Origin of the sequence: Stenotrophomonas sp. S41 (assembly GCF_016624625.1) — a bacterium.
Lineage (GTDB): Bacteria > Pseudomonadota > Gammaproteobacteria > Xanthomonadales > Xanthomonadaceae > Stenotrophomonas.
This window is the reverse complement of the sequence record NZ_JACVTV010000004.1, coordinates 1-55,571: the sequence shown is the minus strand read 5'-3', so window position 1 is coordinate 55,571 and position 55,571 is coordinate 1. Positions and strand designations below refer to the sequence as shown.

54 protein-coding genes and 1 tRNA gene (1 of these 55 running past the window's edge) are annotated in these 55,571 nt (G+C 65.2%); 24 read left to right on the top strand and 31 right to left on the bottom strand.

The features are described 5' to 3' along the window. The 8 genes from IAE56_RS01830 to IAE56_RS01795 all read left to right on the top strand — a co-directional run. On the top strand, positions 1 to 153 hold the 3' end of the coding sequence (locus tag IAE56_RS01830) for a hypothetical protein (protein ID WP_200751238.1). The gene continues 555 nt to the left of window position 1, outside the view; 153 of the gene's 708 nt are visible here — the last part of the coding sequence; its start codon lies beyond the left edge, outside the window; it ends in the stop codon at positions 151 to 153. After that, positions 150 to 872, top strand: coding sequence for a hypothetical protein (locus IAE56_RS01825; protein WP_200751237.1), 723 nt, complete (start codon positions 150 to 152; stop codon positions 870 to 872). Before IAE56_RS01830 ends, IAE56_RS01825 begins: the two co-directional genes overlap by 4 nt. Next, positions 865 to 1,227 (top strand): hypothetical protein, encoded by a 363-nt coding sequence (locus IAE56_RS01820; protein ID WP_234455823.1) that lies wholly within the window; start codon positions 865 to 867, stop codon positions 1,225 to 1,227. Before IAE56_RS01825 ends, IAE56_RS01820 begins: the two co-directional genes overlap by 8 nt. A gap of 141 nt (positions 1,228 to 1,368) precedes the next feature. Next, positions 1,369 to 2,022, top strand: a complete 654-nt coding sequence (locus IAE56_RS01815) for a hypothetical protein (RefSeq protein WP_200751236.1) — start codon at positions 1,369 to 1,371, stop codon at positions 2,020 to 2,022. After that, positions 2,019 to 2,309 carry a hypothetical protein gene (locus IAE56_RS01810; protein WP_197585589.1) on the top strand — a complete coding sequence of 97 codons (291 nt, stop codon included), beginning with the start codon at positions 2,019 to 2,021 and terminating at the stop codon, positions 2,307 to 2,309. Before IAE56_RS01815 ends, IAE56_RS01810 begins: the two co-directional genes overlap by 4 nt. Beyond that, the gene (locus IAE56_RS01805; protein ID WP_099819101.1) at positions 2,306 to 2,521 is read left to right on the top strand and encodes a hypothetical protein; all 216 of its coding nucleotides are present in this window, start codon (positions 2,306 to 2,308) and stop codon (positions 2,519 to 2,521) included. The genes IAE56_RS01810 and IAE56_RS01805 overlap by 4 nt, the downstream gene beginning before the upstream one ends. After that, positions 2,521 to 3,669, top strand: a complete 1,149-nt coding sequence (locus IAE56_RS01800; protein WP_200751235.1) for an integrase — start codon at positions 2,521 to 2,523, stop codon at positions 3,667 to 3,669. Before IAE56_RS01805 ends, IAE56_RS01800 begins: the two co-directional genes overlap by 1 nt. Positions 3,670 to 3,911: 242 nt before the next feature. After that, positions 3,912 to 5,441 (top strand): hypothetical protein, encoded by a 1,530-nt coding sequence (locus IAE56_RS01795; protein ID WP_200751234.1) that lies wholly within the window; start codon positions 3,912 to 3,914, stop codon positions 5,439 to 5,441. Positions 5,442 to 5,746: 305 nt separating this feature from the next. Here the strand turns inward: IAE56_RS01795 and IAE56_RS01790 are convergent, their stop codons facing one another. The 21 genes from IAE56_RS01790 to aspS form a co-directional block, all read right to left on the bottom strand. Further along, the gene (locus IAE56_RS01790) at positions 5,747 to 6,178 is read right to left on the bottom strand and encodes a type II toxin-antitoxin system VapC family toxin (RefSeq protein WP_200751233.1); all 432 of its coding nucleotides are present in this window, start codon (positions 6,176 to 6,178) and stop codon (positions 5,747 to 5,749) included. A 325-nt stretch (positions 6,179 to 6,503) separates the two neighbouring features. Next, positions 6,504 to 7,208: a TIGR04255 family protein gene (locus IAE56_RS01785; protein WP_200751232.1), complete on the bottom strand. Its 705-nt coding sequence runs from the start codon at positions 7,206 to 7,208 to the stop codon at positions 6,504 to 6,506. Positions 7,209 to 7,357: 149 nt separating this feature from the next. Beyond that, positions 7,358 to 7,433 (bottom strand) — tRNA-Lys (locus IAE56_RS01780). Positions 7,434 to 7,647: 214 nt separating this feature from the next. Continuing rightward, entirely contained in the window at positions 7,648 to 8,313 is a 666-nt protein-coding gene (gene queC, locus IAE56_RS01775; RefSeq protein WP_108769721.1) for a 7-cyano-7-deazaguanine synthase QueC, read from the bottom strand. Between the two features lie 78 nt (positions 8,314 to 8,391). After that, a complete protein-coding gene (queE, locus tag IAE56_RS01770) occupies positions 8,392 to 9,093 on the bottom strand; it encodes a 7-carboxy-7-deazaguanine synthase QueE (RefSeq protein ID WP_108760530.1) in 702 nt (233 codons plus the stop codon). 111 nt (positions 9,094 to 9,204) lie between these two features. Continuing rightward, positions 9,205 to 10,023, bottom strand: a complete 819-nt coding sequence (ybgF, locus tag IAE56_RS01765; protein ID WP_108769722.1) for a tol-pal system protein YbgF — start codon at positions 10,021 to 10,023, stop codon at positions 9,205 to 9,207. Between the two features lie 3 nt (positions 10,024 to 10,026). Continuing rightward, a complete protein-coding gene (gene pal, locus IAE56_RS01760; RefSeq protein WP_108769723.1) occupies positions 10,027 to 10,542 on the bottom strand; it encodes a peptidoglycan-associated lipoprotein Pal in 516 nt (171 codons plus the stop codon). A gap of 63 nt (positions 10,543 to 10,605) precedes the next feature. Then, the gene (tolB, locus tag IAE56_RS01755) at positions 10,606 to 11,925 is read right to left on the bottom strand and encodes a Tol-Pal system beta propeller repeat protein TolB (RefSeq protein WP_200751231.1); all 1,320 of its coding nucleotides are present in this window, start codon (positions 11,923 to 11,925) and stop codon (positions 10,606 to 10,608) included. Positions 11,926 to 12,100: 175 nt separating this feature from the next. Beyond that, on the bottom strand, positions 12,101 to 13,153 hold the full coding sequence (tolA, locus tag IAE56_RS01750; protein ID WP_200751230.1) for a cell envelope integrity protein TolA: 1,053 nt from the start codon (positions 13,151 to 13,153) through the stop codon (positions 12,101 to 12,103). Beyond that, entirely contained in the window at positions 13,143 to 13,571 is a 429-nt protein-coding gene (tolR, locus tag IAE56_RS01745; protein WP_108769726.1) for a protein TolR, read from the bottom strand. Before tolR ends, tolA begins: the two co-directional genes overlap by 11 nt. Before the next feature lie 24 nt (positions 13,572 to 13,595). Beyond that, positions 13,596 to 14,375, bottom strand: a complete 780-nt coding sequence (gene tolQ / locus IAE56_RS01740) for a protein TolQ (RefSeq protein ID WP_200751229.1) — start codon at positions 14,373 to 14,375, stop codon at positions 13,596 to 13,598. 10 nt (positions 14,376 to 14,385) lie between these two features. Then, positions 14,386 to 14,817 (bottom strand): tol-pal system-associated acyl-CoA thioesterase, encoded by a 432-nt coding sequence (gene ybgC, locus IAE56_RS01735; RefSeq protein ID WP_200751228.1) that lies wholly within the window; start codon positions 14,815 to 14,817, stop codon positions 14,386 to 14,388. Beyond that, positions 14,807 to 15,847, bottom strand: a complete 1,041-nt coding sequence (gene ruvB, locus IAE56_RS01730) for a Holliday junction branch migration DNA helicase RuvB (RefSeq protein WP_075676470.1) — start codon at positions 15,845 to 15,847, stop codon at positions 14,807 to 14,809. The genes ybgC and ruvB overlap by 11 nt, the downstream gene beginning before the upstream one ends. Before the next feature lie 393 nt (positions 15,848 to 16,240). Beyond that, positions 16,241 to 18,160, bottom strand: coding sequence for a potassium transporter Kup (locus tag IAE56_RS01725; protein ID WP_234455822.1), 1,920 nt, complete (start codon positions 18,158 to 18,160; stop codon positions 16,241 to 16,243). Positions 18,161 to 18,215: 55 nt separating this feature from the next. After that, entirely contained in the window at positions 18,216 to 18,809 is a 594-nt protein-coding gene (ruvA, locus tag IAE56_RS01720; protein ID WP_025874676.1) for a Holliday junction branch migration protein RuvA, read from the bottom strand. Between the two features lie 13 nt (positions 18,810 to 18,822). Continuing rightward, positions 18,823 to 19,344 (bottom strand): crossover junction endodeoxyribonuclease RuvC, encoded by a 522-nt coding sequence (gene ruvC / locus IAE56_RS01715; RefSeq protein WP_108769729.1) that lies wholly within the window; start codon positions 19,342 to 19,344, stop codon positions 18,823 to 18,825. A gap of 105 nt (positions 19,345 to 19,449) precedes the next feature. Continuing rightward, positions 19,450 to 20,181 carry a YebC/PmpR family DNA-binding transcriptional regulator gene (locus IAE56_RS01710; RefSeq protein ID WP_108769730.1) on the bottom strand — a complete coding sequence of 244 codons (732 nt, stop codon included), beginning with the start codon at positions 20,179 to 20,181 and terminating at the stop codon, positions 19,450 to 19,452. Between the two features lie 187 nt (positions 20,182 to 20,368). After that, positions 20,369 to 21,001 (bottom strand): alpha/beta fold hydrolase, encoded by a 633-nt coding sequence (locus IAE56_RS01705; RefSeq protein ID WP_108769731.1) that lies wholly within the window; start codon positions 20,999 to 21,001, stop codon positions 20,369 to 20,371. Positions 21,002 to 21,078: 77 nt separating this feature from the next. Then, entirely contained in the window at positions 21,079 to 21,600 is a 522-nt protein-coding gene (locus IAE56_RS01700) for a GNAT family N-acetyltransferase (RefSeq protein WP_200751227.1), read from the bottom strand. Positions 21,601 to 21,632: 32 nt separating this feature from the next. Further along, entirely contained in the window at positions 21,633 to 21,956 is a 324-nt protein-coding gene (locus IAE56_RS01695) for a DNA primase (protein WP_164074485.1), read from the bottom strand. A gap of 16 nt (positions 21,957 to 21,972) precedes the next feature. Then, positions 21,973 to 23,724 carry an aspartate--tRNA ligase gene (gene aspS, locus IAE56_RS01690; RefSeq protein ID WP_079222905.1) on the bottom strand — a complete coding sequence of 584 codons (1,752 nt, stop codon included), beginning with the start codon at positions 23,722 to 23,724 and terminating at the stop codon, positions 21,973 to 21,975. Positions 23,725 to 23,883: 159 nt separating this feature from the next. On the opposite strand from aspS, the gene IAE56_RS01685 reads away from it, so the two are divergent. Next, positions 23,884 to 24,624 carry a DUF3011 domain-containing protein gene (locus IAE56_RS01685; RefSeq protein ID WP_200751226.1) on the top strand — a complete coding sequence of 247 codons (741 nt, stop codon included), beginning with the start codon at positions 23,884 to 23,886 and terminating at the stop codon, positions 24,622 to 24,624. 92 nt (positions 24,625 to 24,716) lie between these two features. On the opposite strand, the gene IAE56_RS01680 is transcribed toward IAE56_RS01685, so the two are convergent. Beyond that, entirely contained in the window at positions 24,717 to 25,358 is a 642-nt protein-coding gene (locus tag IAE56_RS01680) for a hypothetical protein (RefSeq protein WP_200751225.1), read from the bottom strand. 60 nt (positions 25,359 to 25,418) lie between these two features. After that, positions 25,419 to 26,333, bottom strand: coding sequence for a L2 family extended-spectrum class A beta-lactamase (gene blaL2 / locus IAE56_RS01675; protein ID WP_200751224.1), 915 nt, complete (start codon positions 26,331 to 26,333; stop codon positions 25,419 to 25,421). Between the two features lie 176 nt (positions 26,334 to 26,509). On the opposite strand from blaL2, the gene ampR reads away from it, so the two are divergent. After that, positions 26,510 to 27,376, top strand: a complete 867-nt coding sequence (gene ampR / locus IAE56_RS01670) for a LysR family transcriptional regulator AmpR (RefSeq protein ID WP_200751223.1) — start codon at positions 26,510 to 26,512, stop codon at positions 27,374 to 27,376. Positions 27,377 to 27,451: 75 nt separating this feature from the next. Here the strand turns inward: ampR and IAE56_RS01665 are convergent, their stop codons facing one another. Further along, complete coding sequence (locus IAE56_RS01665) at positions 27,452 to 29,317, bottom strand: ABC-F family ATP-binding cassette domain-containing protein (RefSeq protein ID WP_108769740.1); 1,866 nt, start codon at positions 29,315 to 29,317, stop codon at positions 27,452 to 27,454. Positions 29,318 to 29,653: 336 nt separating this feature from the next. Here IAE56_RS01665 and IAE56_RS01660 point away from each other — a divergent pair, with 336 nt between their 5' ends. After that, entirely contained in the window at positions 29,654 to 32,041 is a 2,388-nt protein-coding gene (locus IAE56_RS01660; RefSeq protein ID WP_200751222.1) for a TonB-dependent receptor, read from the top strand. 160 nt (positions 32,042 to 32,201) lie between these two features. Next, positions 32,202 to 33,899: a YbaL family putative K(+) efflux transporter gene (gene ybaL, locus IAE56_RS01655; protein WP_164074492.1), complete on the top strand. Its 1,698-nt coding sequence runs from the start codon at positions 32,202 to 32,204 to the stop codon at positions 33,897 to 33,899. 373 nt (positions 33,900 to 34,272) lie between these two features. On the opposite strand, the gene IAE56_RS01650 is transcribed toward ybaL, so the two are convergent. The 3 genes from IAE56_RS01650 to IAE56_RS01640 all read right to left on the bottom strand — a co-directional run bounded on the left by IAE56_RS01650 (position 34,273) and on the right by IAE56_RS01640 (position 36,652). Next, the gene (locus IAE56_RS01650) at positions 34,273 to 34,419 is read right to left on the bottom strand and encodes a hypothetical protein (protein WP_164074493.1); all 147 of its coding nucleotides are present in this window, start codon (positions 34,417 to 34,419) and stop codon (positions 34,273 to 34,275) included. Positions 34,420 to 34,710: 291 nt separating this feature from the next. Further along, complete coding sequence (locus IAE56_RS01645; RefSeq protein WP_200751221.1) at positions 34,711 to 35,997, bottom strand: aminotransferase class V-fold PLP-dependent enzyme; 1,287 nt, start codon at positions 35,995 to 35,997, stop codon at positions 34,711 to 34,713. Positions 35,998 to 36,088: 91 nt separating this feature from the next. Then, complete coding sequence (locus IAE56_RS01640; protein WP_234455821.1) at positions 36,089 to 36,652, bottom strand: hypothetical protein; 564 nt, start codon at positions 36,650 to 36,652, stop codon at positions 36,089 to 36,091. Here IAE56_RS01640 and IAE56_RS01635 point away from each other — a divergent pair. The 6 genes from IAE56_RS01635 (at position 36,651) to IAE56_RS01610 (ending at position 41,672) form a co-directional block, all read left to right on the top strand. Then, positions 36,651 to 37,583 carry a hypothetical protein gene (locus tag IAE56_RS01635; RefSeq protein WP_200751220.1) on the top strand — a complete coding sequence of 311 codons (933 nt, stop codon included), beginning with the start codon at positions 36,651 to 36,653 and terminating at the stop codon, positions 37,581 to 37,583. The two genes, IAE56_RS01640 and IAE56_RS01635, sit on opposite strands and share 2 nt — an antisense overlap. Further along, the gene (locus tag IAE56_RS01630) at positions 37,580 to 38,731 is read left to right on the top strand and encodes a hemolysin (protein WP_200751219.1); all 1,152 of its coding nucleotides are present in this window, start codon (positions 37,580 to 37,582) and stop codon (positions 38,729 to 38,731) included. The genes IAE56_RS01635 and IAE56_RS01630 overlap by 4 nt, the downstream gene beginning before the upstream one ends. Positions 38,732 to 38,845: 114 nt before the next feature. Next, positions 38,846 to 39,067 (top strand): hypothetical protein, encoded by a 222-nt coding sequence (locus IAE56_RS01625; protein ID WP_200751218.1) that lies wholly within the window; start codon positions 38,846 to 38,848, stop codon positions 39,065 to 39,067. Positions 39,068 to 39,169: 102 nt separating this feature from the next. Then, positions 39,170 to 39,820: a hypothetical protein gene (locus tag IAE56_RS01620; RefSeq protein ID WP_200751217.1), complete on the top strand. Its 651-nt coding sequence runs from the start codon at positions 39,170 to 39,172 to the stop codon at positions 39,818 to 39,820. A 1-nt stretch (position 39,821) separates the two neighbouring features. After that, positions 39,822 to 41,078, top strand: coding sequence for a hemolysin (locus tag IAE56_RS01615; protein ID WP_200751216.1), 1,257 nt, complete (start codon positions 39,822 to 39,824; stop codon positions 41,076 to 41,078). 18 nt (positions 41,079 to 41,096) lie between these two features. Beyond that, positions 41,097 to 41,672 carry a relaxation protein gene (locus IAE56_RS01610; protein ID WP_200751215.1) on the top strand — a complete coding sequence of 192 codons (576 nt, stop codon included), beginning with the start codon at positions 41,097 to 41,099 and terminating at the stop codon, positions 41,670 to 41,672. Between the two features lie 21 nt (positions 41,673 to 41,693). Here the strand turns inward: IAE56_RS01610 and clpB are convergent, their stop codons facing one another. Continuing rightward, entirely contained in the window at positions 41,694 to 44,279 is a 2,586-nt protein-coding gene (gene clpB / locus IAE56_RS01605; RefSeq protein WP_200751214.1) for an ATP-dependent chaperone ClpB, read from the bottom strand. Between the two features lie 229 nt (positions 44,280 to 44,508). On the opposite strand from clpB, the gene IAE56_RS01600 reads away from it, so the two are divergent. The 4 genes from IAE56_RS01600 to IAE56_RS01585 all read left to right on the top strand — a co-directional run bounded on the left by IAE56_RS01600 (position 44,509) and on the right by IAE56_RS01585 (position 50,017). Continuing rightward, the gene (locus IAE56_RS01600; RefSeq protein ID WP_234455820.1) at positions 44,509 to 45,024 is read left to right on the top strand and encodes a sigma-70 family RNA polymerase sigma factor; all 516 of its coding nucleotides are present in this window, start codon (positions 44,509 to 44,511) and stop codon (positions 45,022 to 45,024) included. 2 nt (positions 45,025 to 45,026) lie between these two features. Further along, the gene (locus IAE56_RS01595; RefSeq protein ID WP_200751213.1) at positions 45,027 to 45,995 is read left to right on the top strand and encodes a FecR domain-containing protein; all 969 of its coding nucleotides are present in this window, start codon (positions 45,027 to 45,029) and stop codon (positions 45,993 to 45,995) included. 64 nt (positions 45,996 to 46,059) lie between these two features. After that, positions 46,060 to 48,852, top strand: a complete 2,793-nt coding sequence (locus IAE56_RS01590; RefSeq protein WP_200751212.1) for a TonB-dependent receptor — start codon at positions 46,060 to 46,062, stop codon at positions 48,850 to 48,852. Between the two features lie 37 nt (positions 48,853 to 48,889). After that, positions 48,890 to 50,017 carry a cytochrome c peroxidase gene (locus IAE56_RS01585; protein ID WP_200751211.1) on the top strand — a complete coding sequence of 376 codons (1,128 nt, stop codon included), beginning with the start codon at positions 48,890 to 48,892 and terminating at the stop codon, positions 50,015 to 50,017. A gap of 7 nt (positions 50,018 to 50,024) precedes the next feature. Here the strand turns inward: IAE56_RS01585 and IAE56_RS01580 are convergent, their stop codons facing one another. Together IAE56_RS01580 and IAE56_RS01575 are read right to left on the bottom strand one after the other, a co-directional pair. Beyond that, positions 50,025 to 51,401, bottom strand: a complete 1,377-nt coding sequence (locus IAE56_RS01580; RefSeq protein WP_200751210.1) for a retropepsin-like aspartic protease — start codon at positions 51,399 to 51,401, stop codon at positions 50,025 to 50,027. A 69-nt stretch (positions 51,402 to 51,470) separates the two neighbouring features. Next, positions 51,471 to 52,295: a DUF3014 domain-containing protein gene (locus tag IAE56_RS01575; RefSeq protein ID WP_200751209.1), complete on the bottom strand. Its 825-nt coding sequence runs from the start codon at positions 52,293 to 52,295 to the stop codon at positions 51,471 to 51,473. A gap of 120 nt (positions 52,296 to 52,415) precedes the next feature. Here IAE56_RS01575 and IAE56_RS01570 point away from each other — a divergent pair, with 120 nt between their 5' ends. Both IAE56_RS01570 and IAE56_RS01565 read left to right on the top strand, forming a co-directional pair. Continuing rightward, a complete protein-coding gene (locus tag IAE56_RS01570; protein ID WP_200751208.1) occupies positions 52,416 to 53,012 on the top strand; it encodes a hypothetical protein in 597 nt (198 codons plus the stop codon). A 94-nt stretch (positions 53,013 to 53,106) separates the two neighbouring features. Beyond that, positions 53,107 to 53,817: a glutathione S-transferase gene (locus IAE56_RS01565; RefSeq protein ID WP_200751207.1), complete on the top strand. Its 711-nt coding sequence runs from the start codon at positions 53,107 to 53,109 to the stop codon at positions 53,815 to 53,817. Positions 53,818 to 53,843: 26 nt separating this feature from the next. On the opposite strand, the gene IAE56_RS01560 is transcribed toward IAE56_RS01565, so the two are convergent. Next, a complete protein-coding gene (locus IAE56_RS01560; RefSeq protein ID WP_200751206.1) occupies positions 53,844 to 55,451 on the bottom strand; it encodes a hypothetical protein in 1,608 nt (535 codons plus the stop codon). Between the last annotated feature and the right edge of the window lie 120 nt (positions 55,452 to 55,571).

The following is a 55,571-nucleotide window of genomic DNA, read 5'->3' as shown; positions in this document are numbered from 1 at the left end:
GCCAACATCCAGCAGATGATCGACTGGAACCCGGAAGCGCCGGGCGCTGATTGGCGCCTGGTGTGGCTGGGCGAAACGGAGGACGGCCTCGCCGCTTGGTTCGTGCGTCCCTTGGCTATTGCCGCGCTCGAAACAATGGGGGCCCGCGCATGAACACCTCTATGGCAGACGGCGCCAGCGAGCGCCTGGACGCACAGATCGCCAATGCCCTGTTCGGGCAGCCGGGCATGAGCAAGCTGGATGTGGCAAACCGCTTGCGAGAGCTGCGCGGAACTGGCGCGCCTTTGCTGGCCGATGTCGGAAATCCGGTATCGGTCTCCCTGGCCGGTCAGGGGAATGCGTTGGCCGAAGCCGCACGCCGCGTAATCAGCGACATTGATAGCGGCGACTACCACGGCGAGATTTCGGAAGCGACCTATGCCGCACTGCAAGCCGCCCTCGCCGCCCACCAGCCGGTGGACGCAGCTGTCAAGGATTCCCTGACCGTTGCCGGTGGGCAGGCTGTGGGGCAGGAGCCGGTGGCCCCGAAGAAGATGGCGCGGGCCGTGGCCCTGGATCTGATGCACGCAGTCTACGAGCACCATGGCTGGAAGCGCGCCGAAGGCGAGAGCATGACGGCGCGTGTGCATGGGCTGTACGACTTGGTTTTGGACGCCGGCCGAAACCGCTTCGTGGCCACGCCGAAGCCGGACGCCCCGCCTGCGCAGGACGTGGACCTGCGACCGCTGAGCGATCTGGTAGCGGAGTGGAGTCATCTGGCCGACCAGATGCAGGGCGTACTTCCCCAGGGATCGCACACCCTTCGCGGATACGCCGACCAGTTGAAAGGCCGGATTGCCCTGATCGACAGCAAGGCAGCAGGCAATGGCTGACCACCTCGCAAGCGTGGCCATGACCAAGGACGAGTTGAATATCCTTCAACATTCGCTCGGCCTAGACCAGCATGGGCGTGGTGACAGTCGCAGAAATCACTTCGTTACCAGTGAGGGGAGCGTAGATCACCGGCACTGCATGGCGCTGTTCAATAGGGGCCTTATGACCAGGACGGTAGGGTTCGCGCTCGCCGGTGGCAGCGACGTGTTCACGGTAACTGGTGCTGGCCGCGAAGCGGTTAAGGCGTATAGCCCTGCGCCGCCGAAACTGACCAGGTCGCAGCAGCGCTATCAGCAGTTCCTGCGCTACGACGGTGGCGTGACGTTCGGTGAGTACCTGAGGGGCTGGCGATGACAGCAATCAATCTTGACCACATCCCAACCATGGCAGTGCGGTTCGCCATCGCGCTGGGCGCTTTCATGCTCGGTATCACCGCCCTGTGGCTGGGGCGGCAGGCTGGAAGGGCCGTAGCGTGGTGCTGGCGGAGGTGCGCTCATGGCTGAGGCACAGCGAGAGCGTGTGATGCACCGGGAGATCGGAATGGATCTCGCAGAGCGTGTCATCCTCGACCTGCTGGAAGGCGGATGGTCGCGCCAGTCCTTGCGGAAGCACGAGGTGGCCGGGGCGACCCCGTGCGGAACTGCCTTCTTTCTGCTGCGGGATGGCGGGATTGCCCTCGCCTACTTTCCCGTCACGGACTTTTCTGACGTGAACGGCCGTGGCCTATGCTTCTCGATCCGCGAGTTCTACCCGCCGATCCACAAGTCTGCGCACGGCAACGTTGAGAGCTTGGCGCCTTTCGCGGTGGGGGATCAGGTTCTCTCGATGGACCGCCGTCTGTATGGCTCATGGCACTACGAAGATGAGGTGCGGGCCAGCGAGTGGAACCTTCTGGTTCCCGTTTTTACGGTCGTCGCCGTGCGGCCGCGTTCCGGGCACCACACACAGTTCGGCGGCAGGGACTATTACCAGCTCAGGATCAAAGACCGCGTGGGCGGTGGTGGTGGCTTTCGCGACCTTGTTCCCATCGCGGGCAGGCCGTGGCAGATGCGTGGCGAGGGAGACTGTCTGATCCGCGTAAGACCCGCCCGCTTGGCCGTCGCCGCCCCTCCTCCGGCGCTACCCGGCCAACTGGACCTGTTCGCATGAACCTCTCATCTTCCCTGGGCATTGGTGCGGCCGCCTTCTCCGCAGATGCCGCCATGCCGCCAGTGCTCAAAGTTCGCAAGATGAAGCACGACCTCGCCAGTTACGGCCACCTGCGCACGGTGCTGGAGTTCTCCAAATGGGCACATGAGCAGTCACGCTTCCCGACCATCGACGCCGTATGCACCAGGTTCAACGTGCACCGATCAACCGCGTATCGATGGACCAATGCCCTCGCGGCTGCCTACGGGATAGACCCGCCGCCACGCTCAGGCCGGGAGGCTCGATGATCGGAGAAGTTCTCCAGTTTCAGGATCTACAGGAACTCTGTCGTCCTGGCGAACGACCGCGCCTGTCCACTGTGGAAGCATGGGCTCGCAAAGAAGGGATTCGATACAGGTATGACGGCAAAGGCGGCATCTGGACCACCGCCGCCGCGATGAACGCAGCACTCGGCCTGCAGCAGGCCTCAAACGACACTTACGGAAACGACGTCATCTGATGGCACCTCGACCGAGAAAGCACAATCCATCGATCCCGCCACACATTGATCAGGCGAAGATTCCCAAGGGAATGTACTGGGATGCGACCGGCCGTGGGCGATGGTACGTACTGGAGACATCGACGGGCATCGACGGACCCAGGAAGACTCGCCGTACAGTCGCCGGTCCCGATGCAAAGCTATCTGAGCTGCACAGCATCATGGAGACTGGCGAGAGCACTGGGACCGTGGAATGGGTATGCGTCCAGTACCACGACAGCGCCAAGTTCAAGGGTCTGGCCGCAGGCACCCGTGACGACTACGAGTCAGCGCGGAACGTGCTGATCAACTATCCCACCAATCTGGGCGTGCCATTCGGCAAGCTTCAGGTGGCAAAGCTGCGCAACCACAATTTCCAGCGCCTAGTCGACAAGATCGAATCGGCAGGAACGCCCACCAAAGCGAACAAGGTCCTGCGCTATTCGCGCCTGGTGTTCCGCTGGGCGCTAAATCGGGGCATCGTTGACCACAATCCCGCACAGGGGCTGGAGCAGGCGAAGGAGCGTAAGCGCCAGCGGCTCCCTACCGATGCAGCCTATGCGAAGTTGCTGGCATTCGCCCATGAGCGCTCCATGCGAACGTCCAGGACCGAGGGTTCGGTGCCGGCCTATCTGTGGATGATCATGGAGTTGGGTTACCTCTGCAGACTGCGCGGCATTGAAACGCTCACGCTGACCGAGGCGCAAGGGACGGCCGAGGGGTTGCACACGAATCGCCGGAAGCGCAGCCGCGACAACTTGGTGGAGTGGAGCCCGCGACTGCGCAACGCGTGGGATGCCGCGATCAGCCGCCGTGAGGCCATCATCGAGCGCCACAACCTTCCGGTGCAAATGCGGGCCGACCAGCGACACCTATTCCTTGCAGAGCATGGCGAACCGCTGCAGAAGACCAGCCTGGACAGCACCTGGCAGCGCTTCATCCATCTTGCAATTGCAGTCGGCGTCATCACGTCAGAGGAGCGCTTCAGCCTGCACGACCTCAAGCGCAAGGGCGGCACCGATACAGCTGGCAATCGCGCGGATCGTCAAGACGCGCTTGGCGTTACTGACGCGATGATGAAGGTCTACGACAAAAGTGTACCCAGAGTAAGACCATCACGAACGGACTAGCCGCAGCGTCTAGAAGCTAACCCTGCTCCCATCGTTTCGAGCAAGCTTGAACTTTCATCGAATTCAGCGTCAGACGCGAGCCACTGCCGGTGCGCCAATCTGCGCGAGGCGGGACGAGGATTCCGAAAACTGAATGCTTAACAGGTCACTTTAACTCATCTGGTCGCCAAGGACAGTCAGAAAATTCTGATAGCGATCAGTTCGAGTGGCAAGTAGCATCCCCAATTCAAACAGGGGGGCACATGGAAAGCCAAAATCAGCTCGAACGCCTTAGGGAAGTGATATCGGAAAATCTGCGCGCGCAATCAGGCACGAAGACCGAATATATATCCGTCGGAACCGCGATGCAGGATGCGAGACTCAAGCAAAATCACGCAATTTTTGCCAGGCGCGGCTGTGGAAAGACACTTCTACTCCATAATTCATCTCGCACACTTCAGGACGGCATGGCTTCCGTCTATCTTAACTGCGAGGATTTTAAGAAGCACTCTTTTCCAAATGTCTTAATTGAGATCCTCACTTCAATTTTTCGAGAACTTAAGAAAAATGTCTTCCCTTGGTTTGGAAAATCAGGCAAGGCCAGGAAAGAGATCAATTCAATTCTGACTAGACTCGATGAGCTACGTGTTGCAGCAGACGTGCATGACGCTGAAATTAAAAAGCGGCGCGTCCACGAAAATGAGTTTGGCGCTGGGGGTGGAGTAACCACCCCTGCGGGTAAAGTGAACGCATCTGGCAAATCAAGCGTATTGGAGGAGGAAGAGAGCTCCTTCAAGATCCACGAGGAAAAGCTTCAGGAGCTTGATCGGTGGCTACCTGATCTTAAGAGATCCGTCCGAGATGTTTTTGACGCCTCCAAGAAAATTTCAACCCTGCTTATCCAGATTGATGATCTATATCATCTGCGACGTACAGACCAGGCATTCGTGGTGGATTACATTCATCGCCTGTGCAAGGACCTACCGCTTTTCTTTAAAATTGCGACATTGAGGCATGCATCTACTCTGTACGTTGATCGTGGTTCTCAGCCCATAGGCGCTCAAGAGCGACACGACTACCAACCTATAAACATCGACTACACATTTGATGATTTCTCCAAAACCGTGGTGCAAAATCGGGCAATCCTAGATCAATTTGGCAAAAGAGCTGGAATGACTGTTGCCGAGATTGGAGATCTGTTCAAGGGCCAAGGCTTTGCGCGACTAGTCATGGCGGGAGGTGGCGTGCCGCGAGACGTGCTTTCATTATTCCTAGAGCTGCTTAACGATGTCGTTGTAGAGAACAAGGGCAAGATCGGAAAAGATGAAGTACGCCTCGTATCACGCGGAAACTTCGAGCACAAAATCCAGGAATTGAAACAGGATAGCCAGGAGGATCAACAGGACGAGTTGATCAGGGGCATCTATGTCATTAGGAAGTTCTGCCTTACCCGCAAGAGCAATATCTTCTTAGTAGAAGAGCGCGAGCTACAGCAGCATGATAATTGGCGCCGCCTTCTTTATCGCCTGCTTGATTACCGGATTATCCACAGCTGCGCCACGGCTTTGACTCACAAATCCGCTGACGGCAATTACCGTGCTTTCGCCGTCGACCTTGGATGCTACGCTCACATGCGAGTCCTGCAGAATCGGCTAACCGAAATTGACGTGGCGGAAAAAACAGCGAAAGACTTAATGCGCTCCGCCCCAATTCTTCACCTTACGTCTTTTGAGGATGAGATCAACTCCGCACCAAGCAACGCAGAGCATATGCTTGTTGAGCCAGAGGAATAGACTAATTGCCGAGGGCGGGGCTTCTTACTTGGCCCCGCCTAGTTTCAGCGCCACTTTTCTTGTAGACCATGGCGAGCCCTATCAGAACACGCGCCCGGATACCACCTAGCGACGCTCAACACAGCTCGCAATTGCGTCCGGGGTGATTGTGGCGGCGGAACGCTCCAGCCTGCTCGACCTCCAGCGAAAGGGCGGAACCCACACGGTGGGCAACCGTGCCCAGCGCCAAGACGCGCTGGGCGTTACCGACGCTATGATGAAGGTCTATTGCAAGAGCGTACCAAAGGTGCGCCAGGAAGAGCCGATCAAACTCGGATGGTTCTAACCGTCATGCCGTTGGCGAAGGATGGCGGGCTCGCCACCATTGGCTTAGTCAGTTTCTCAGCAGTTACGAACTCGACTGCACCTGCATCATGAGCTGCGCTAAGGTGCAATGCATCGACAAGTTCCAAACCAGGGCAATTGATGCGCATTTCCAGTGCAGCTACCTGCTGGGCTTCATCGCACGCGACCTTCATGGCATGGCCGATATAAGCCTGAAAGAAAGCTACTTGCTCGTGTCGCTTGTTCCTAATGGGATTAGGAAGAATTTCGTGCTCTATTAGGGTCGAAAAGACGTATTCGACATCAGGACGATCTAGCTCTTGCAAGGCCCGCTGAGCGACATCCTCCTCGGAGGCGCTTGCCGCTAAGATAAGTACACAGGCGTCCACGTAGACGCGCTCGCGTGCGCTCATACTTCGCCTCGCTGCTCCCTAATCTCAGCAAGAAGAACAGCCGCAGGCCTTGCGCCACCAGACTTCAGAATCTGGGCTCGGAGCCCGGCCAAAGATCTGCCCAAGTCAGTTTTTGGAACAAAGGGACGCTTGGCAACGGCGGAGTACCTCAGGGTGGCGCTAGTCTCCAAACTCGCATGTCCGCGCCATGCCTGGTGCATAGGCACGGCTGATGCGTCAGCCGCATATCCAGTCAGGCCAGAGGACAGCGCGAGAAAGAGCGCGGGAGCCCTCAGGCCAGACGTTGTCCTGCTACTCGCATCAGCAGTGTAGCTTCCGTTCATACTCAATACTCCGGATGCAGAGAGGCTAAGGTCTCAGCGGTGATCAGATCGAAGAACACTTCTTTGCTAATTCGGTGAAGTTGATCCAAATGCTCACCAGCACTCGACCAAAAATTTGGAGGCATCTCCATCAGGGTATCGGTGTCGACGACCAATCCCGAACGACCATCAACGGTAGATGCAGGCGACGCGATGCTGTTGACGACACGAATGCCTTCGATGCTTCGCACGGTCCTGATTTCGACCGCCTCAAATTTTTCGGTCCCGCCAAGTGCGAGGGACGCGTTGAGCTGATGAAACGCGCCGGCGTGGATCAGATCCGTGTACCTGACCGAAACCCTTGAAACATCGCCGATCAAAGCCTTGCTCTTAGCCAGTTCAAAGACACTCAGTGCGGCAGCACGAAACGTGGTCCAGCCTGGATATGGATCAGGCATCGCAACGGCCAACACTCTAGGGCCAATTGAGACGTACATTTCGCCAGCTTTGAGCCTGATGTGAGCCTGATCAGCAAGCTCGCCAATTTCGATCATCGGGGGCAGCTGACCAGGGAACAGACGGTTGACCTCATCGATGGTTCCTAGCTTCTCCATGAGAAGACCAGGCAGCAAACCAACAATGTCAAGCAAGGACTTCTCGAAGCGGATCTCACAGATCGCATCAACGATCGGCTCTGCCCCCAACCGTCTTGGCAGTACCTTGTCCACGCCACCCTCCCATTCTTAATGGAGGGCAGCATACTCAATAGGGCGTCAAAAGTGCGGAATTTTAGTCCCTTCCGCCGTAGATATTACGGAAGGAATTACGGAGCTGACGAAAAAAGCGCCACAAGGGCGCTTTAAGTTATTGATTGCACTGGTGGGCCGTGATGGATTCGAACCATCGACCAAAAGATTAAAAGTCTTCTGCTCTACCGACTGAGCTAACGGCCCGTGCATGCCCTGCCTTTCGGCGGGGTCGGCATTTTAACCTAATTTGATGGCGGGGTGGGAGGGCAAAAGCGTGCGAACCAACGGTTCGCACCCACCAGGGGAGCAGTTCGCACCCACCAAGAGCCGGTTCGCACCCACCACAGCACACCGGTAGCGCCGGGCCATGCCCGGCGGAGGGCGTGCGAACCAACGGTTCGCACCCACCGAGGGGCGGTTACGCGTACAGCGTCGGGTCGGCTACGCCGGCATCGGCGAAGCCCTGCGCGCGCAGGCGGCAGGCGTCGCAGTGGCCGCAGGCGGCGCCGTTGGCGTCGGCGTTGTAGCAGGAGACGGTCAGGCCGAAATCCACGCCCAGGCGCACGCCTTCGCTGACGATCTGTGCCTTGCTGAGGAACTGCAGCGGTGCGTGCACGGTGATGCCCGCCCCTTCCACGCCCGACTTGGTGGCCAGGTTGGCCAGGGCCTGGAAGGCGGCGATGAACTCGGGGCGGCAATCCGGGTAGCCCGAATAGTCCACCGCGTTGACGCCGCAGAAGATGTCGTTGGCGCCGAGTACTTCAGCCCAGCCCAGGGCCAGCGACAGCATGATGGTGTTGCGCGCCGGCACGTAGGTGACCGGGATGCCCTCGCCGCCCGCTTCGGGCACATCGATGTCATCGGTCAGGGCCGAGCCGCCGATGCTGCGCAGGTCGACGTCCACGGTCTTGTGGGCGATCACGCCCTGGGCCTTGGCCACGCGCACGGCGGCGTCCAGCTCGGAGGTGTGGCGCTGGCCATAGCGCACGCTCAGGGCATGCACGGCGAAGCCCTGTTCCTGGGCCATGGCGATGACGGCGGCTGAATCCATGCCGCCGGAGAGAAGCACGACTGCCTTCTTCATGGGTAAAACATCCGGTTGGGAGGGGAAAGCCAGCACGCTGTCCCGCGCCGGAACTACATCAGGGCACCACGCCCGGGCTCATCGGCCCGGCTCGTCGTTCCACAGAATCTTGTGCAGCTGCATCTGGAAGCGCACCGGCAGCCGGTCCTCGACGATCCAGTCGGCCAGCTGGCGCGCGGTGATCTCGCCCTTGCTGGGCGAGAAGAACACGGTGCAGCGCTTCACCAGGTCGTGCTCGGCGAGCATGCCCTTGGCCCAGTCGTAATCTTCGCGGCTGCAGATGACGAACTTGATCTGGTCGCGGGCGGTCAGCAGCGGCAGGTTCTCCAGGCGGTTGCGCGCGGCTTCGGCCGAGCCCGGGGTCTTGATGTCGACCACGCGCGACACGCGCGGGTCGACCGCGCTGACGTCCAGCGCGCCGGAGGTTTCCAGCGAGACGTCCATGCCGGCATCGCAGAGCTTCTGCAGCAGCACCAGGCAGCGCTTCTGCGCCAGCGGCTCGCCGCCGGTCACGCAGACATGGCGCACGCCCTGGGCCAGCACCTCGGCCACGATGTCGTCGATATCCCACCAGGTGCCGCCGTGGAAGGCGTAGGCCGTGTCGCAGTAGTTGCAGCGCAGCGGGCAGCCGGTCAGGCGCACGAACACGGTCGGCCAGCCGGCGGTATCGGCCTCACCCTGCAGCGAGGTGAAGATCTCGGTGATCTTCAGCCGGGGCAGCGGCGACTGCACGATTTCGCTGGGGGTAGCGACGGCGGCGGACGGGGAAACGGCGGTCATGGCGGGCAATTCTTCATGGGGCGGGCGGCCGGATCAGCAGGCGCCGGAAACGAAAGCAGCCGAGCATGGGCTCGGCTCTACAGGTTACGTATTGTACGCCGGGTCAGCGGATCAGCGGATCTGCTTGCCCAGGCGGATCGACTGCAGGCGGTCCTGCGCGGTGCGCGCGGCGTCCGAGCCCGGGTACTGCGCCACGACGGTTTCCAGGGTCTGCTGGGCCTGGTCGACCTTGCCTTCGCCATACAGCGAGAGGCCAACCTTGAGCAGGCCGCCGGAGGCCTTGTCGTGGGTGGGATAACGCGAGATCAGTTCGCGGAACTGGGTCTCGGCCATCGGGAAATTGCGGGTGGCGTAATAGCTCTCACCCAGCCAATACAGCGCATTGGGGGTGTAGACGCCGTTCGGGTACAGCTCCAGGAAGCTCAGGAACAGCTGTGCCGAATCGTCGTACTTGCCAGCCTTGAGGGCATCGAAGGCGACGTTGTACGAGGTGCGCTCGTCACCGGTCGCCGCGAGGCTGCCCGGGTCGCCATGCACCGAAGGCGGCCGCTCGGAAGTGGCCGCTGCAGTGGGCTGCGCCGGGGCCGCGGGGGCCGTCGACGAGGTGGCCGGAACAGGCGGCAGGGCCGGCGCTGCATTGCCCCCTTCCAACCGGTTCAGGCGGCTGTCCAGATCCAGGTACTGGTCCTGGGCGGACTGCTTGAGCTGGGCGTTTTCGTGCTGGATCTGCTCGAGGGTCGACTGCAGGCTGGTGACCTGCTGCCGCAGCTGATTGATCTGGTTCAACAGGTCCTGGTTGGCACTGTTGTTGTACATCTGCTGCTCGAGGGAACCGACACGATCGGCCAGGCTCTGCCGTTGTGCATGCGCCGGTGCGGCAGCCACGAGGGCTGCCGCAACGACCAGCATCAGTTTGATGCCAATGCGCATGGATTACTGCGCGGTGTAGACGATTTCGACGCGACGGTTCTGCGACCAGCAGGACTCGTTCGACTCGGTGCAGACCGGACGCTCTTCACCGTAGGACACGACGGTCAGCTGCGAAGCCGAGCCACCGTTGGCCTGCAGGGCCGAGTTGACGCCGTTGCCACGACGCTCGCCCAGGGCCTGGTTGTAAGCGCGCGAACCGCGCTCGTCGGTGTGGCCCTGCAGGGTGATGCGCGAGGACGGACGGTCACGCAGGTACTTGGCGTGGCAAGCCATGATGGCCTGGAATTCCGGCTTCACTTCTTCCTTGTCCAGGTCGAAGTAGACAACGCGCTGGCGCAGGCAAGCGTCGGTGTCCAGGTCACCCGGGCCGTACAGGCCGGAGGTGGCCGGAGCGGTCGGAGCGGTGGTCGAACCGGTGTCGACCGGAGCCGCCGGCTCTTCCTTCACCTTCTTCGAGCAACCGGCCAGGACGGCCACAGACAGCAGGGAAACAAGCAGAACGCGGGTGGACTTGTTCATGGCAATACCTTTGTGGCTCCTAGGCCGATGAGGGGTCAATACAGCGAAAATATTAACACTCTTTTAGCGCTGGGTACGGTATGGCGACCAAGACGGTTCGCGCACGTCACCATCGGCCAGAACCAGGCGCTGGCGGACGCGCCCATCGGCCGACACGGCATACAGCACACCACGGCCCCCTTCGCGTGCGGCGTACAGCACCATGCTCGCGTTCGGGGCGAAGCTCGGCGACTCGTCCAGCGAGCCGACCGACAGGGTGTTCCAGCGCGGGGAGCCCAGCGAGCTGTCCATCACCGCGATCTTGTAGCTGTTGCCCGAGCCCTGTGCCACGGCGATCTTCTTGCCGTCATAGGACACCGAAGGCTTGGCGTTGTAGTTGCCCTGGAAGGTCACGCGCTCGGCACTGCCGCCGCCTGCGCCCACCTTGTAGACCTGCGGACGGCCGCCGCGGTCGGAGGTGAAGTACACCGCGCTGCCGTCCGGGGCCCAGGTCGGCTCGGTGTCGATGGCGAAGTGGTTGGTCAGCTGGGTCAGCTGCTTGCTGCCCAGGTCCATCACGTAGATCTCCGGGTTGCCCGAACGCGACAGGGTCAGGGCCAGCTTGCGGCCGTCCGGCGAGAAGGCCGGGGCGCTGTTGATGCCGCGGAAGCTGGTGACCAGCTCACGGGCGCCGGTGGAGATGTTCTGGATGTAGATGGCCGAGTTGCCACGCTCGAAGCTGACGTAGGCGAGCTTGCCGCCATCCGGGCTCCACGACGGCGACAGCAGCGGCTCGGCCGAGCGGACGATGGTCTGCGGGTTGTAGCCATCCGAGTCGGCGACCATCAGCGCGTAGCGCATGGCATCGCCCTTGCCGCTGGCGGTGACATAGGCGATGCGGGTCCAGAAGGCACCGCGCACACCGGTGATCTTCTCGTAGATGGCATCGGCCATCTGGTGGGCCACGTCGCGCATGGCGTTGCCGCGTGCGGTCATGGCCAGGCCCAGCAGGCGCTCGCCCTTGGGCACGTCGAACAGTTCGTACTCGACGCGGTAGGCGCCGGCACCGGCGTCGATGACGCGGCCGACGACGATGTAGTTCTGCTTCAGTGCGCGCCAGGTCGGGAACTGGATCTCGCCGCCACGGGTCGGCTTTTCCACGATCTGCGCTTCGGGCAGCGTGCGGAACTGGCCCGAACGCTCCAGGTCGGCGCGGACGACGCCGGCCACATCGGTCTGCGGGGCGCCCGCCGAACCCTGGTAGGGCATCGGCACGATGGTAATCGGCAGCGCGGAGGCATTGCCGCCGATGATTTCAAGGTCAAGGCTCCTCTGCTGCGCGAAGGCAGCGAAGGGCAGCAACAGGGCCGCAAACACGGCAAGCCAGCGAGGCATCTTCTTCATGGAGCGCTCAGTAGGGGGAAACCGGTACGAGGGATAGCAAACGGCGGGTGAACCGCTTCGCAATCATGAACCAAGGGTACGTGAATTCCGGGTCAGTGCCAGGGTGCGCTCTCACGCACCGTTAACTTCAGCACCCCGCCGCGTAACGCGGACGGGGCTGTCCGAAGCGCCGCGATCAGTCCTGCGGCGTAAATGTCAGGTTGAGCGTACGCGCGAACACCGATTCAAAACCGCGATACGGCAGCGGCTGCGCATTGAGCACCGCGGCCTCGATCGAGCGCTTGCCGGCCTCGTCGTAGGGGCAGTTGGCGCCCACCTTGGCCTGCAGCACCTGGCCACCCGGAATCTGGGTGATGGTGATCTGGCAGCGCTGGCCGATCGGCACGCTGTCCGGACGCGTCCACGAGCCACGGATCTTGTTCACCAGCGCCGCAGCGTACTTCGCCGAAAGATCATCGCTGGTACCGCCACCGCCGTTGGCCGGCTGGGCCGCACCGGTGCTGCCGGCCGGGGTCGCGCCTGTGGCGTTGCGGGCGGCGGCCACCTGGCGAAGCTTCTGCTCGGCCAGCTTGGCTTCCTTCTCGGCCTGCTCGCGTCTGGCCCGGAGGTCAGCGATCTTCTTCTGCTTCTCGGCCTCGGCCTTTTCAGCCGCGACCTTCTGCTGGTCAGCGATCTTCTTCTTGGCGTCCTCTTCCTGCTGCTTGGCCAGGCGGGCCTTCTGCTCGGCTTCTTCCTGGCGCTTGCGTTCGGTCAGGTCGATCTGTTCCTGGCGGCGCTTGGCTTCCTGCTCCTGTTTGGCCTTCTCCTGCGAGATGGCCAGGGCGTTGGCGGCTTCCTGATCCTTGGTATCCGGCTGCGCCACGCGCTCCTGCGCCTGTTGCTGCTGCGGCGTGGGCGCGTCCTGCGGGCGCGGCTCCTCGATCGGCTGCGGCGGCGGGATGGTGTCTTCCGGCACGGGCACCGGCTCGGCGACCGGTTCGGGCAGGTCTTCCAGCTTTTCCGACTGGCGCAGGGCCTGGCGTGCGGCGGCGGCCTCGGAGGAGGACAGCGCCAGGCTGGCCTCTACCGACGGGTCACCGGCGGCGGCTTCGGTGTTGCGCTCCGGCGACCACAGCCAGGCCACGATGAAGACAAGCGCGACCAGCACGTGCACCAGCACGGCCAGCGCCAGGGGCAGGCCCCAGCCCGGTTCCTGCTTGTGCGGCGGTGGCAGGGTGTCAGCGTGCATCGGTGGCCAGGCCTACCTTGTCGATCTTGGCGCGCTTGATGACATCCATCGCGTCGACGACCTTTTCATAGGCCACGGCACGGTCGGCGGCGACGATCACGCGCACATCCTTGTCCTGTGCGGCGATGCCGGACAGGCGGCCCAGCAGCTCCTCGGCGCTGACCGCGGTCGGCTCCTTGGCGTCGGGCAGCTTCAGGCTCAGCTGGCCGTCCTGGCGGACCGAGACGACCACCGGGTCCTGCTTGCTTTCCAGCGCCTTGGCGTTGGACTGCGGCAGATCGACATCGAAGCTCAGGGTAAGCAGCGGCGCGGTGACCATGAAGATGATCAACAGCACCAGCATGACGTCGATGTAGGGAACGACGTTGATTTCCGATTTCAGCTTGCGGCGCTTGCGGCGACCGATGGCAGCGGACATGGCTTGGACTCCCGGGTCAGTCGCTTACTCGTCGCCAGCGCTCTGGCGCTGCAGGATGGAGCTGAACTCTTCGGCGAAGGTTTCGAACCGCACCGACATGCGTTCCACGCGGGTGGTGAAGCGGTTGTAGGCCCACACCGCCGGGATCGCCACGAACAGGCCGATGGCGGTGGCGAACAGCGCTTCGGAGATACCCGGGGCGACGGCGGCGATGCCGGCCTGGGCACCGCTGCTGATCATGTCGTGCATGGTCACCATGATGCCGAACACGGTACCGACCAGGCCCACGTACGGGGCGGTGGAGCCGATGTTGGCCAGCAGTTCGAGGTTGCGCTCGAGCTGGTCCACTTCACGGGTGTAGGTGGTGCGCATGGCGCGCTGGGCACCTTCCAGCTGCGCGCGGCCGTCCAGGCGGCGCTTGTCGCGCAGGCGGCTGTATTCGCGGAAACCGGCTTCGAAGATGGCTTCCAGGCCGCCGACATTGCGGCTGCGGTCGGTGGCCGAGCTGTACAGCTTGCCCAGGTCGGCGCCGGACCAGAAACGGTTCTCGAACTCGTCGGCTTCGCGGGTGGCCTGCTTGAACACGCGGGCCTTGCGGAAAATGATCACCCAGCTGACGAACGAGCCGATCAGCAGCAGCAGCACGATGAGCTTCACCGGCAGGCTGGCCTTGGCCATCAGTTCGAGGTAGTTGATGCCGCCGCCGGTGGTGGCCTGGGCAAGGGTCTGGGTCGCGGCGTTGCTGACATCGGCCGGCAGTGCCTCGGTGACCGTGGCCTGCAGGGCCAGGAGCGTTGCGATCATCCGTTGTTCCTCAAAGTTCGGATTCGGGGTGGAGGTGGGTTTGCAGCGCGGCAAGGACGGGTTCGTCCATGCCACGCGGGCGGAAACTGGCCGCGTCCAGTGCGGCGATGCGGACCTGGGCCGACAGCAGAAGCTCGCCGTCGCGCTCGACCCGCTGGTCGAAGACCATGCTGGCCTTCTTCAGCTGGACCAGGGTGGCGCTCACCTGCAGGGCGTCATCCAGCCGGGCCGGCTTGATGAAGTCCATCTGCATCGAACGCACCGCGAACACCATGCCGTGCTCGCTGCGCATGCGCTCCTGGCCGTAGCCCAGCGCGCGCATCCATTCGGTCCGGGCCCGTTCCATGAAGGCCACGTAGCGGGCGTGGTAGACCACCCCGCCAGCGTCCGTATCTTCCCAGTAAATGCGTGTCGGCCAACTGAATCGGGGCTCAACCGACATCGGGAACCTCCGCAAACAGGTCCTGCGGCGGGTTCTTCGGCTTCAATCCCATGTGCCGGTAGGCCTTGTGGGTGGCCATGCGGCCGCGCGCGGTGCGCACCAGGAAGCCCTGCTGGATCAGGTAGGGTTCGACCACGTCCTCCAGGGTGCCGCGCTCTTCGGACAGGGCCGCGGCCAGCGACTCGATGCCCACCGGGCCGCCGTCGAAGTAGTCGACCATGGTCTTCAGCAGGCGCCGGTCGAGCTCGTCGAAGCCTTCCGGGTCGACCTTGAGCATCTTCATGGCGGCCTGGGCGACGGCTTCGTCGATGTGGCCACCGGCCTTGACCTGGGCGTAGTCGCGCACGCGGCGCAGCAGGCGGTTGGCGATACGCGGGGTACCACGCGCGCGGCGGGCGATCTCCCCTGCCCCGTCGGCCGTGCAGTCGATGGCCAGGATGGCCGCCGAACGGCGCACGATGCGGGTCAGTTCCTCGACGCTGTAGAACTCCAGCCGCTGCACGATGCCGAAGCGGTCGCGCAGCGGCGCGGTCAGCAGGCCGGCGCGGGTGGTGGCGCCGATCAGGGTGAACGGCGGCAGGTCGATCTTGATCGATCGGGCCGCGGGGCCTTCGCCGATCATGATGTCGATCTGGAAATCTTCCATCGCCGGGTACAGCACTTCCTCGACCACCGGCGACAGGCGGTGGATTTCGTCGATGAAGAGCACGTCGTGCGGCTGCAGGTTGGTCAGCAGCGCGGCGAGGTCACCGGCCTTCTCGATGACCGGGCCGGAGGTCACCCGCAGCGCCACGCCCAGTTCGTTGGCGATGACATGGCTGAGGGTGGTCTTGCCGAGGCCGGGCGGGCCGAAGATCAGCACGTGGTCGAGCGCGTCGCCACGGGCCTTGGCCGCTTCGATGTAGATTTCCAGCTGCTCGCGCACCGGCGCCTGGCCGAGGTAATCGGCCAGTCGCTTGGGTCGGATGCTGGCGTCGGCGGCGTCATCCTCGCGGGTGGCGCCGGCGCCGATGATGCGATCGTCGGTCATGTGCTGATTATGCGGCAAAAGTACGGGTTTCGGCCGGGCTGCGCCCGGCACCCGCAGAGGCAACGGCAACGGCAACATCCAGAGCAACAGCCGAAACAGAAGCGGGCTTCCTGGGGAATGGCGGGGTGGGTCCGGTTACGGGGGACGCTGCAAGTACGTCCATGTAAGCTCGGTCGCCGCATCCATGCGGCTCACGCCCCCGCAACCGGACCCACCCCGCCTTCGACAGTTTGCTGCGAACTGCTGGCCTGCTGCTTTGGTGGGTGCCGACCGTTGGTCGGCACGGGGTCGGATCCGTTTTCCAACGGAAAACGGCTCTGACCCCACTCCCGGACGCGCGAAACATGGGGTCAGAGCCTTTTTCCTGCGGAAAAAGGATCCGACCCCGCGCGGTCAGATCTCGACCTGGGCACCCAGTTCTACCAGGCGATTGCCCGGGATGCGGAAGAAGCCCGTCGCCGGGGCGGCGTTGCGGTGCATCAGCGCGAACAGCTTGTCTCGCCAGATCGGCATGCCGCGGTTGGCGGTGGCAACGATGGTTTCGCGGCTGGCGAAGAACGTGGTGTCCATCGGGTCGAAATAGATGCCGCCGTGGTCGCACGAGCGCATCAGCGCCAGCGGCACGTCCGGGGTCTCCATGAAACCAAAGCGGACGTAGACCCGGTAGAACTCGTCGCCCACCGATTCGATCTTCAGCCGCTGCCCTTCCATCGCATACGGAATGGGCAGGGTTTCCACGTGCAGGAACACGTTGCGCTCGTGCAGCACCTTGTTGTGCTTGAGGTTGTGCATCAGCGCATGCGGGGCCACGGTCGGGTCGGCGGTGAGGAACACCGCGGTGCCAGGCACGCGCACCGGCGGCGCCAGCATCAGGCCCGGCAGGAAGGTGTCGATGCGGATGCCGTCCTTGCGGATCTCATCGCGCAGCAGCTCGCGGCCACGGCGCCAGGTGCGCATCATGGTGAACAGGAAAATGCCCAGCACCACCGGGAACCACGCGCCCTGCAGCAGCTTGGCGCCGTTGGCGATGACGAAGCCGAGGTCGATGATGAAGAACACCACGCACAGCGGCAGGATCCAGTTGCGTGCCTTCGGCCACAGCGAGCGGGCCACCAGGGCCAGCAGCAGGGTGTCGATGAGCATGGTGGCCGACACCGAGATGCCGTAGGCCACGGCCAGGTTGGACGAGCTGCGGAACGCCAGCACCAGGCCGATGACCATCACCGCGATGCCCCAGTTGATGCCGGGGATGTAGATCTGGCCGATGGTGTCGTGCGAGGTGTGCTTGATGCGCATGCGCGGGATGTAGCCCAGCTGCATCGCCTGGCGCGACACCGAGAACGCACCGGTGATGACCGACTGCGAGGCGATGACCGCGGCCATGGTGGCCAGGATGATCATCGGGTACAGCGCCCAGTCCGGCACGGCCTCGAAGAACGGGTTCTTCACCGCCTCCGGATGGTTGAGCACCAGCGCGCCCTGCCCCAGGTAGTTCAGCACCAGGCATGGCAGCACGAAGAAATACCACGCATGACGGATGGGCTTGGCGCCGAAGTGGCCCATGTCGGCGTACAGCGCTTCGCCACCGGTCACCGCCAGTACCACCGCGCCGAGGATGAAGATGCCGTGCCAGCTGTGGTCCATGAAGAAGCGGATGGCCCACCACGGGTTGAAGGCCTTCAGCACTTCCGGTGAATCGACGATGTTGTAGATGCCGATGGCGGCCAGCGAAATGAACCAGATCGAGGTGATCGGCCCGAACAGCTTGCCGATCTTCTCGGTACCAAAGCGCTGCACCGCGAACACAGCCAGCAGCACCACGACCGTGATGGGCACGATGAAGGCATGCAGGCCCGGGGCCGCCACCTCCAGGCCTTCCACCGCGCCGAGCACGGAAATCGCCGGGGTGATCACACCATCGCCGAAGAACAGCGAGGCACCGAAGATACCGAGGATGCCGACCACGTACGCCGAGCGCGACCCGTTGCGCAGGGTGCGCTGGGTCAGCGCCATCAGCGCCATGATGCCGCCCTCGCCGTCATTGTCGGCGCGCATGATGATGGTCACGTACTTCAGGGTGACCACGATGTTGAGCGCCCAGAACGCCAGCGACAGCACGCCCAGCACGGTGTCGTGGTCGCTGTTGAGCCCGTAGTGCGGCGAGAACGCCTCTTTCAGGGTGTACAGCGGGCTGGTACCGATATCGCCGAAGACCACGCCGATCGCACCGATGATCAGCGCCAATCCCCCGGCCGGGGGGGCGTGACCATGGCCGCCGGGGGCGGCTGCGTGCGGGGTTTGACTGCTGGACATGGGACTCCTGGCGAAGCTCAGGCGATGGGGGAATGGGAAAAGACCAGCGCGCGCTTCAGCGCAGCGCCGACTGCAGGGCCTTGCGGATGACGGTGGCCACTTCGTCGCCTTCATTGAAGGCTTCGCGGGCCATTCGCGCCGCTTCGGTCGGCTTGTAGCCCAGCTGCTGCAGGGCCACGGTGGCGTCGGACAGCGGATCGGCCGGGGCCGGGCCACTGCCGGTGGGCAGGGCGCCGCCGGCACCGAACTGGGCGGCGCGGTCACGCAGCTCCAGCACCATGCGCTCGGCGGTCTTCTTGCCGATGCCCGGGATGCGGGTCAGCGCGGTGATGTCACCGGCCTGGACCATGCGCGCGAACTCCTCGACGGTGACGCCGGACAGCACGGCCAGCGCGATCTTCGCGCCGATGCCGCTGACCTTCTGCACATCGCGGAACAGCCTGCGCTCACCCTCGCGCAGGAAGCCGTACAGCGAGACGCTGTCTTCCTTCTGCGAGTAATGGGTGTACAGGGTGACCTCGCGGCCGAGTTCGGGCAGGTCGTAGAAGGTGCTCATCGGCGCCTCCAGTTCGTAGCCCACCCCGTTCACGTCCACCACCAGCCACGGCGGTGCCTTGTAGGCGACGATGCCGCGCAGTCGACCGATCATTGCGTGCAGCTCCTCATTTGCGGCCCCAGGCCTGGCGGGCACTGAGCCCCAGGCGGTTGGCCGTCGCCCTTACGTGGGCATGGGTGATTGCCACCGCCAACGCGTCGGCCGCGTCGGCCTGCAGCTTGGTTTTCAGGTTGAGCATGAGCCCGACCATGTGTTGAACCTGTTGCTTTTCGGCGCCACCGCGGCCGACCACGGCCAGCTTGATCTCGCTGGCGGCGTATTCGTGCACCGGCAGGTCGCGCAGGACCACCGCCGAGATCGCCGCGCCACGGGCCTGGCCCAGCTTCAGAGCCGAATCGGGGTTGCGCGCCATGAAGACCTTTTCAATGGCCACTTCGTCCGGCTGGTACGTCTGGCACAGATCGGCCAGGCCCAGCACCAGCAGCTTCATGCGCTGGGGGAAATCGTCGGCGCCCAGCAGCACCAGCGGTTGGTGGTGCACGTGGCTGACCTTGCCGGCGGCGTCGACATCAATGATGCCGACCCCGGTCCGCTGGGAACCGGGGTCGATGCCGAGGATGCGGGTCATGCGGCACTCCTGGCCGGGTGGAACGGGAAACGCTGGCAGGCGTATGGGCTCATGACTGTCCGCGGTGACCGTTCAACGGCCCGCGCCCAGACCGTCTGGGACGGCTCAGGCGTAGGCGTCGGCGCCGAGTTCGGCGTTGGAGTACACGTCCTGCACGTCGTCCAGGTCTTCCAGCATGTCCAGCAGCTTCTTGACCTGCAGGGCGACGTCGCCCTCGACCTTGATGTCGTTGTCCGCGCGGAAGGTGATCTCGGCGTGGTCGGCAACATGGCCGGCCGCGGCCATTCCATCCTTGACCGCGTTGAACGCGTCCGGGCTGGTGACCACGTCGATCGCACCGTCTTCGGGGTAGACCACGATGTCGTCGGCGCCGGCCTCGATGGCCGCTTCGGTGATCGCTTCTTCATCGGCACCGGCGGCGAAATGCAGCACGCCCAGGCGCTTGAACATGAAGGCGACCGAGCCTTCGGTGCCCATGTTGCCGCCGCACTTGCTGAACGCGTGGCGGACATCGGCCACGGTACGCACGCGGTTGTCGGTCAGGCAGTCGACGATGACGGCGACGCCGCCCGGGGCGTAGCCCTCGTAGCGGATTTCCTCGTAATCGACGCCTTCCAGTTCACCGGTGGCCTTCTTGATGGCGCGCTCGATCACGTCCTTGGACATGTTCACGCTCAGACCCTTGTCCATGGCCACGCGCAGGCGCGGGTTGTTGTTGGGGTCGCCTCCACCGCCGCGCGCGGCAACGCCGATCTCGCGGATGATCTTGGTGAAAATCTTGCCGCGCTTCGCGTCAGACGCGTTTTTGCGGTTTTCGATCGAGGGACCTCTTCCCATGGGTGTTACCGTCTGGCTGCTTCAGGATCAAGGCGCGGATTCTACCTGATCGGCGGCGGCAACCGTGTCTAGGGCGGGCTGATGCCGCCGGGAACGATGCCCCACGGTAGCGCCGGGCCATGCCCGGCGAAAGGCGTGCGAACCAACGGTTCGCACCCACCAGTGCAGGTCGGTCGCACCCACCAACCTACGCGGCCGCGGCGTCGCGGCTGTGGTCGAACTGGCCGTGGCGCAGGAAATGCGCGGTCTGCCGCGCGGCATCGGGCGATACCACCAGGCCGCTGTGGCTGGTGCGCACCACGCAGTGGTCGGCCAGGCCCGGGAGCTGGGTCTCGGCCAGGGCCACGGTGCCGTCGGATACGTCATCCAGCGCCCCCAGCAGGCTGCCCAGCCCGTGCGGCACCGAGCCGGCGATCAGGCCGACCTTCGCCCTGCCCTGCCAGTCCGGCAGGCCATCGAGAAGCAGTTCGCTGCTGCGCCCCAGGGCCAGGCCCCAGCCATGGTCGGACAGCGAGCGCGCCGTGCCGCTGCCGCGCAGCGGCGAGCCCAGGCAGACCACGCGCTGCACGTCCAGCTGCGGCTGGCGGCGCAGGGCCTCCAGCGCCAGCAGGCCGCCCAGGCTGTGGCCGACCAGCGACAGCGGGCCGGCGTCGGCCAGCCGCTCCAGCAGCTGCGGCACGGCCACATCGGGGCCACCGAAGATGGAGGGGTAACCGAAGGTATGCACCTGGAAACCACGGGCGCGCAGGCGCCAGGCCAGTGGCCCGACCCAGGCGCGGGCATTCCAGATGCCGTGCAGCAGCAGTACGGGGGGAGTCATGCGTTACAGCCTGGCGTTCGGCGGGGCGGGACGTACGGTGATTGAACAGAATCGACCGGCAAGCGCCGGTGAACATCTCACGCCGGGCGCGGAGCCCGGCGCAGGATGAATTCCAGGTCGTTGGTTTCGCCGACCGGGAAGAGGTATTCGCCGGCTTTCTCGAAGCCGTAGCGGGCATAGAAGCGCTGGGCGCCGAAGTTTTCCGACCACACCCCCAGCCACAGGGTGCGCGGGCCGTCCTGCTCCAGCCAGGCCAGTGCGGTTTCCAGCAGGCGGCTGCCCCAGCCGCAACTCTGCTGGGTCTTGATCAGGTACAGGCGCTTGAGCTCACCGTCACCGGGCTTCACGTCCGGGTGCGGCAGCCCGCAGGGGCCGGCGGCGGCATGGCCGACCGCCTCCCCGTCCAGCTCCAGCAGCCACACCGCGTAATCGGGGTGGGCCAGGATGGTGCGCTGCCGTTCCACCGTATAGGACTCCTCGAGGAAGTCCTGCAGGTGCTGCGGCGGGTACAGATGGCCGAAGGTCTCGGTGAACGTGCCGGCAGCCAGCGCCGACAGGGTCGGCGCGTCGTCCACGGTGGCGCGGCGGATGGAATACATGGGTCGAGTGGACGCCAGGGCGACGGTCGGGGTCAAGCCCGTTCCGACGACTCGGTTTCGTCCTCTTCTTCCTCGTCCTCTTCCTCGTATTCCTCTTCGTCCTCGTCCTCGCCTTCTTCTTCCTCGTCCTCGTCGAACTCTTCCTCTTCGTCGTCCTCGTAATCCTCGACGCCGAAGTCTTCACCGTCCCAGCGGCCTTCGCCGTCGGCGACGAAGGTCAGGGCCATCGCCGCCGGGTTGGTACCGACGCGGACCAGCCAACCACCGAAGACACGTGCACGCTCGGTGACCAGGTTGGCCTCGGAGCCTTCATTGCCCAGCTTTTCCCACTCCAGCGAAAACGCAAACTCGGTCATTGCCTGGATCTCCTGATCAGTTGGTCTTGGGGCGAACCTGGATGTGCACTTCGGCCAGCTGCGTATCGACGATCGGCGACGGCGCATCGGTCATCAGGTCCTGCGCACCGGTGGTCTTCGGGAACGGGATGACGTCGCGGATCGACTCGGTGCCGGCCATCAGCGCGGCGATGCGGTCGATGCCGAAGGCGATGCCGCCGTGCGGCGGCGCGCCGTAGTTCAGCGCGTCGAGCAGGAAGCCGAACTTGGCACGGGCCTCTTCGGCGCCGATGCCCAGCAGTTCGAACACCGCGCTCTGCATGTCCGGGCGGTGGATACGGATCGAGCCGCCGCCGATTTCATTGCCGTTGAGCACCATGTCGTAGCCGCGCGACACGGCGGTACGGGCGTTGGCGCGCAGGTCGGCGATGTCGTCCACGGCCGGTGCGGTGAAGGGGTGATGCAGGGCGACGTAGCGCTGGTCTTCGTCGTCCCATTCGAACATCGGGAAGTCGGTGACCCACAGCGGGGCCCAGCCGTCGGCGACCAGGCCGAAGTCCTTGCCGGCCTTCAGGCGCAGGGCGCCCATGAAGTCGGACACCTTGTTGTAGCCACCGGCACCGAAGAACACGATGTCGCCGTTGCCGGCGCCAACGTGGGCGACCAGGGCGGCGAACGATGCCTCGCTGAAGAACTTCTGGATCGGCGAGCTGACTTCGCCGTTGTCGGCGATCTTGATGTAGGCCAGGCCCTTGGCGCCGTACTTGGCGGCGTGCGCGGCGTATTCGTCGATCTGCTTGCGCGACAGGGTGGCGCCGCCCGGGATGCGCAGCGCGGCCACGCGGCCTTCGGCGTCATTGGCCGGGCCGGTGAACACGGCGAACTCGCTGTCCTTGACCAGTTCGGCCACGTCCACCAGTTCCAGCGCGATGCGCAGGTCCGGCTTGTCCGAACCGTAGCGACGCATCGCCTCTGCCCAGGTCATGCGCGGGAAGGTGGCGGCCAGCTCGACGTCGACCACTTCCTTGAAGATGGCGCGGATCATCGACTCGACGAAGTCCTGCACGTCCTGTTCGCGGACGAAGGCGAATTCCATGTCCAGCTGGGTGAATTCCAGCTGGCGGTCGGCACGCAGGGCCTCATCGCGGAAGCAGCGCGCGATCTGGTAGTAACGGTCGAAGCCGGCCACCATCAGGATCTGCTTGAACAGCTGCGGGCTCTGCGGCAGGGCGTAGAACTCGCCCGGGTGCATGCGCGCCGGCACCAGGAAGTCGCGGGCGCCTTCCGGGGTGGCCTTGGTCAGGATCGGGGTTTCGATGTCCTGGAAGCCGCGCTCGTCCAGGTGGCGGCGCAGGGCCTGCACCAGCTTGATGCGGGTGCGCTGCATGCGCTGCATTTCCGGGCGGCGCAGGTCCAGGTAGCGGTACTTCAGGCGGGTGTCTTCGCCCGGGTTCTCGTGCGCGTGGAACGGCAGCGGGGCGGCCTTGTTCAGCACGGTGATGGCGGTGGCGATCACTTCCACCTTGCCGGTGGCCATCTTGTCGTTCACCGCGTGGCGGGCGCGCACCACGCCTTCGACCTGCAGCACGTCCTCGTAGCCCAGCGAGGCAGCCACGGCAAACACTTCGGCGTTGTCGACCTCGACGGTCACCTGCACGATGCCTTCATGATCGCGGAGATCGATGAAGCAGACGCCGCCCTGGTTACGGGCCACGTCGGTCCAGCCGGCGAGGGTGACAGTCTGGCCAATCAGGGTCTCATCGACCAGGCCGCAGAAGTGGGTACGCATGGGGGGAAAGCTCCGCTGGAGAACGCCGGCGCCCGACGGGGACCGGAAAGCCCCGTATTCTGCGGCCGAGGCCCCGGCCGGGGCAAATGCGGACAGTCACACGGGCTTTATCCGCCCCGTCCTTATAGTCGCGCACCACACACCGTATGGGGATTCGCCATGAAACCGCTGTCCCTGGCCAGCCTGGCCCTGACCTTGTCCGTGGGCGGCCTTGCCGGCCTCGCCCTGCCCGTCGCCCCCGCCGCTGCGCAGAACGGCGTCGTCCGCTGCGAGAGCCAGAACAACCGCGAGCGGGTCTGCAACACCGGCTGGCGCAGCGCGCAGATGGTGCGCCAGCTGTCCGGCTCATCCTGCGTGGAGGGCCGCACCTGGGGCAGCCGCAACGGCAGCATCTGGGTCACCAATGGCTGCCGGGCCGAGTTCGTCGAGGGCCGCGGCGGCTGGGGCGGTGGCAATGGCGGCAACTGGGGCGGCGGCAGCGGCGGCACCATCCGCTGCGAGAGCCAGGACAGCCGCGAGCGCACCTGCCCGACCAACTGGCGCGGCGCGACCCTGGTCCGGCAGATTTCCGGCTCGGCCTGCGTCGAGGGCCAGACCTGGGGCGTGCGGCGCGGCAGCATCTGGGTCAACCGCGGCTGCCGCGGCGAGTTCGCCGAATCGCGTGGCGGCTGGGGCGGTGGGAATGGCGGCAACTGGGGCGGCGGCAACAGCAACTACTCCATCACCTGCAGCAGCAACAACAATCGCACCCAGAACTGCGACTGGGATGAGCGCCAGGGCCGCCCGGTGCTGCAGCAGCAGCTGTCCGGCAGCGCCTGCCAGGAAGGCCGCAGCTGGGGCTATTCGCGTGGGCAGGTGTGGGTGAGCAACGGCTGCCGGGCGCGCTTCGGGACCCGTTGAGCGGTAGCGCCGGGCCATGCCCGGCGAGCGCAGCAGCGCGGTCAAGCACAGAAAAGCCGCCGGGCATGGCCCGGCGCTACCGGATAGAGCGGTCAGGGCGCCGGCGGGGGCTGGTCGCCCCACGGGGCCGGCGGCAGCGGCACCGGCGTGCTGAGGTCGAATTCGACGCGGAAGCGGCGCCCCTCCGGCCGGGTCAGCTCATAGACGAAGCGCTGGTCCGGTTCGATCTCCATCGCCCAGGTGTTGTGGGTCGAGGCCAGCATGTCGGCGCGGCGGAACATCGCCACCGATTCGCCATCGGCCGGGAACTGCTGGCGCTCGGCGGTGCCCGGCGGCTTGCTGTTGCCGCCATACAGGGTGATCCCATCCGGGCTGCCATCGGCATGGCGGTGGTCGTGCTTGAGCTTCAGCCCGTTCTCGGTGCGGGTGACGATCCAGGTCCGCGAATGGTCATCGCCGACATGGAACGGGATGCGCAGTTCGTGTCCCGGGTCGGCGCAGCCACGCACATGCATCACCAGGCGCTTGCCGGCGAAGGGATCCTCGCCGGTCGGTGCCGGGGTGTCTTCCACCACCTTGCCGGCATAGGCCTGCCCGCAGTGGGCGGCAATGGCCGCCATGAACGCATCGGCCGGGGCCGTGGACAGGTCGTGGTTGATCGCAGGCGGCTGCTGCGAACAGGCGGCCAGGCTGCACAGCGCGGCAACGGAAAGCAGAGGGGCACGTACATTCATGCCCCAACCCTAACGGCCATGCCCGGCAGGCGCAAACCGCAGCGCCCTCCTGCGGGGGTCTCAGGCAATCATCGCGTCGGCCAGCGCACCGACCCGCGCCAGCACCGCCGCGCGCTGGTCATCGTCCACCGAAGCCCCCTGCAGATACGCCGTCACCACCCACGGCGTACCGCCGGCACGCGGCCACAGCACGGCGATGTCGTTGCGGGTGTCCTCGCCATTGCTGCCGGTCTTGTCACCCACCCGCCAGCGCTTGCCCACGCCGGCGCGCAGGCAGGCATCGCCGGTCTGGTTGTCGATCAGCCAGTCGGCGAGCTGCAGCCGGGATTTTTCCGACAGACCATCCCCTACTGTGAAGCGGGCCAGGCTGGCCGCCATCGCCGCGGGGCTGGTGGTGTCGCGCGGATCGCCCTTGGCGAACCGGTTCATGTCTGGCTCGTAGCGGTCGTTGCGGGTGACCGTGTCGCCCTGCGCGCGCAGGAAGGCGGTCAGCGCCGGCGGGCCGCCACTCACGCCCAGCAGCAGGTTGGCAGCGGTGTTGTCGCTGGTGGTCAGCGTACCGCGGCACAGGTCGCGCACGCTCAGGTCCTTGCCGACGTGGCGGCGAGCCACCGGGGCGTAGGACAGCAGGTCTTTTTCGGCGATCGGCACGCGGGTGTCCAGCGAGATGCGTCCGGCGTCGGCCAGGCTCAGCACGTGGGCCACCAGCATCGATTTGAACGTGCTGCACATCGGGAAGCGCTCGTCCTGGCGATGCCCGCCGATGCGACGGCCGCTGCCGGTGTCGAGCACGGTCACGCCCAGGCGACCACCACTGGCTTTTTCCAGCGCGGCGAAATCGGCGGCGCTCGCAATCGCGGCAGGGGCGCCGGGGCTACCGGGCGCGGGGCCAGCGGCCCGCGCCAATGCGGGTGCAAGCAGGGAGGATGCGAGGGCGGCACCACTGAACTGCAGGAATCGACGGCGGGCGTGCATGGGCGGGCTCCGGTGAACGAGACCCGATTATTGGGAGGCTGCTACCGCTACCACCAGCGGGAATTTTCAGGGACAGGCATGAATTTCATTCATGCCTGTCGCTATAAAACCCGCGCCATGGCGAAGGTGTGACCGGTCGCGCTAGGATCAGCCATCACCCCGCCTCACCCCTGGCCATGCTGCACCCTACCCTGCCGCTCAACGCCCTGCGCGCCTTCGAGGCCGCCGCCCGGCACCAGAACTTCACCCGCGCAGCCCTGGAGCTGTGCGTCAGCCAGGCCGCGCTCAGCCACCAGATCCGCGGGCTGGAAGACCGGCTGGGCATCCGCCTGTTCCACCGCCTGCCCCGCGGGGTGGCCCTGACCGACGAGGGCGCGGCGCTGTTCCCAGTGCTCAATGAGTCCTTCGAACGCATCTCGGCCAGCATCGCCCGCTACACCGGCGGCCCGGCGCGCGAAGTGCTGACCCTGGGCGTGGTCGGCACCTTCGCCACCGGCTGGCTGCTGCCGCGGCTGGCGGCCTTTGAAGCGGCGCACCCGGATATCGAGCTGCGCCTGCAGACCCATAACAACCGCATCGACCTGGCTGGCGAAGGCCTCGACCTGGCGATCCGCTTCGGCGACGGCGATTGGCAGGGCCAGGCCTGCACGGCGATCCTCGATGCGCCGTTCGCGCCGTTGTGCGCACCGGCGCTGGCGAGACGGCTGAAGCAGCCGCGCGACCTGGGAACGGTGCCGCTGCTGCGTTCGTACCGCAGCGATGAGTGGCCGCGCTGGCTGCAGACGGCCGGGGTGAGCGGCGTTGAAGCGCGCGGGCCGGTGTTCGATTCGTCGCTGACCGTGGCGATGGCCGCAGCCGGCGGCGCCGGCGTCGCCCTGCTGCCGCTGCGCATGTTCGAGCAGGAACTGGCCGAAGGCCGCCTGCTGCAGCCGTTCACGACCACGCTGGAACTGGGCCGCTACTGGCTGACGCGGCTGCGCTCACGCGCCGAACGCGAACCGGCCCGCCGCTTCCGCGAGTGGCTGCAGGCGCAGGGCGGGTAACCTCGCCGGGCATGGCCCGGCGCTACCTTCATCGGCGGCAATGGTAGCGCCGGGCCATGCCCGGCGAACGCGGGGTTACGACTCCAGCAGCTCCATCCACGCGGCTTCGGCTTTTTCCAGCTGCGCGGCGGTGGTTTCGCGGTCGCGGCCGAGCACGGCCATGCGGGTGGCATCGGCGTAGTTGGCCGGGTCGGCCAGCTGGCGGTCCAGCTCGGCCAGGCTGTTTTCCAGCTCGGAGACCTTGGTTTCGGCGGCGGCCAGCTTGTGCGGATTGGCCGGCTTCTTCTGCACCACCTGCGCCACCGGGGCGGTCTTGACCACCACCGGCTCTTCCACCTGCTCCATGCGCGCCTTGGTGCCCTGCGCCTGCGGACGGGTACGCAGCCAGGCGGCGTAGGCATCGAGGTCGCCGTCGAACGGCTCGACCACGCCATCGGCCACGCGCCAGAAGGTGTCGCAGACCAGGCCGATCAGGTGGCGGTCATGCGAGACCATCACGATCGCGCCGTCGAAATCAGCCAGCGCTTCGGCCAGCGCTTCACGCATTTCCAGGTCAAGGTGGTTGGTCGGTTCGTCGAGCAGCAGCACGTTCGGCTGCTGCCACGCGATCAGCGCCAGCGCCAGGCGCGCGCGCTCACCACCGGAGAAGCCATCGACCGGTTCGAACGCGCGGTCACCGGGGAAATTCCACTTGCCAAGGAAATCGCGGAACGACTGGTTCGGCGCATCCGGGGCGATCTCGCGGAAGTGCTCCATCGGCGACTGGCCTTCGTGCAGCGATTCCACCGTGTGCTGGGCGAAGTAGCCGATCTTCAGGTCCGGGTGCGCCGAGCGCTCGCCGGCAATCGGCATCAACTCGCCCACCAGGGTCTTCACCAGGGTGGTCTTACCGGCACCGTTGGGGCCGAGCAGGCCGATACGCTGGCCAGCTTCCAGGCCGAAGCCGACGTTGTGCAGGATCACCGCATCGGCGCCGTAGCCGGCCTCGACGTGGTTCAGGCGGATCAGCGAGAACGGCAGCTTGGCCGGCGGCGCGAACTCGATGCGGAACTCGCGCTCGGCGCGCACCGCTTCGGTACCGGCCAGCTTGGCCAGGCGCTTCATGCGGCTCTGCGCCTGCGCGGCCTTGCTGGCCTGCGCCTTGAAGCGGTCGATGAAGCTCTGCAGGTGGGCGCGCTCGGCCTGTTCCTTCTCGTGCGCGATCTGCTGCTGGCGCAGCTGTTCGGCGCGCTGGCGCTCGAAATCGGTGTAGCCGCCCGGGTAGAGCTTGGCGCCGCCACCGTGCAGGTGCAGGGTGTGGGTGGCCACGTTGTCGAGGAACTCGCGGTCATGCGAGATCAGCAGCAGGGTGCCCGGGTACTTCAGCAGCCACTGTTCCAGCCAGTACACCGCGTCCAGGTCGAGGTGATTGGTCGGTTCGTCGAGCAGCAGCAGGTCGCTGGGCATCATCAGCGCGCGTGCCAGGTTCAGGCGCACGCGCCAGCCGCCGGAGAACGAGGACACCGCGCGGTGGTGGGTCTCGGCCGGGAAGCCCAGGCCGTGCAGCAGCTTGCCGGCGCGCGCTTCGGCGTCGTAGGCGTTCAGCTCGGCCATGCGCGTATGCGCCTCGGCCACCGCTTCCCAGTCCTCACGGGCGGTGGCGTCGGCCTCGGCGGCCAGCACCGCGGCCACCTCGGTATCGCCGCCCAGCACGAAGCTCAGCGCCGGGTCGGGCAGCGACGGGGTTTCCTGGGCGACGCTGGCGATGCGCACCTTGCCGGGCAGGTCGACGTCGCCCTTGTCCGCCTCCAGCTCGCCCTTCACTGCCGCGAACAGGCTGGACTTGCCAGCACCGTTGCGGCCGACCACACCCACCCGGTAACCGGCGTGCAGGGTCAGGTCGACATTGGACAACAGCAGCCGCTCGCCGCGGCGCAAGGCGAAATTACGAAGCGAAATCATGGGGGAAGGCGTCCATATAACCGAATGGAATGTGCTGGTGAGCACTGTTCCTGCGACGCAATTCTATCGTTAACGAATACTTGACGCGCCCCGGGAAGCGACGCGGTCGCTCCACATCTCTCCCTCGTCGAGTCCGCGCGCCTCCCGGGCCCCTCCCCCGCCAATGCCCGCCACAGCTAAATGATTGCTTTTGCAACGTTTTTTCACATGACGCGCATTTGACAGCTGCTTAAATTCCCGTTAATTGCTGTATTGCGCACCGCAACAACCGTCGTCCGCCTCACCCCCGTGATGTCGATTCCGGTGCCAGTTCCCGCCAACCGGAGCCCCACCCCGATGAACCGCAAGACCAGCCTGATCGCCGCCGCCATCGCTGTCGCACTCGGTGGCGCTTCGTTCGCCGCTGCTGCCCAGCAGACCGGCACCGCCGCCAACACCCTCGATACGGTGATCGTCACCGGTACCCGCGTGGCCGACCGTACGGTCGCCGAGTCGCAGTCGCCGATCGACATCATCACCCCGGAAATCCTGCAGTCCACCGGTTCCGGCGAACTGGCGACCGCGCTGTCGCGTGCCCTGCCTTCGCTGAACTTCCCGCGCCCGGCCCTGACCGACGGCACCAGCGGCGTGCGCCCGGCACAGCTGCGCGGCCTCTCGCCCGACCAGGTGCTGGTGCTGGTGAACGGCAAGCGCCAGCACACCTCGGCGATGATCAACGTCAACGGCACCATCGGCCGTGGCTCCTCGGCGGTGGACATCAATGCCATCCCGATCGCCGCCATCGAGCGCGTGGAAGTGCTGCGTGACGGCGCCTCGGCCCAGTACGGCTCCGATGCCATCGCCGGCGTCATCAACATCGTGCTGAAGGGCAGCGGCAGTGGCGGCAGCCTGGCCGTGGACTATGGCCAGTACTCGGCCGGTGACGGCAACAAGTACCAGCTCTCCGGCGACACCGGCGTCGAGTTCGCCAACGGCCGTGGCCGCGTGCACGTGGCCGGCCAGATCAGCCAGCAGGACGAAAGCAACCGCGCCGGCCCGTACCGCGGCACCACCCCGAACACCGGCAATTTCCCGGCCATCGGTGAAACCACCTTCGTCGTCGGCGACCCGCGCGTGGATGCCACCGCGGCCTCGCTCAACGGCAGCTTCGATTTCAGCGACCACGTGACCGGCTACGCCAGCGCGCTGCTCAGCAACCGCGACATCACCTCGTTCGCGTTCTACCGCTCGCCCAACCACAGCAGCCAGACCGCGCTGCTGTCGCAGATCTACCCGGACGGCTACGTGCCGGAGATCAACCAGTACTCGAAGGACCGCTCGCTGGTGGCCGGCGTCAAGGGCAACACCGACAGCGGCTGGACCTGGGACCTGAGCCTGAACCACGGCGAGAACACCCTGGACTTCAACACCCGCAACAGCATCAACTACAGCCTGGGCGCCACCAGCCCGCGCTCGTTCTACGACGGCACGCTGAAGTACCAGCAGGACATCTTCAATGCCGACTTCACCAAGTCGCTGGACTGGGGCCTGGCCTATCCGGTCACCCTGTCCTTCGGTGGTGAATACCGCAAGGAAAAGTGGGACCAGAACCCGGGCGAACTGAACTCCTACACCGGCACCGGTGCGCAGGGCTTCGCCGGCTTCACCCCCACCAATGAAGTGCACGCCGACCGCCACAACTACGCCGTCTATGCCGGCCTGGAAGCGGACCTGACCGACAAGTTCTCCGCCGGCGTAACCGGCCGCTACGAGGATTACTCGGACTTCGGTGACCGCTTCTCCGGCAAGCTGTCGGCGCGCTATGCCTTCACCGACAAGGTCGCGCTGCGTGCCACCGCCTCCAGCGGTTTCCGCGCCCCGTCGCTGGCCCAGCAGGGCTACCAGGCGGTGACCAGCCAGTTCACCAACGGCGTGTTCGTCGAACGCGGCACCTTCCCCACCACCAGCGCGGCCGCACAGGCGCTGGGCGCTTCGCCGCTGAAGGCGGAAACGTCCACCTCCTACAGCCTGGGCCTGGTGCTGCAGCCGGTGGACCGCCTGTACATCACCGTCGATGCCTACCAGATCGACATCGACAACCGCATCGCGCTGTCGTCCAGCATCACCACCAACGCCGCCACCAGCGCACTGCTGGGCACGCTGGGCCTGCCGCAGGTGACCGCGTTCTCGTACTTCACCAACGGCCTGGACACCCGCACCCGCGGTGTTGATTTCGTCTCCAGCTACACCGTGCCGTTCGCGGCCAGCAGCCTGGAACTGACCGCGGCCTACAGCTACAACGACACCAAGGTGCAGCGCGTCGGCGGCACCCCGGCCGTGTTCGGCACCCTGGGCCTGACCCAGTCGCTGATCGGCCGTGATGAGATCGGCCGCATCGAGGACAGCTACCCGCGCGACAAGACCGTGCTGAGCGGCACCTGGCGTTCGGACCACTGGGAACTGGGCCTGGCGGCCACGCACTACGGTGAGTTCACCGTGCGCAACTCGGCCACCGCCCTGCGCGACCAGACCTACGGCGACAAGTGGGTGCTGGATGCTTCGGTGAGCTACAAGCCGAGCAGCAACTGGACCCTGACCCTGGGCGCCGACAACCTGCTGGACGAGTACCCGGACCGCACCGAAGACCTGCAGAACTCGACCTTCGGCATGCTGCCCTACAGCAACTACTCGCCGTTCGGCTTCAACGGCGCGTATGTGTACGGCCGCATCAAGTACAACTGGTAAGGGGTAACGCCGGCCGCTGGCCGGCATTCCCGGGCCCTGGTGGGGTCAGAGCCCTTTTCCTGCGGGAAAAGGGATCTGACCCCATTCTCGTTTACGGTTTGCCGTATGTGGCCGCATCGGTGAAAATCGGGGCATCCCCTCCGATTTCCTGCGAGTGCCGATGCACCATGACACCGACCTGATCAACATCGTGGCCGTTGGCCTGGGGCTCGCCTTCATCTTCGGCGCGCTGGCCAACAAGCTGCGCTTGTCTCCTCTGGTCGGGTATCTGGTGGCTGGCATCTGCGTCGGCCCGTTCACCCCCGGCTTCGTCGCCGACCAGGCGCTGGCCAACCAGCTGGCCGAACTGGGCGTGATGCTGCTGATGTTCGGCGTCGGCCTGCACTTCTCGCTGAAGGACCTGATGGCGGTGAAGGCCATCGCCATCCCCGGTGCCATCGGCCAGATCGCCGTGGCCACCCTGCTGGGCTGGGGCGTGGCCTGGCTGATGGGCTGGCCGGCCCTGCACGGGGTCATCTTCGGTTTCTCGCTGGCCACCGCCAGTACCGTGGTGCTGCTGCGGGCGATGGAAGAACGCCGCCTGCTGGAAACCCTGCGCGGCAAGATCGCGGTGGGCTGGCTGATCGTCGAGGACCTGGCCTGCGTCCTGGCACTGGTGATGATGCCGGTGCTGGCCGGTGTGTTCGGCCCCGACGCCGCCAAGGAAACCCACACCCTCGGCAGCGTGCTGGCCGACATCGGCTGGACCTTCGTGCAGCTGGGCCTGTTCGTGGCGGTGATGCTGGTGGTCGGCCGCCGGGTCATTCCGTGGATCCTGGAGCGCATCGCCGGTACCGGTTCTCGCGAGCTGTTCACCCTGTCGGTGCTGGCCATCGCGCTGGGCGTGGCGTTCGGCTCGGCCATGCTGTTCGGCGTGTCCTTCGCGCTGGGCGCGTTCTTCGCCGGCATGCTGCTCAACGAATCCGAACTGAGCCACAAGGCGGCGCATGATTCGCTGCCGCTGCGCGATGCGTTCGCGGTGCTGTTCTTCGTCTCGGTCGGCATGCTGTTCGACCCCAACATCATCGTGCAGCACCCGTGGCAGGTGCTGGCGACGGTGGCGATCATCATGTTCGGCAAGTCGGCGGCGGCGTTCTTCATCGTGCGCGCCTTCGGCCACCCGACCAGCACCGCGCTGACCATCTCGGCCAGTCTGGCGCAGATCGGCGAATTCGCCTTCATCATCGCCGGCCTCGGCGTCGCCCTGCAGATCCTGCCCAAGGAAGGCCAGTCACTGGTGCTGGCCGGCGCGCTGGTGTCGATCATGCTGAACCCACTGGTGTTCGGCCTGCTGGACCGCTGGCAGGCCAAGCAGGAGCAGTCGACGCAGGCGGCCGAGCCCGAAGAGGCCACCGGCCCCTCGCGCGACCTGCATGGCCACGCCATCGTGATCGGCTACGGCCGCGTGGGCAGCGAGCTGGCGCAGGTGCTGCGCGACCGTGGCGTGCCGGTGCTGGTGATCGATGACAACAAGGAACACGTCGAGCAGGCGCACGCCAAGGGCCTGGCGGCGATCCGCGGCAGCGCGGCGGCCGACCGGGTGCTGGCCGAGGCCCATCCGGAGCGGGCGAAGATCGCGGTGCTGGCCATTCCGCAGCCGCTGGAAGCCGGTGAGGCGCTGGCCAAGCTTCGGGCGATCAACCCGGACCTGACCCTGCTGGCGCGGGCGCACAGCGATGCGGAAGTGAAGCATCTGCTGGAACACGGTGCCGATGGCACGGTGATGGCCGAGCGCGAGCTGGCGTATTCGCTGGCGGAGATGATCATGTCGACGCCGCCGTACCGGAATCTGGGGCAGCACAGCATCCCGGTGGTGTGAGGGGTGGGGCGTGGCAGGGCTTGCAGCCCTGCACCTGCAGAATCAACGGCAACTTCAACGCCAAAAGCTGACTATCCGTGGGATGGCGGGGCGGGTCCGGTGGCAGGGGACGCCGTAAACCCATCCATGGGGGCTTGGTCGCGGCATCCATGCCGCTCACACCCCTGCCACCGGACCCACCCCGCCTTCGACACTTTCCCGCGGCTGTCGGAAATGCTGATGTTGGAACTGCTGATGTTGGTGGGTGCCGACCGTTGGTCGGCACGGGGTCGGATCCCGTGGCTGCGTAACGGGCTCTGACCTTGTTCTGCTCTGGTAGGTGTCGACCTTGGTCGACACGGTAGATCCACGCCATGCGTGGATGCTCTTGTGATCAATCAGGCTTCGCGGCGTGCTCTGCCTGGAGATGCTGCGAGGTCGCATTGGCCTGATCGTAGATTTCAAACAACGCTGTGCGGTTGTGCCATGAGGCAAACAGCACTGTGAGGACAGCTGCGATTGCCAGGGTCGATTTCTTCATCCGAGTCACGTCCTGATTGTGAAACTCCGTCGTATCGGCATTTGGACTGAATGCAGCCTCCGGGTCAATCGGGCGTTTCTGGCTTACCGGGGTCAGAGCCGTTTTCCGTTGGAAAACGGATCCGACCCCTTACCCGGCCGTACAAAAAAATCCCCGGCGGGCCCGCACCCGTCGGGGATTCGTCTTGCTGGGATTGCCAGTTCTGCCACGCCTTGGAGAGGCAGTTCCACCGTAACCCATCCTGCCCTGCGTGGTGATCGCCGCTGGCGATGACGACCAAGCCTGCAGCTATCAGGCCGCCGCCAGCGCCTGCTCGAGGTCAGCGCGCAGGTCGCCGATATGTTCGATGCCGATCGACAGGCGCACGGTGTCCTCGCTGACGCCGGCACGGGCCAGTTCGTCGGCATCCAACTGGCGGTGCGTGGTCGAGGCCGGATGCGTGGCCAGCGATTTTGCGTCGCCGAGGTTCACCAGGCGGGTGAACAGCTTGAGCGCATCCAGAAAGCGTGCGCCTGCGTCGCGGCCACCGGGCAGGCCGAAGGTCAGTACGCCGGAGCCGTGCCCGCCCAGGTAGCGCTGCGCGGCGGCATGTTCGGGGTCGTCGGCCAGGCCGGCATAGCGCACCCACGCCACCTTGTCGTGCGCCTGCAGGTACTGCGCCACCGCCAGCGCATTGGCATTGATCCGCTCCATGCGCAGGGCCAGGGTTTCGATACCCTGCAGGATCAGGAAGGCGTTGAACGGCGACAGTGCGGCGCCGGTATTGCGCAGCGGCACCACCCGCGCGCGGCCGATGTACGCCGCCGGACCGAGGGCTTCGGTATAGACCACGCCGTGGTAGCTGGGGTCCGGCTCGTTCAGCCGCGCGAAGCGTTTGCGCTGCGCGGCCCAGTCGAAGCGGCCCGAGTCGACGATCGCGCCACCCAGGCTGGTGCCGTGGCCGCCGAGGTACTTGGTCAACGAATGCACCACGATATCGGCGCCGTGCTCGAACGGGCGCAGCAGGAATGGCGTGGCCACGGTGTTGTCGACGATCAGCGGTACACCGGCGGCATGCGCCACCTCGGCGATCGCGGCGATGTCGGTGATATTGCCGCGCGGGTTGCCGATGGACTCGACGAACACGGCCTTGGTGCGTTCGTCGATGAGCGCGGCAAACGCAGCAGGGTCCGCCGGGTCGGCAAAGCGCGCGGTGATGCCGTACTGCGGCAGCGTGTGCGCCAGCAGGTTGAGGCTGCCGCCATACAGCGCGCTGGCCGCCACGATGTTGTCTCCGGCCTCGGCGATGGTCTGGATGGCATAGGTGATGGCCGCCTGTCCCGAGGCCAGCGCCAGTGCACCGATGCCGCCTTCCAGCGCGGCCAGGCGCTGTTCCAGCACGTCGGTGGTGGGGTTCATGATGCGGGTGTAGATGTTGCCCGGCACCTTCAGGTCGAACAGGTCCGCGCCGTGCTGGGTGTCATCGAAGGCGTAGGCCACGGTCTGGTAGATCGGCACCGCCACCGCACGCGTGGTCGGGTCGGGACGGTAGCCACCGTGCACGGCCAGGGTTTCCAGTTGCCACTGCGGGTCACTCATCGCACCTGACTCCATCCGGGAAACGGCCACCATAGGGCAGCCGTGTCGCGCGGGTCAGACCCACTGGCAATCAGCCCCTAACTGCGGGTTATCAGCGGCCATCGCCCGGGCACGCCGGCCCCTCGCCGCTACCGCACAACATCACGCCACTGAGCCATTTCACCCAGGTCACCACGTCAACTTCCTTCACCTCGGTGCGGAACGCCTTCTGCACGGTGTAGAAGCCCTCCTGGCCCTGGATGCCCTTGATCCAGGAGGTTTCCGGCTTGCCGGTAGCGGGGTTGAGCGGGCAACTGAGCATCAGCACCGCCATTGGACGACCGTGTTCTTCCCCCTCACGCAGCCAGTTCGCCTGCGTGTCCGGGCAGGCTCCACGCCAGCCGGCTTCCATGATGCCCAGGAATTCGCGCGGTGAAACCGATGCGGAATTGGGCGCAATGTTGACCGTGATCATGTCGGTCCAGGCTTCCACGGTCTGCCCCTTGGGCACGTACTCGGTGATGTCGCCGGTCTGCGGATCAGACGCCTCAAAGGCTTTGACATAGCCATCGAACCTTGGCATCAGCACCTGTTCGCTGCTGGCTGCCATCGCAGTGGTGGCGAAAAGGCTCATGCCCAAGGCAAGACACAACGGGACAGCGCGGAACATTTTCATGGAACTCCTTCTCCTGATAAGCAAGAACTACATGGAACGCGCACAGCATGAAGCATGTCTGGAATGTTCGCCGAGCCATATGCGACAACGCGCGAGTGTTTGTGACGCATTCGCACGACAAGCATCTCGCCCGAATTCAGTTACGCCGTTGAAAAGTGAGATTTTCGTCACTCAATTGGGCGTAGGAGTGTATTGGTTTGAATTCCGCCCATCCGCGGCCGTATCGTGGAAGCATTCAGGGATGCTAGGTCGATTGATGATGGACCGATTGATGATGGAACTCAAAAGGCAGCGGGTCAGGTCACGTGTGGTTTCCCGCACGCTTTGCCCCCTGTTGCTGGCATTGCTGCCGCTGCTTACCGCATGTGGGAGTAAAGAACGCACGCCCCCTCCTTATGAATTGAATCCTTCGCCGAAGGAAGCGGTTGAGGTGATCGTTACGACACATGACGCGCCCGAGGACATGTATCTGGGAGGCGCAGCGGTCGGCTACATGATCGCCAATGGCAACTGCCTGCCACCCATCGAAAACTTCGAGGGCGTCAGTTACGGAATCGAGAAGCATCTGATCGAAATTCCGCTCAGGAAAATTGCTCCCGACAGGTATGCCGGCACCTACTTCCGCGATGGGCTGGCGAGCAAAAACTACTTCGGCCGTGGAATTTGCTCGTGGGAAGTTCAATACGTCAGCGCAAGCCTCAGAACACGTAGCACCGAACGATTTACTTACTTCACCATCAGTACAACACCGGAAGAGCGAACGGCCACCCGTTATAGCCGGAAGGAAATCACGACTGTACTTGATGACGGTGAGATCTATCCTGCGAACGACCTCTCTGAAGCCAATTTTGAGAGTTCGATCCCCGCATCCGACCGAAGCAAATATTTCTCGTACAACATCTCAATCATCACAAGGAAGGATGAAGAATGAACTCAAGGATCCATGCTGGATTGTCCAACGCGGCTTATGGCGCGCCCAAACGGGATGAGAAGGGGGTGCTGCAGCGCGTCCATATTGGGGACCAGGAGTTCTTGCCTTTAAAGCACATGGATACGTCCAGCGGCTACCAGGGCACGATCTACAAGAACGTGAAGACTGGCGATTACGTCGTAGCCCACCGCGGCACCGAATTTGACCGGGAGCTGCTCAAGGATGGCGTGGTTGACGTCGGCATGGTGACCGGCAAACTCAACGCCCAGCTGCACGATGCACTGGAACTCACCCGGCTGGCAAAGGAGATGGCGGAGCGGGACCACAAGCCGCTGACCGTTACCGGCCATTCCCTTGGCGGCGCGTTGGCGCAGATCACCGCCCACCACTACAACCTGCCCGGCGAGGCCTTCAATCCCTACGGCGCTGCCGGTCTGGGCTACCGGATCCAAGAGGGCCAGCCGGCGCACGCCGCACGATTCACCAACCACGTCATGGCCGGCGATTTCGTCAGCGCCGCCAGCGAGCACTACGGCAACGTGCAGATCTATGCCCTGCCCAGTGAACTGAGCCAGCTGCGCGCCGCCGACAACATGGCCGCCTTGGGCGGTCCAGCCAAATCCGCGGCCCTCTTCGGGCTCACCCCTGTGCTCGCGGTGCAGATGGCCGATTCACACCGGCTGAAGCACTTCTTGGATGACCCGACCACGGTGCCACCGCGAGTGTCGGTGCTTGGACAGGAATCGGCAAGGATCACACAGCCTGAAGACCAGGCCCGAGTAGATGCTTTCCGGGAGAACATGGCGCTGCAGCGCGATGCCATTACCCGGCTGAGTCGGGGCATCCCGGGCCTTGCCGTGGAGGGCATCGACAAACTGCGTGGCCACGACGAACCAGGCGCCTTCGGCGAGCGACAAGCACGCGCTGCCGAACTCGCTGCCCACCCTTTCAATCCCGCCGAGCATCGCGAAGCGCCTGGCTCAGATGGCGGCCCACGCCGCGAGAATCCAGCCTTCCACAGCAGATCTCCGCTGGAAGATCGCTTGAACGAAATGCTCAACGCAGACCCCGACCGTTTCAAGGTCCTCAACCAGCAGATGTCCACGCTCAATGCTGGCCAGGCGCTGGACCAGCAGGCGCAGTCCTAGGTGGATGCCGAGGACCGGGCGCGCCCGCACAGCCAGGAACAGGTCGCCCAGCAGGCCGCACAACAGGAACAGGCAGCCTCGGCCATGCACCGTTGACCCAGCGGAGACACGCTCATGGATGAACGCGAACTGGAAGATCTGATCAGCAAGACCGCCCTGCTGCTGGAGCGCTACCAGCGGATGTGCACGGATATGGGCCAGCAGCAGTCGCAGCTGTCGGCCGCGTTGAGCGGGCTTGCACAATCACTACCCGCACAGTTGCGGGCCAGCGCCTATGCTGCCGTAGCTGGACTGAGCCAGGGCGCGGTGACATCACTGCCTGAATTCGGATGCTGATGTGTGATGGCCATCAAACATCAAGCCGCGGAGCCGTGTCGATTTGAAAAGGCCCCATCCGCAGCCGTATCGTAGAGACATTCAAGGACGCTGGATTGGTTGATGATGGAACTCGAGGGACATCAGGTGTTTGCGCGTGCCGTTTCCCGCGCACTCTGCCCCCTGCTGCTGGCACTTCTGCCGCTGCTGACTGCGTGCGGGAGCAAGGAGCGGACGCCTCCGCCCTATGAGGCCAATCCGTCGCCGAAGGAGGCGTACGAGGTTGTCATCACGACGCATGACGCGCCTGAGGATATCTACGCATCGAGTGCCTCCGTGACGTACGAGGTCACGAATGATTGCTTGCCGCCCATCGACAATTTTGAAGGCGTTCGGTACGGCATCGACAAGCACTCGCTCGACATTCCGCTACGGAAAGTAAACTCAACCACATACGAGGGAACATACTTCCGCGACGGCATCCTCAATGCCGACTATTACGGGAAAGGCGCTTGCGACTGGGAAGTAGTATTGGTTGGCGCGACACTAAAAACGGACACCACCACATCTCCCACCTACTTCACGATCTCCACTACCGTGGACGCCGGAAGTGAGACAAGGTACTCAAGCAAGAGCATCAAACCTTTGATCAATGATGGCAGTCCCTCTCCTGCAGACACCATACCGACATCCAGATTCCTCAAAACAGTACCTGTCGCTCAGCGTGGCGATTATTTCTCTTACCAGATCACCATAAGTCCAAGGAAGGAATAAAATGAGCAAAAGCACCAATGCAGACCTGTCCGACGCAACATATTCTCCGCCTCAGTTCGAAGCCAATGGAGACGCGAAGGAAATCGATGCCGGCGGAGGAAAATTTGTAGCTGTAAAGCATATGGACCTGCCAAGCGGCTATCAGGGAACGATCTATAAAAACGTGGAAACCGGCGATTACGTCGTCGCCCATCGCGGCACCGAATTTGACCGCGAGCCGCTCAAGGACGGCGCGATCGACCTCGGGATGGTCACCACCCGCTTCAATGGACAACTGAAGGACGCCTTGGAACTCACGCGCGAGGCCAAGGAAATGGCTGACCGCGATGGTACGAAAGTCTCCGTCACCGGACACTCGCTCGGGGGAGCTCTGGCCCAGGTCACCGCGCACCATTACAACCTGCCCGGCGAAGCCTTCAATCCCTATGGCGCCAACAGCCTGGGTTATCGCATTCCAGCAGGCCAGCCCACGAACGCCGCGCCTTTCACCAATCATGTAATGGCCGGTGATTTCGTCAGTGCGGGGGGCAGGCATTACGGCAGTGTCGAGATGTACGCGCTTCCCAGCGAGCTGAGGACGCTGCGCCATGCCGATTTCGCTTCCCGCGTGCTTGGCGGAGTAGCCAGCGAGGCCATTAAACCCCTCGCAGCAGGTGCGCTGGGTGATTCCCATCGGATGAAGCACTTCGTCGATCACGTTGAAAATGGCGTACAGGTCAAATCGGTGCTCGAAAATCCCTCGGCGCGCATCACCGATCCTGACGACCAGCGCCGCGTCGATGCCTATCGCACCAGCATTCACCAAGTGCGTTCCACCGCCACGGTGATTGCTCGCGGGGCTCCCGGCCTTGCAATGGATGCCGTGGATGCAATCCGTGGTCCGGATGAGTCAGGTGCCTACGCACAGCGCCAAGCAGCCGCCAAGCACGCAACTCCTGCGTTCAACCCTGCCGAGCACCGCAATGCCCCCGGCTCCGACGGCGGACCAAGGCGGGAAAACCCCAGCTTCCACAGCGAGTCGCCCCTCGGGAATCGATTGAATGACCTGCTCAACGCAGATCCTGATCGCTTCAAGGTTCTCAACCAGCAGGCGTCCACGCTCAATGCCGGGCAGGCGCTGGATACCCAGGTGCGCAACCAGGCAAACGCCGAGGACCGGGCGCGCGAGCACGCGCAGAGCTCGGCCCAGCAGCCGCAGCAGCAGGCCGCCCAGCAGACAAGCCAACAAGAACACGCTGCATCGGCCGTGGGCCGTTGAAGTACCGGAGACAGCTTCATGGATGAACGGCAACTCGAAGACCTGATCAGCAAGACGGCCTTGCTGATGGAGCGCTACCAGCGGCTGTGCACTGAAATGAGCGAGCAGCAGACGCAGCTTTCAGCCGCACTGAACGGGTTGACGCAGTCCCTGCCCGGCCAGCTTCGTGACGGCACCGATGCCGCCATTGCCGGCCTCAGCGGCGAGGGCGCTGCGGCCGTCAAGCAGGCCTTGCTGGGGCCGGTGAGTGCGTATGAGCAGCAACTGGCCGCATCGGCCGACCATGTCGGTCGCAGCATTGATGCATTGTCCGCGGAGGTGAAGCGCCTGCAGTTGGCTTCACGCGGCGTGCTGTGGAAGAGCCTGGCCATCACCGTGGCCGCAGTTGCGGTGCTGCTGGGCGGTGCCGTCTGGCTGGGGGGGCGCTACCAGACGGAGATCGAACGCAGCCAGATCGAGGCCGACCTGCTGCGCGCCTACAACCGCGCCGATGTGGTGCTGTGCGGAAAGGAGCAGTTGTGCGCCAACGTGGAAACGCGCGGCGCGGGCATGGGTGAAAATGGGCGGTACCGGGTGGTGCGTCCCCGCCAATAGGCGGGGACGGCCACGACGTGATTACGCCCTCGCAAACACCAGATGGCCACTCTCGTTGCCGACCTCGATGGTGTCGCCGTTGACGAAGGCCCCCGAGAGGATCTTCTGCGCCAGCGGGTTCTCCAGCTGTGCCTGGATCGCGCGCTTCAGCGGACGTGCGCCATACACCGGATCGAAACCGACGTTGCCGAGCAGGTCGAACGCTGCATCGGACACCACCAGCTTCAAGCCACGCTCGGCCAGGCGCCGCTCCAGGCCACGCATCTGGATGCGCGCGATCTGCTTGATCTGCTGCTTGTCCAGCGGGTGGAACACCACGATGTCGTCCAGGCGGTTGATGAACTCCGGACGGAAGTGCGCCTGCACCACCCCCATCACCGCGGCCTTCATCTGCGTGTAGGCCTCCGGGCTGTCATCGCTGCCCATGTCCTGGATCTGGTGCGAGCCCAGGTTGGAGGTCATCACGATGACGGTGTTGCGGAAGTCCACGGTGCGGCCCTGGCCATCGGTCAGGCGGCCATCGTCCAGCACCTGCAGCAGGATGTTGAAGACATCCGGGTGGGCCTTCTCCACCTCGTCCAGCAGGATCAGCGAGTACGGGCGACGGCGCACGGCCTCGGTCAGGTAGCCACCTTCCTCGTAGCCCACGTAACCCGGGGGCGCACCGATCAGGCGGGCGACGCTGTGCTTCTCCATGAACTCGCTCATGTCGATGCGGATCATCGCGTCGGCACTGTCGAACAGGAATTCGGCCAGCGACTTGCACAGCTCGGTCTTGCCCACGCCGGTCGGGCCGAGGAACAGGAACGAGCCACCCGGACGGTTCGGATCGGACAGGCCGGCACGCGAACGACGCACCGCATCGGAGACGACCTTGATCGCCTCTTCCTGGCCGACCACGCGGTTGTGCAGCACGTCTTCCATGCGCAGCAGCTTGTCGCGCTCGCCTTCCAGCATCTTGTTGACCGGGATGCCGGTCCAGCGCGAGACGACCTCGGCGATCTCCTCGTCAGTAACCTTGTCCTGCACCAGCTTGAAGTCGTTGGCATCCAGTTCCTGCGCAGCGGCCAGCTGTTTTTCCAGCTGCGGCAGCAGGCCGTACTGGATTTCGCTCATGCGGGCGAAATCCTGGCGGCGCTGCGCGGCTTCCAGATCCAGCTTCGCCTGCTCGACCTGCTCCTTGATCTTGGTCGCGCCCTGCAGCGCAGCCTTCTCCGACTTCCAGATTTCATTGAGGTCGGAGAACTCGCGCTCCAAGCCCTCGATGTCATTTTCCAGGTCGGCCAGGCGCTGCCGCGAGGCATCGTCCTTTTCCTTCTTCAGCATCTCGCGCTGGATCTTCAGCTGGATCACCCGGCGTTCCAGGCGGTCCAGTTCCTCCGGCTTGGAGTCGATTTCCATGCGCAGACGCGAGGCGGCCTCGTCCATCAGATCGATGGCCTTGTCCGGCAACTGGCGGTCGGTGATGTAGCGGTTGGACAGCGTGGCGGCGGCAACGATGGCCGGATCGGTGATCTCCACGCCGTGGTGCACCGCGTACTTTTCCTTCAGGCCACGCAGGATCGCGATGGTGTCCTCCACCGACGGCTCACCCACGAACACCTTCTGGAAGCGACGCTCCAGCGCGGCATCCTTTTCGATGTACTTGCGGTACTCGTCCAGCGTGGTGGCACCCACGCAGTGCAGCTCGCCACGGGCCAGCGCCGGCTTGAGCATGTTGCCCGCATCCATCGCGCCATCGGCCTTGCCCGCACCCACCATGGTGTGCAACTCGTCGATGAACAGGATGATCTGCCCTTCGCTCTTGGCCAGGTCGTTGAGCACACCCTTCAGCCGCTCTTCGAATTCACCGCGGAACTTGGCGCCGGCGATCAGCGCGCCCATGTCCAGCGACAGCACACGCTTGCCGCGCAGGCCCTCGGGCACTTCGTCGTTGATGATGCGCTGGGCCAGGCCCTCCACGATCGCGGTCTTGCCCACGCCGGGCTCGCCGATCAGCACCGGGTTGTTCTTGGTGCGGCGCTGCAGGACCTGGATGGTGCGACGGATTTCCTCATCGCGGCCGATCACCGGGTCGAGCTTGCCGCTCTCGGCGCGCGCGGTCAGGTCGATGGTGTACTTCTCCAGCGCCTGCCGCTGTTCTTCGGCGTTTTCCGACTGCACGTTCTCGCCGCCACGCAGCTTGTCGATGGCGGTCTGCAGGCGCGCCTTGTCGGCGCCGGCGGCGCGCAGCGCCATGCCCAGCGTGCCGCTGTCTTCCAGCGCGGCCAGCACGAACCACTCGCTGGCGATGAAGGCATCGCCGTTCTGCTGGGCCAGCTTGTCGGTGTGGTTGAGCAGGCGCCCGAGGTCATTGCCCATCGACACGTTGCCGGCCTGGCCGGATACCTTCGGCAGCGCATCCAGCGCCTCGGCCAGGCGCTCGCGCAGCACCGGCACGTTCACGCCGGCCTGGGCCAGCAACGGGCGCGTGCTGCCGCCCTGCTGGTCCAGCAGCGCGCTGAACAGGTGAGCAGGTTCGATGATGCTGTTGTCGCGGCCCACGGCCAGCGACTGCGCGTCGGCCAGCGCCTGCTGGAAACGCGAGGTGAGCTTGTCCATCCGCATTGCGAATCCTCATCGGTCATCAGTGCCGGCCGCGCCGGCGATGCAGGGAAGATGCGGTTGCCCCACCCGGTTTCAAGGGTGGCTGCGACTGCACCTTGGCGTCGGTCAGCCTGCGGCAAGCATGCGCCTGGAGGCGTAGGCAGCGCGTTGATCCCGCGCAATCCGTGCACAGGGGCTGGCACCCGGTCCCCGCCAATGCCATACTTGCGAATCATTCTCATTTCGATCCATGCGCGACCGCGCCTTCCGCATGCACGCACACCACGAGCAACTCGGCACGCTGTACCGCGACCACCACCGGTGGCTGAAGGGCTGGCTGAGCGGCCGCGTAGGCAATCGCGATGTAGCCGATGACCTCACCCAGGACACCTTCGCGCGCCTGCTGCAGGGCCGCGATCTGGCCGCGCTGCGCGAGCCGCGCGCCTTCCTGACCACGGTGGCGCGCGGGCTGGCCGCCAATTGGTTCCGCCGCCAGGCACTGGAACGCGCCTACCTGGAGTACCTGGCGCAGTGCCCCGAACCGGTGCTGCCCTCGCTGGAGGAGCAGGCGCTGGTGCGCGAAGCGCTGCAGCAGATCGACGCGATGCTCGACGGCCTGCCGGCGATGGCACGCAGGGTGTTCCTGCTGGCGCAGTTCGATGGCCTGCGCTACGAGGCCATCAGCGAGCAGCTGGGGCTGTCGCTGTCCACGGTGAAGCGGCACATGAAGCGCGCACTGATGGGCTGCCTGGCGCACGCCTGCTGAGCATGGGCGTCGACGCTGCAGGCGAGCGGGCGCTGCCACCACGCGTACTGGAACAGGCCGCCGACTGGCTGATGCGCCTGCACGAGGATGGCAGTGCCGTGCAGCGCGCGCAGTGGCAGCGCTGGCACGATGCCGACCCCGACCATGCGCGTGCCTGGCAGCGTGCCGAACGGCTGCTGGCGCTGAGTGGCCAGGTACCCCCTGCCCTCGCCCACGGCGCGCTGCAGCGCCCCGCATCGCCAGGACGCCGCGCCGTGCTGCGCAGCATCGCCGCCCTGCTGGTCGCGCCGCTGGGCGGCTGGCTGGCCTGGCGCCTGTACGACGGTGCCGCCTGGGATGCCAGCGTGCGCACCGCCGTGGGCGAACGCCGCCGCCACATGCTGGACGATGGCAGCGAGCTGCAGCTGGACACCGACACCGCCGTGGACATCGCCTTCGATGGCCAGCAGCGCCTGCTGCGACTGCGGCATGGCCAGGTGCTGGTGGAGACCGCACCCGATCCGCAACAGCCTGCGCGTCCGTTCCTCGTCGCTACGCCGCAGGGCATGGTGCAAGCGCTCGGCACCCGTTTCAGCGTGCGCTTGTTTACCGACGACGCCCTGCTGGTGGTACAGCAGGGTGCTGTGCGCATCGACGTCGGCACCCTGCAACGTCAGGTCGACGCAGGGTCGCAGCTGCGCTGGAGCCAACAGTCGCTGCTACCACCGCAGCCTGCCAGCGCCGGCACCGATGCCTGGACCCACGGCATGCTGGTGGCCGATGCCCTGCCACTGCAGCAACTGGTGCAGGAACTGGGCCGCTATCACCGCCGCTGGCTGCGTGTGGATCCAGCCATCGCCGCACTCCCCGTGTCCGGTGCCTACCCGCTGGATGATCTTGATCGCAGCCTGTCAATGATCGCGGCGACCTACGCTGTGCAGGTCCAGTCGGGCCTGTGGACCCAGCTGCGCCCCGCCGCCACGCGCGGATGACACTTTTTCCTGTTTCGGGTGGCAGAGGGAGTGAAGCCCTTTATTCCTCCCGATCCCCATGCCCATGAATTCCAACCACCTACGCGTGAGCCTGCTGGCCGCCGCCCTCGTTGCCACGCCCGTATTCGCCCAGACCACAGCTGACGCGCCTGCGGCAGCACCTGCCACAGCCGCGCCGCTGGGCAGCGCGTTGAGCACCTTCGCCGCCGAACGCGGGGTTGCCCTGTCCTTCGACCCTGCGCTGACACGCGGCCGCCAGGCAGCACCGATTACGCCAGGCCTCGACCTCGATGCGGGGTTCACTGCCCTGCTGCAGGGCAGCGGCCTACGTGCAGTCCGCCGAGCCGATGGCAGCTACACGCTGCAGGCCGCTCCCGCGCCAGCGGCGACGGTGCGCCAGATGCGTCCGCTGCGGGTCGGCAGCGTTGCCTCGCGTGACTTTCTGTACGCCGAAGGCATGACCCTGGACCAGGACTACCTGCAGGGCTACGCCAAGGGCAACGGAGACCTGGGCTCCCTGCTGCGCATCAACCCCGCCGTGCAGTTCAGCAATACCGGCTGGAGCGCGCGCAACGGCGGAGAAATCCGCCCGGTGGACTTCTCCATCAACGGCGCGCCGTTCTACCAGAACCTGTTCCTCATCGACGGTGCGAACTTCAACAACGATCTCGACCCGGCCAGCAACGCAGCGCCCGGCCACAACGGCGATGCGTACTCGACCATCAACGTCCCCAGCGCCGCACAGGGCATCACCGTCGATCCGGACCTGCTGGAAAAGGTCACCATCTATGACAGCAACGTGCCTGCGGCGTACGGCGGCTTCACCGGTGGCGTGATCGACGCTACAAGCCGCACGGCCGGTGACAGCCTGTCGGGCAAGGTGTGGTTCCGCATGGCCCGATCGGCGTGGAATGAGCTGATCATGAATCCGGGCCAGGCGGAGAATTACGAAGAGTCGGCCCAGCCGAGCTTCCAGAAGGAATACGACAAGTACAAGTTGGGCGCACGCCTGGAAGGACGCACGCGCAATGGCATCGGACTGATCGGCACCGTCACCCGCACCCGCTCGGAGATCCCGCTGCGTGCATACACCGCCGGCAAGGTGAGCCCGACCGATGACTTCAAGCGCACGCAGGTACGCGAAAGCACGGCGGCGAGTCTGGCCGCGGACTGGAACAACGGTGAGGGCCTGCAACTGCGGGCCAACGTGAGCTACTCGCCCACCGATGACACCTACTTCGTGGTCAACACGCGCAATGCCTGGTTCAACCTGAAGTCCGGTGGCCCGGTGGTCTCGCTGCGCGCCGACTACGATACCGGCACGTGGTCGTTCGGCAACGCGCTGACCTACAGCGACCTGGAGAGCTCGCGCAGCAGCGACTACGGCTACTACAAGCTCTGGGCCCGTTCAGAAGAGAAGGACTGGGGCGTCAACAACTACAGCCAGGAAGGCAGCTGGGGCAACGTCGACCAGCATGACCGCAAGATCGGCTACCGCTTCTCCGCCAGCCGGGAACGCTTCCAGTGGGGCGCCACCGAACATCACCTGACCTTCGGTGCAGGCGTACAGCGACGCGATGCCGCCTATGAGCGGCTGAACGATCACTACAACTTCCAGACGCCGACGGCGGCCACCAGCTGCATGTTGAGCACCGGGGTGGAGGACACCGAGTCCTGCTCGCTGTCGCCGGTCTTCACGCGCACCTCGACCCTGGTGGCGGGACAGGGACAGTACTTCAGCAAGCTGGTGCTCTACCACGCAGGCGCGTTCAAGGTATCCGGTACCGAGTGGGATGCCTACCTGCAGGACGACATCCGCATTGGCAATTTCAGCCTGCGCCCGGGCGTGCGCCTGGACCGCAATGATTTCTGGAAGGGCACCACGCTCTCGCCGCGCTTTGCCGCGTCGTGGGATATCGGCGGCACCGGCAACAGCGTGCTGAGCGTTGGCCGCAACCGCTACTACGGGCGCAATTTCTTCACCTATCTACTGAGCGAAGGCCGCGAAGCCCTGCAGGAAGAACGGAACCGCACCAGCAGTGCGACTCCGTGGGACAGCATCGAGGGCACGCGCGCGACCACAGCCAACCGCGTGGCCGATCTGGATACGCCGTATACCGATGAGTGGTCGGTGGCGTGGCGCCAGCAGTTCGCCGGCCTGGACATCAACGTGAAGTACGTCGACCGTAGAAACCGTGGCGACATCATCCGCAAGCGCATCACCGATCCCTACGACAAGACCGTCTACAAGACGGCGTTGTTCGAGTATGCCAACGCGGGACGCAGCAGCAGCGGCACCTATACCCTCTCGGTTTCACCGCAGGAACCGCTGACGGTGTGGGGCACGCGGTCTACGGCGCAGCTGGCGCTGGACCATACTGAATCAAAGCGCAGCTACAACACCTATGAAGATGCCAGCACCACCATCGGCGATTTCTACGAGCTGATCAGCTACCACGGCAACGCCATCCATCGCTACGACCTGCCTGCCCTCGACTACGTACGCCCGTGGTCGGCGCGGCTGGCAACCCGCACCGAGATTCCCGCTGCTGGGCTGACCTGGTCCAACTTCTTCAGTTTCCGCGCAGGGTACGAAGGACTGCTGAAGACAAACCGGTACGAACAGCATGGCGATGACCTGCTGGTGGTCTATGAGGACGTGCGCAACCCCAGCGGCTGGACCTGGGATACGACACTGCAGTACGCCATTGCGACCCGGGCCAATCAGGAAGCCTACGTACGGGTGGAAGTACAGAACGTACTCAACCGCAGCAACCGCATCACCGGCACCACGCCGACGGCAACCTACTACGAACCCGGTCGCAGCTACTGGCTGGAACTGGGCTACTCGTTCTGAGTCTGGGGCCCGGCGGCAACCTGCCGGGCCATTGTCGATGAAACGTCCGCATCCCCTGCGCCTCGCCCTGCCCGTCGCCGCCCTGTTGCTGGGCAGCGCGGGCACGCCTGCACCCGCGCAGGACACGCCCTGCCCCGAGGTGCTGCCCGCACGACCGGACAGTGCCTGCCTGCGCGCGCTCTACAGCGGCCCCAGCACGCGCTGGCCCGTGCCGGAAGTCGAGCCCGGCGTGGCCTGGCAGGAACTCGCGCCACTGCCGGCACCGGTAGATCCCGCAGACAATCCTTCGACGCCGGCCAAGGTGGCGCTTGGGCGGCGGCTGTTCTTCGATCCGGTCCTTTCGAAGTCGCGGCAACTGGCCTGTGCCAGCTGCCACGACCCGGATCTGGGCTGGGCCGATGGCCGCCGGGTGTCGTTCGGCCATGACCGCCAGGCCGGCCGCCGCAACGCGCCCAGCGTGGCCGCCAGCGCACATGTGGCACCGCTGTTCTGGGATGGCCGCGCCGCCACGCTGGAAGAGCAGGCGCTGCACCCCATCGCCGATCCCATCGAAATGGGCTTCACTGCCCAAGGTGCCGTGCGTCGCCTGCGCCGCGATGCATCCTATCGTCGTGAGTTCAACGAGGTGTTCGCGCAGCCGCGTATCAATGCCGCCCAGCTCGGCCAGGCCATCGCCGCCTTCGAGCGCAGCCTGTCACCGCGCAGCAGCCGCTTTGATCGTTTCCTGCGTGGCAATGCGCGTGCACTGGATGATGCCCAGCTGCGCGGCCTACACCTGTTCCGCACCCAGGCCGGGTGCATGAACTGCCACAACGGCGCGGCGCTGACCGACAACGGTTTCCACAATCTGGGCCTGCACTTCCACGGTCGCCCGCGGCAGGATCTGGGCCGCTACGAGGTCACCGGTGATCCGGCCGACAGCGGCCGCTTCCGCACGCCAACGCTGCGCGGCGTGGCCAGCACCGCGCCGTACATGCACAACGGGTTGATCCCGCGCCTGTCGGGCGTGCTGGCGTTCTACAACGTGGGCGGCGCGCGCCCGCGGGCACCGGCCTCGCTGCCGGCGGGCGCAGCGCCGTTCCCGCAGCCTGATCCGCTGCTGCGGCCGCGCGGCTTGAGCCGCCAGGATCTGCAGGACATCGAAGCGTTCCTGCAGACCCTGTAGTCGCGGATCAGCTGCTGGCGGCCGGTGCGGCAACCGGTTTCGGCGGAAACAACGGCGGCGCTTCCTCGACGCTGACCGGACAGCCGTAAGTCCCCGCAACATCCATGTACAGGCTGTAGCGCCGGGTCGAAGCGAATCCCGCGCGCCACTCCTGGTAGAACACGGTGTCCGCCGCAGGCGTCAGCACCAGATCGACAGGCACGCTCAGCACTTCCTGGCCGATCATCACCGGTACGTTGGCAACCACGTACTCGATGTCTTCGCTGCCCTCGATGGTGACCACGTTCTTGCGCTGTACCAGCGCCTCTGCCGGGACCGCAGGGGGTGTCATCTGACGCACCTGGAAGACACCGTTGAAGCCCGTATCCATCTTGACCAGCACATTGCTCTTGCCCGTGCGGATCGGATAGCGCAGTTCATGCACATCACCCCACAAGCTGGACAGCGTGGCCATCCGCCGTGTGCACGGCACCATGCTGTTCGGCGCCTGGATCACCAGCGAATCCTTGTTGATCCGCACCCGGCCCAGCGCGCGCAGCACGTCCAAGCCGATGCGCGGCAGGTCATCCGTGCCCAGCACCGCAAAGGACACATCGCGGACCGGCAAACCACCGATATCCAGCTCGACCGGCGTTGCCAGCGCGTACAGACGGCCGGCCTGGCCGTCGGCCGCCATGAAGCCCTCGGTCAACGTCAGGCCCAGTTCGGCCGCCAGCGCGCGACCGATGCGCGAGTGCGCTGCGCCTGTATCAACATGCACTCGCAGTTCGCGCTCGCCCGTGGCAGTGCGCACGTTCAATGTGAGGATCGGCAGTTCGTTCTCCAGCTGAAGCGGAACGCTGATATCGGTCGCAGGGGCCTGCACCGGGATGGCATGGCGCGGCCAGGTGGTGAAACGCTCGAACGCCGGCTCGTTGATTCCCGCCACGTGGATCTCTCGTTCGTTCTTCAACAGCGGCAGGATGTCCCGCTTCAGCTGTACGCGAACCCGCAGCATCTGCGTGGCCCATCCCGCGATGTCGCCCTGCATCAGCAGGTTGCCGGCCAGGGTTGCCGAGCACAGGTACTCGATTCCCTTGGTGCTGTCGGCCGGTTCATTGGCCACCGCCTGCAGGCACAGCCGCGCTGCTTTGCTGGATTCGTCGAGTTCACCGCGCACACGGAAGTAACCTGCCCTGCCCAGCTGCCCCCTCGCACTCGATCCTTTGCCCATTGCCTGCAGCGGGGTCAGCTCGGCCACACGCACGTTGCGTGTATAGCGATAGGGATCTTTCAGTACGCTGCCGGGCCGCTCCGGATCCGCACTGTCCGGCGTCTGCGCTGCCGCGCCCGAGGCCACGACGACCGCGAACGCGGCACCCAGTCCCAACCAGCCTCGATGCATCAAGGTTACTCCTGTCTACCCGATGCCCGACCCTAGCATGTCGGCACGTGGCGCCGCACCCGCCAGATATCAGCCGCGCGTCACCGCACTGCGGATCGCGCGCAGCTGCTGCTTCACCGCGCGCTCCTGCGTCGCATCCATGCGCAGCAGGGCCTTCTGCCCCACCGAACGCGACTGCAGATCGGGATCGGCGAAGCGATAGCGGCCCCGCTCATCACGCACCACGGCCAGCGGTCGCGCCGGTTCCGGGGTTTCCAGCAGATGATCGATCACCGCCACCAGGCGGTCGTTGAAGTAGCCCTGCGGCCGCCCAAGGTCGACGTAGGCCTGCTGGATGAGCGGATAGAAGCGCTTGTACGCCGTGCCCGCCGCTGCCGGATCGAGCGCGGTGAACGCCTGCACGTAGGGCGCATAGCGCGCCGCGTTGCCTGCGGCGATCTGCTCGCCGTTCTCGCCGGCTTCCACCTGCAGGCTGCCGGGCAGCGGCCGCGTTGCCAAGGCCGAGGGTGGCACGCTGGTCTTGTCCAGGTTGTCCACGTGGGTGACCAGGCGTTGGATCAGGTGGTCACGCAGCAACAGGGCCAGTCCACCTTCGCCATTGAACAGGCCGCTCAGCGCGGTCCATGCTGCGGTATCACTGTCTTCCATCTTCGGCAGCGCCGGATCGGCAGCGGCGTCGGTGTCGAGCGGATGCTGGATGGCGGATGTCGACGGCGTGGGTTCAGCGGTGGACGCTGCAGGTGGTACCGCCGTCGAAGGTGCGGCGGCCTGGGTGGGCACCTCCACACGATCAGCCAGGTCCTGCCACTGATCGCGGAACAACCACGCGCCCGCACCGCCCACTACCACCACGCCCAGTACCCAGGGCCACACTGCTTTTCCACTCTTCTGCATGATGCATAACCTCGCTCTGCAAACTGCTTGAACAACGTCAGACCTGCACGCGTATCCGGGGTTCCCGGCCACACTCCACCGCGCGCTGACACGTTTACACTTCATCTTCGCGCAGGTCGCATGAATGCCCGCTTCGCCCAGTCTGGAGTTCCAATGAAACACACTGCGACACTTCGGCTGTTCCAGCCCGGCATCGTGCTGTTTGATGCCAAGGTGTTGGATGCATTCCTACGGCAGCACCTTGCACCGGGCGAAGAACCTTTCAGCAGGTTCGTCGATGATCCGGCAGTGGGTGATGCGGCCACGCGGGCGGGTGTGGTGCTGCCGATGTATCCCATCGAAGAAGATGACTACGCGGTTTTCATTGAACCGTCGCGTATTCCCGAGGGCGCGACACGCTGCTTCAGCCATCCCGGCGCCCCGCTGCGGGTGGACAGCGGCGTGTTGATCGCCGCCGACCTGCACGCGGTGATGGCCTGGGATGCGGATTTCTTCCTGCACTACCGGCAGCGCCTGCAGGAACGCCTGCCAAACAGCGACTATCTGGAGGTGGCGCCGGGCTGTTACGACGTCGCCATCCATGGGTACATCGGCCTTCCGCAACCGCACCCTCCACAGGGCTATGGGCTGCAGCTGCGGCCCGTGGCCGGACTGTCCGCGATGCATGTAGCGGACGATTTCGACTTTGCACTGCCGGTCGCACCGCCGCAGGCCTGAAGCCAGGCGCTGACATCACCCACGCCCGGCGCTCACGCCTGCTTTGCGTCCATGCAGCGACTCTGGCGGCTGGTTCGTTGCGAAGGGACAGGACATGCACTACGCGCTGTATTACTGGACCGGCATCCAGGGCCGTGGCGAGTTCGTACGGCTGGCACTGGAAGATGCAGGTGCCAGGTACGAGGACATGGCACGCATCCACGGCGATGCGGTGATGGAACCGTTCCTGCGCGGCCAGACCGAGGGCGGCCAACCCTTCGCACCACCGTTCCTGAAAGCCGGGCGCCAGGTGATCGCGCAGGTCGCGGCGATCCTGGATTTCCTCGGCCCCACGCTGGATCTGGTGCCGCGGGCTGCTTCACGGCGCATGCAGGCCCTGCAGCTGCAGTTGACGATTGCCGACCTCGTCGCCGAAGTACACGACACCCACCATCCGATTGCCGCATCGAAGTATTACGAGGACCAGAAAGCCGAGGCCAAGGCGCGCGCCACGGCGCTGCGCAGCGAGCGCCTGCCGAAGTTTCTCGGCTATTTCGAGGAGGTGATCGAGGCCAACGGTGGCCGCCACCCGCTGCGCCAGCATTCCTATGTGGATCTCTCGCTGTTCCAGCTGCTGAGCGGGCTGGATTACATGTTCCCGAAGCGGATGCAGGCGCTGGCACCCACCCTGCCCCTGCTGCGGGCGCTGCAGGAGCGGGTGGCGAAGCGGCCGAACATCGCCGCGTATCTCGCCTCGGAGCGGCGGCTGGCGTTCAACACCAACGGCATCTTCCGCCATTACCCCGAGCTGGATCGCGAGACCTGACGCCGGGCCATGCCCGGCGTCCCCCGTCAATGTCCGGCGTCAGCCAACGGCTTCACCGGCTGCTTCTGCAGCGACAGCAGCCCCAGCAGCACGGCCAGCGCCACGTAGGCACCCGCGAACTGCCAGCTGATGATGCGTGCCAGGCCCTGCAGGTCCCACGGCAGGTAGATGCCACCGCGCGGGTCGACCGAATGGATCAGGCCGAACAGGGTCAGCGCCGCCGCCACCAGCAGGAAACCGCAGGCGCGGCGCAGGCGGCCGTCGACCATCGCCGACACCGTGGCGATCCACAGCATCGAGGTGATGATGAAGCCGTTGCCCAGCGCGAAGATCACCGCCAGTTCCGGCAAGCCATGGCCGTCCACGTGGGTCAGCAGCGCGCCCATCTGGTCGGCCGGAATCCAGCCCGGCGCCTTGATCGCCAGCAGGTACGCCGCCGACGGCAGGAAGCCCAGCACCATCGCACCAGCATGCTGGCGCGGAGTGGCCTGGAAGGCCTGGGTGGTGATGTCGATGGACACGTAGACGATGATCGGTGCCAGCACCGCCAGCGGCAGCCACTGCACCAGCCCGGAGATGATGCCGAGCATGCCGCCGATGCCGACGAACAGGCCGGTCAGCAGGGTGTAGCCGCTGCGCGCGCCCATGTGCTTGTACGCCGGCTGGCCGATGTACGGCGTGGTCTGGGCGACGCCGCCGCAGACACCCGCCACCAGCGTGGCGACTGCTTCCACCAGCAGGATGTCGCGGGTGCGGTAGTCATCGCCGGCCGCGCGTGCGCTCTCGGACACATTGATGCCACCGACCACCATCAGCAGGCCGAACGGCAGCAGCAGCGGCAGGTAGGTCATCGCCGTCGGCAGGCCATCGATGAAGCCCAGCGTGGGCAGCGGCAGCACCACCTGCGGCGGCACCCAGGCCGGCACCTGGAAGCCCGGCACGCCGAGCCCGGCCAGGCCAAGGCCGTAATAGAGGACGGTACCGAACACGAAGGCCAGCAGCACGCCCGGGCCACGAACCGGCAGTTTGCCCTTGGCGATCAGCACGTACAGCAGCAGGCCCAGCGTGGTGAAGCCGACCAGCGGCGAACGCAGGGTTTCCAGCAGCGGCAGCAGGCCCATCAGCACCAGCGCGATGCCGGCGATGGAGCCCAGCAGCGCCGCACGCGGCAGTGCACGGGTCACCGCTTCACCAAAGAAGGACAGGATCAGCTTCAGCACGCCCATGATGACCAGCGCGGCCATGCCCAGCTGCCAGGTGGCGATGGCTGCGGCGTGCGGGTCCATGCCCTGCTGCTTGAAGGCAACGAAGGCCGGGCCGAGCACCAGCAGGGCCATGCCGATGCTGGTCGGCGCGTCCAGGCCCAGCGGCATGGCGGTGACATCGTCGCGGCCGGTGCGCGCGGCCAGGCGCCGCGCCATCAGGGTGTAGAGCAGGTTGCCGACCAGCACGCCGAAGGCGGTGCCGGGGAACATGCGGCCAAACACCACGTCGGCGGGGAACTGGAACATGCCGATGAGGGCCATGGCGATGAAGCCAAGGATGGAGAGGTTGTCGACGACCAGGCCGAAGAAGCCATTGAAGTCGCCAGCGACGAACCAGCGGCGTGGTGCGGCGGGAGCGGGAGCGGACATGGAAGGGGCGGTGGGGGTGGGGACCGCCGATGGTAGGCCCAGCTGGGCCCGGGCGCCAATTCCGTCGTGGAATGATGGGTTCCAGCCAACGGCGAGGCCCCTCGTGGCTGGGTTTCGAAC

Excerpts from the sequence above, each read along its gene's own strand:
- IAE56_RS01825 (WP_200751237.1), top strand. The coding sequence starts at position 150 with ATGAACACCTCTATGGCAGACGGCGCCAGCGAGCGCCTGGACGCACAG.
- IAE56_RS01820 (WP_234455823.1), top strand. The coding sequence starts at position 865 with ATGGCTGACCACCTCGCAAGCGTGGCCATGACCAAGGACGAGTTGAAT.
- IAE56_RS01815 (WP_200751236.1), top strand. The coding sequence starts at position 1,369 with ATGGCTGAGGCACAGCGAGAGCGTGTGATGCACCGGGAGATCGGAATG.
- IAE56_RS01810 (WP_197585589.1), top strand. The coding sequence starts at position 2,019 with ATGAACCTCTCATCTTCCCTGGGCATTGGTGCGGCCGCCTTCTCCGCA.
- IAE56_RS01805 (WP_099819101.1), top strand. The coding sequence starts at position 2,306 with ATGATCGGAGAAGTTCTCCAGTTTCAGGATCTACAGGAACTCTGTCGT.
- IAE56_RS01800 (WP_200751235.1), top strand. The coding sequence starts at position 2,521 with ATGGCACCTCGACCGAGAAAGCACAATCCATCGATCCCGCCACACATT.
- IAE56_RS01795 (WP_200751234.1), top strand. The coding sequence starts at position 3,912 with ATGGAAAGCCAAAATCAGCTCGAACGCCTTAGGGAAGTGATATCGGAA.
- IAE56_RS01790 (WP_200751233.1), bottom strand. The coding sequence starts at position 6,178 with ATGAGCGCACGCGAGCGCGTCTACGTGGACGCCTGTGTACTTATCTTA.
- queC (WP_108769721.1), bottom strand. The coding sequence starts at position 8,313 with ATGAAGAAGGCAGTCGTGCTTCTCTCCGGCGGCATGGATTCAGCCGCC.
- queE (WP_108760530.1), bottom strand. The coding sequence starts at position 9,093 with ATGACCGCCGTTTCCCCGTCCGCCGCCGTCGCTACCCCCAGCGAAATC.
- ybgF (WP_108769722.1), bottom strand. The coding sequence starts at position 10,023 with ATGCGCATTGGCATCAAACTGATGCTGGTCGTTGCGGCAGCCCTCGTG.
- pal (WP_108769723.1), bottom strand. The coding sequence starts at position 10,542 with ATGAACAAGTCCACCCGCGTTCTGCTTGTTTCCCTGCTGTCTGTGGCC.
- tolB (WP_200751231.1), bottom strand. The coding sequence starts at position 11,925 with ATGAAGAAGATGCCTCGCTGGCTTGCCGTGTTTGCGGCCCTGTTGCTG.
- tolA (WP_200751230.1), bottom strand. The coding sequence starts at position 13,153 with ATGCACGCTGACACCCTGCCACCGCCGCACAAGCAGGAACCGGGCTGG.
- tolR (WP_108769726.1), bottom strand. The coding sequence starts at position 13,571 with ATGTCCGCTGCCATCGGTCGCCGCAAGCGCCGCAAGCTGAAATCGGAA.
- tolQ (WP_200751229.1), bottom strand. The coding sequence starts at position 14,375 with ATGATCGCAACGCTCCTGGCCCTGCAGGCCACGGTCACCGAGGCACTG.
- ybgC (WP_200751228.1), bottom strand. The coding sequence starts at position 14,817 with ATGTCGGTTGAGCCCCGATTCAGTTGGCCGACACGCATTTACTGGGAA.
- ruvB (WP_075676470.1), bottom strand. The coding sequence starts at position 15,847 with ATGACCGACGATCGCATCATCGGCGCCGGCGCCACCCGCGAGGATGAC.
- IAE56_RS01725 (WP_234455822.1), bottom strand. The coding sequence starts at position 18,160 with ATGTCCAGCAGTCAAACCCCGCACGCAGCCGCCCCCGGCGGCCATGGT.
- ruvA (WP_025874676.1), bottom strand. The coding sequence starts at position 18,809 with ATGATCGGTCGACTGCGCGGCATCGTCGCCTACAAGGCACCGCCGTGG.
- ruvC (WP_108769729.1), bottom strand. The coding sequence starts at position 19,344 with ATGACCCGCATCCTCGGCATCGACCCCGGTTCCCAGCGGACCGGGGTC.
- IAE56_RS01710 (WP_108769730.1), bottom strand. The coding sequence starts at position 20,181 with ATGGGAAGAGGTCCCTCGATCGAAAACCGCAAAAACGCGTCTGACGCG.
- IAE56_RS01705 (WP_108769731.1), bottom strand. The coding sequence starts at position 21,001 with ATGACTCCCCCCGTACTGCTGCTGCACGGCATCTGGAATGCCCGCGCC.
- IAE56_RS01700 (WP_200751227.1), bottom strand. The coding sequence starts at position 21,600 with ATGTATTCCATCCGCCGCGCCACCGTGGACGACGCGCCGACCCTGTCG.
- IAE56_RS01695 (WP_164074485.1), bottom strand. The coding sequence starts at position 21,956 with ATGACCGAGTTTGCGTTTTCGCTGGAGTGGGAAAAGCTGGGCAATGAA.
- aspS (WP_079222905.1), bottom strand. The coding sequence starts at position 23,724 with ATGCGTACCCACTTCTGCGGCCTGGTCGATGAGACCCTGATTGGCCAG.
- IAE56_RS01685 (WP_200751226.1), top strand. The coding sequence starts at position 23,884 with ATGAAACCGCTGTCCCTGGCCAGCCTGGCCCTGACCTTGTCCGTGGGC.
- IAE56_RS01680 (WP_200751225.1), bottom strand. The coding sequence starts at position 25,358 with ATGAATGTACGTGCCCCTCTGCTTTCCGTTGCCGCGCTGTGCAGCCTG.
- blaL2 (WP_200751224.1), bottom strand. The coding sequence starts at position 26,333 with ATGCACGCCCGCCGTCGATTCCTGCAGTTCAGTGGTGCCGCCCTCGCA.
- ampR (WP_200751223.1), top strand. The coding sequence starts at position 26,510 with ATGCTGCACCCTACCCTGCCGCTCAACGCCCTGCGCGCCTTCGAGGCC.
- IAE56_RS01665 (WP_108769740.1), bottom strand. The coding sequence starts at position 29,317 with ATGATTTCGCTTCGTAATTTCGCCTTGCGCCGCGGCGAGCGGCTGCTG.
- IAE56_RS01660 (WP_200751222.1), top strand. The coding sequence starts at position 29,654 with ATGAACCGCAAGACCAGCCTGATCGCCGCCGCCATCGCTGTCGCACTC.
- ybaL (WP_164074492.1), top strand. The coding sequence starts at position 32,202 with ATGCACCATGACACCGACCTGATCAACATCGTGGCCGTTGGCCTGGGG.
- IAE56_RS01650 (WP_164074493.1), bottom strand. The coding sequence starts at position 34,419 with ATGAAGAAATCGACCCTGGCAATCGCAGCTGTCCTCACAGTGCTGTTT.
- IAE56_RS01645 (WP_200751221.1), bottom strand. The coding sequence starts at position 35,997 with ATGAGTGACCCGCAGTGGCAACTGGAAACCCTGGCCGTGCACGGTGGC.
- IAE56_RS01635 (WP_200751220.1), top strand. The coding sequence starts at position 36,651 with ATGGAACTCCTTCTCCTGATAAGCAAGAACTACATGGAACGCGCACAG.
- IAE56_RS01640 (WP_234455821.1), bottom strand. The coding sequence starts at position 36,652 with ATGAAAATGTTCCGCGCTGTCCCGTTGTGTCTTGCCTTGGGCATGAGC.
- IAE56_RS01630 (WP_200751219.1), top strand. The coding sequence starts at position 37,580 with ATGAACTCAAGGATCCATGCTGGATTGTCCAACGCGGCTTATGGCGCG.
- IAE56_RS01625 (WP_200751218.1), top strand. The coding sequence starts at position 38,846 with ATGGATGAACGCGAACTGGAAGATCTGATCAGCAAGACCGCCCTGCTG.
- IAE56_RS01620 (WP_200751217.1), top strand. The coding sequence starts at position 39,170 with ATGATGGAACTCGAGGGACATCAGGTGTTTGCGCGTGCCGTTTCCCGC.
- IAE56_RS01615 (WP_200751216.1), top strand. The coding sequence starts at position 39,822 with ATGAGCAAAAGCACCAATGCAGACCTGTCCGACGCAACATATTCTCCG.
- IAE56_RS01610 (WP_200751215.1), top strand. The coding sequence starts at position 41,097 with ATGGATGAACGGCAACTCGAAGACCTGATCAGCAAGACGGCCTTGCTG.
- clpB (WP_200751214.1), bottom strand. The coding sequence starts at position 44,279 with ATGCGGATGGACAAGCTCACCTCGCGTTTCCAGCAGGCGCTGGCCGAC.
- IAE56_RS01600 (WP_234455820.1), top strand. The coding sequence starts at position 44,509 with ATGCGCGACCGCGCCTTCCGCATGCACGCACACCACGAGCAACTCGGC.
- IAE56_RS01595 (WP_200751213.1), top strand. The coding sequence starts at position 45,027 with ATGGGCGTCGACGCTGCAGGCGAGCGGGCGCTGCCACCACGCGTACTG.
- IAE56_RS01590 (WP_200751212.1), top strand. The coding sequence starts at position 46,060 with ATGAATTCCAACCACCTACGCGTGAGCCTGCTGGCCGCCGCCCTCGTT.
- IAE56_RS01585 (WP_200751211.1), top strand. The coding sequence starts at position 48,890 with ATGAAACGTCCGCATCCCCTGCGCCTCGCCCTGCCCGTCGCCGCCCTG.
- IAE56_RS01580 (WP_200751210.1), bottom strand. The coding sequence starts at position 51,401 with ATGCATCGAGGCTGGTTGGGACTGGGTGCCGCGTTCGCGGTCGTCGTG.
- IAE56_RS01575 (WP_200751209.1), bottom strand. The coding sequence starts at position 52,295 with ATGCAGAAGAGTGGAAAAGCAGTGTGGCCCTGGGTACTGGGCGTGGTG.
- IAE56_RS01570 (WP_200751208.1), top strand. The coding sequence starts at position 52,416 with ATGAATGCCCGCTTCGCCCAGTCTGGAGTTCCAATGAAACACACTGCG.
- IAE56_RS01565 (WP_200751207.1), top strand. The coding sequence starts at position 53,107 with ATGCACTACGCGCTGTATTACTGGACCGGCATCCAGGGCCGTGGCGAG.
- IAE56_RS01560 (WP_200751206.1), bottom strand. The coding sequence starts at position 55,451 with ATGTCCGCTCCCGCTCCCGCCGCACCACGCCGCTGGTTCGTCGCTGGC.